The following is a 56233-nucleotide window of genomic DNA, read 5'->3' as shown; positions in this document are numbered from 1 at the left end:
CTGCCTTCGCCCGCGCGGCCGTCGACTGCGCCGTACCGTCGTTCTGTTCAAGGGTGGTCCGCACGAGCCGGATGATGTCCCGCACCTCGCCCGCCGCCCGGTTCCAGCGAACTTCCTTGCCGTGGTACTCGGCTGACACTCCATCAGCCGTGAAGTCCGCCATCGCCGCCTTGACCGCCTGGTCGCGCTCGGTCAGCACCTGCTCCAGGCGGCTGATGATCCCCTGAAGGCCGCCCTGCACCTCGCTGGACGCGTCCGTGTCGTACGACCTGCGGTCGCTGGAACTTCCCATCGTCGTGTTCCCCCTCCTCGACGTGCCCGCGTTCGCGCGCGGGTCCGGTCAGCGCGCCCCGAAACGGGCGGCGTCGAAGTTCGCGGAGCCCATGTTCTGATGCGCGTTGGACGCCTGCTCCTCGTCGCCGGTTCCGAACGAACGGTCCATGCCGGTCTGTCCGCCGAGAATGGCGCGCAGCGAACCGTTCAGGTCACTGGTGATGCTGTCGGCGCGGGACTTGAACGAGTCGAAGGCCGCCTTGCCCGCGCCGTTGAACTTGCCCTCCAGCGGATCGGCGGCAGCCACCAGCTGCTTGATCAGTACGCCGAGGTCCTCACTGGAACCGGTGGTCTTCTTGGTCAGGTCTGCCAGGGTCGTGGCACCCATGTCGAACTTCATGTGTCCCCCCTCATCACGGTGCACCCGCACGCCACAAGAGCCTTACTCACCGTAAGCCGGGCGGAGTTGAAGCCGCAACGCCGTTCTTGTACCGGTTCTGTGACAGCGGAAGGTCGGTACGCGCGCACGCTCCGCGACGAACTGCCCTCAGGCGAGCGCCGGTTGATTCCGGTTCGCGCGGAACCCACCGCCACCACCTCCGCCACCGCCACGACCGCCACCGCCTCCGCCACGACTGCCGCCGGCCGGCAGCAGCCGACACGACAAGGGCGCCCCCGCCGAAGTCCCGGCGTGGGCGCCCCTGCACCGCAAGTGACGGTCGATCAGGACAGCAGCCCCGGGATCGCCGAGTGGTGAGCCTGCGACAGTTCCGCCAGCGGGATCGTGAACTCGCCCTGGACCTCCAGGGATTCACCGTCGACCACACCGACCCGGGTCGCGGGCAGACCCCGCGCACCGCACATGTCGGTGAAGCGCAGCTCCTCCGAGCGGGGAACGGCGACGAGCGCGCGCCCGGCCGACTCCGAGAGCAGGAAGGTGAACGCTGACAGGCCGTCCGGAACCACCAGCCGGGCACCGTGCCCGCCGCGCAGGCAGGACTCGGTGACCGCGGCGAGCAGCCCGCCGTCGGACAGGTCGTGCGCGGCGTCGACCATGCCGTCGCGCGACGCGGAGATCAGGATCTCGCCGAGCAGCCGCTCCCGCTCCAGGTCCACCGCCGGCGGCAGCCCGCCGAGGTGGTCGTGCACGACCTGCGACCAGACCGACCCGCCGAACTCCTCCCGGGTCTCCCCGAGCAGGTAGAGCAGGTGGCCCTCGTCGGTGAAGGCCATCGGGGTGCGGCGCGCCACGTCGTCGATCACGCCGAGCACGGCGACGACCGGGGTGGGGTGGATGGCCGCCTCACCGGTCTGGTTGTAGAGCGAGACGTTGCCGCCGGTCACCGGCGTGCCGAGCTGGAGGCAGCCGTCGGCCAGCCCGCGGATCGCCTCCACGAACTGCCACATCACGTCCGGGTCCTCGGGCGACCCGAAGTTCAGGCAGTCCGAGATCGCCAGCGGCTTCGCGCCGGTCGCCGCCACGTTCCGGTACGCCTCCGCGAGCGCGAGCTGCGCGCCGGTGTACGGGTCGAGCTTCGTGTAGCGGCCGTTGCCGTCGGTGGCGATGGCGACACCGAGCCCGGTCTCCTCGTTGACCCGGATCATGCCCGCGTCCTCGGGCTGGGCCAGCACGGTGTTGCCCTGCACGAACCGGTCGTACTGGTCGGTGACCCATGCCTTCGACGCCACGTTCGGCGAGGAGAGCACCCGCAGCGCCTGCGCGCGCAGCTCGTCGCCGCCGGCCGGGCGGGCCAGCGCGCCCGCGTCGTCGGCCTGCAGGGCGTCCTGCCAGGCCGGCCGCGCGTAGGGGCGCTCGTACGTCGGGCCCTCGTGCGCGACGGTGCGCGGGTCCACGTCGACGATCTTCTCGCCGTGCCAGAAGATCTCCAGCCGGTCCCCGTCGGTGACCTCGCCGACGACGGTGGCGATGACGTCCCACTTCTCGCAGATGGCCAGGAACCGCTCCACCTTCGCGGGCTCCACCACCGCGCACATCCGCTCCTGCGACTCGCTCATGAGGATCTCCTCGGGCGAGAGCGTGGAGTCGCGCAGCGGTACGTCGTCCAGCTCGACGCGCATGCCGCCGGAGCCGTTGGAGGCCAGCTCGCTGGTGGCGCAGGACAGGCCCGCCGCCCCCAGGTCCTGGATGCCGACCACCAGCTTCTCGGCGAACGCCTCCAGCGTGCACTCGATCAGCAGCTTCTCCTGGAACGGGTCGCCGACCTGCACCGCGGGCCGCTTGCTCGGCTTGGTGGCGTCGAACGTCTCCGAGGCGAGGATCGAGGCGCCGCCGATGCCGTCGCCGCCGGTCCTGGCCCCGTAGAGGATGACCTTGTTGCCGGCGCCGGACGCCTTGGCGAGGTGGATGTCCTCGTGCCGCATCACGCCGATCGCGCCCGCGTTGACCAGCGGGTTGCCCTGGTAGCAGGCGTCGAAGACCAGCTCGCCGCCGATGTTCGGCAGGCCGAGGCAGTTGCCGTAGCCGCCGATGCCGGCGACCACGCCGGGCAGCACCCGCTTGGTGTCGGGGTGGTCGGCCGCGCCCATCCGCAGCGGGTCGACCACGGCGACCGGCCGCGCGCCCATCGCGATGATGTCGCGCACGATGCCGCCGACCCCGGTGGCCGCGCCCTGGTAGGGCTCCACGTACGAGGGGTGGTTGTGCGACTCGACCTTGAAGGTGACCGCGTAGCCCTCGCCGACGTCGACCACGCCGGCGTTCTCCCCGATGCCGACGAGCAGCGCGTCGGTCTTCGGGGCCTTCACACCGAACTGCTTCAGGTGCACCTTGCTCGACTTGTACGAGCAGTGCTCCGACCACATCACCGAGTACATCGCCAGCTCGGCCCCGGTCGGGCGGCGGCCCAGGATCTCCCGGACCCGCTGGTACTCGTCCTCCTTGAGGCCGAGCGCCTTCCACGGCAGCTCCACGTCAGGGGTCTGCTCGGCGTGCTTCACCGTATCGAGGGTCACGCGCTTACCAACTTCTTGAGTACCGACGTGAAGAAGCCGAGCCCGTCGGTACGGCCGGTGCCGATCAGCGACTCGACCGCGTGCTCCGGGTGCGGCATGAGGCCCACCACGTTGCCCGCCGCGTTGGTGATCCCGGCGATGTCGCGCAGCGAGCCGTTCGGATTGCCGTAGCCGTCCGCGGCCGGGCCGTCGGTGGCGTAGCGGAAGACCACCCGGCCCTCCGCCTCCAGCTCGTCCAGCACGCGCGCGTCGGCGGTGTAGCGGCCGTCGATGTTCTTCAGCGGGATGGAGATCTCCTGGCCCGCCGCGTAGTCCGCGGTCCAGGCGGTGCCGCCGGTCTCGACCCGCAGCTTCTGGTCGCGGCAGACGAAGTGCAGCTCGGTGTTGCGCAGCATCGCCCCGGGCAGCAGATGCGCCTCGGTGAGCACCTGGAAACCGTTGCAGATCCCCAGCACCGGCATTCCGGCCCGCGCCTGCTCGATGATCGACTCCATCACCGGCGAGAAACGGGAGATCGCCCCGGCCCGCAGATAGTCGCCGTAACTGAACCCGCCGGGCAGAACCACCGCGTCGACCTGCTTCAGGTCCTTGTCGCGGTGCCACAGCGGGACCGCTTCCCCGCCGGCCACCCGGACGGCACGCTGCGTGTCGCGGTCGTCAAGAGTCCCCGGGAATGTGACGACGCCGATGCGCGCAGTCACGACTCCACCTTTACATTGAAGTCCTCGATCACGGTGTTGGCGAGAAAGGTTTCCGCCAACTCCCGAATACGGGCGAGCGCTGCGTCGTCGACGGGGCCGTCGACCTCCAGCTCAAAGCGCTTTCCCTGGCGGACGTCGGAGATCCCGTCGAAGCCGAGCCGGGGCAGCGCACGCTGTACGGCCTGGCCCTGGGGGTCGAGGATCTCCGGCTTGAGCATGACGTCGACTACGACGCGTGCCACTGGCACTCCCGATGGTGTGGTGCGTGAGGTTCTCTCAGCCTACCGGGTGAGGAAATCTACGCGAGTAGATATACCGCACCACCACATCCGCCGCAGATCGCCGATCACGTTTGGATATCAGCTGGCAGAATATCTGGGTAAAGCCGCGGCGGAAAACATAAGGTCCCCGAAGCGAAGAGGCTTGCGGCGCGGATGCGGCGGGAATTAACAGCAGCAACGGGTATCTCCACCGCCTCATTCACCCTCGGGCGCCCCGGTCGCGGACCCCGCGTGGGCCCGGCCCCGTCGCGACGCAGGCAGCCGGCACAAGAAAGGACCGATCCCTATGGCGCAGCGCGTACTGGTCACCCTCGCCGACGATCTCGACGGCGGCGACGCCGAGGAGACGATCGCATTCGGCGTCGACGGCCAGTGGTACGAGATCGACCTCTCGTCGAGGAACGCGGACAGGCTGCGCAAGGAACTCGCTCCCTACGTGGAGGCCGGCCGCCGCCGCACCCTTTCCGGGCACGCCTACAAGCGGACCCCGATCGCGCCCACCCCGGCGACCGTCCGCGCCTGGGCGCAGTCCAACGGCTTCGAGGTGCCGGCCCGCGGCCGCATCCCGAAGAAGGTCTACGAGGCGTTCAACAAGGCGGACTGAGCAGGGAGTCGGCGGCCGGCCGGCGTTCGCGGCGGCGGTCCGGTGGGCCGCGGTCCGGGCGTGGTGCGTCGGCGGACCGGGGCGGGGTGGCGGCTCCGGCCGCCGCTCTCCCAACACCCGCTCCCCGCCCGGCCGGTGTCGATTGGACAGCCACCCCCGGTCGTCCGCTAGTCTGAGGGCACACCGCAGGACGGGGCCGAAAAGCCCAGGTCAGCGGAGGTCACGCGGGTGTAGCTCAGTAGTAGAGCGCCCCCCTTCCAGGGGGGAGGCGCAGTGTGCGATTCCTGTCACCCGCTCTGATCACCAACTCGTTCGGCCCTTGGCGGCCGATCGGGTACAGTGGTCGCAGCGCATGCGGACGTGGCTCAGTTGGTAGAGCATCACCTTGCCAAGGTGAGGGTCGCGAGTTCGAATCTCGTCGTCCGCTCAGAAGAGAAGCCTCAGACCGACGGTCTGGGGCTTTTCGTTGCCCTCCGGCCGCCGGCCCACCCCGTTTTCCTCGGCACCGCCGGGTATCGGGTACAGTATCGGCACGCCCTGCGGACGTGGCTCAGTTGGTAGAGCATCACCTTGCCAAGGTGAGGGTCGCGAGTTCGAATCTCGTCGTCCGCTCCAGCAGGAGGAAGGCCCCGGTCACTTCGACCGGGGCCTTCGCCGTGTCCGCGGTGCGCGTCGGGTCCGCAGCGCGCGCCGGGTCCCTCAGCGCCGGGGCAGCCGTGCGGTCAGCGCGTAGAACCGGGTGGTCTGCGTGGCGCCCTGGTTGTCGTCGCTGACGAGCAGCAGGCGCAGCGCGCCGCCGGGCGCGTGCCCGGTGACGGCCATGCCCTCGATGTTGTCCAGCAGCGGGTTCGGCTGGGGCTGCTTGGCGGTGGCGCCGAGGGAGGGGCAGTCGCCGATGTCGGCGAGCAGGGTCTTCGGCATGACCTTGACGTTCCGCTGCCCGGTCAGGTCGGTGACGCGGCTGACATCGCCGGCGCGGCCCGGGTCGGCCAGGTAGAGCCGTATGGTGTTGCCGACTCCCGCGGTGAACCCGCGCTCCAGCACCAGCAGCCGGCCGTCACCGGTGGCCGCGATGTCGGACACCCCCAGGAGCGTGCCGTTGGCGTCGGTGTCCACGTGGTAGGCGTACTGCCGCCCGAGCGTGAAGTCCCGGCCGTTTCCGCCGCGCTGCCAGGTCTGGAACCGTACGAGATCGTGGTTGTCGCCGGACAGCGCGCCCTCCATGGACGCGACCAGCGTGCGGCCGCCGGGCTGGAACGCCAGCCCCTCGAAGGTGAGGTTGGAGGTGGCCCGCCCGGCGGGGGCGACCTTCAGCGCGTCGGGCACCGGCAGGCTGCCGAGGATCTGCGATCCGTCCCGGCTGTAGCGCCGGATCGTCGGCTCGACCTCGGAGGTGATCAGCCGGGTGCCGTCCCGGTCGACGGCCAGGGCCTCGGAGTCGAGCGGCTGGCCCTTCTCGTCGGCGAGCGGGACGACCTTCTCCGGGGCGAGGTCGCCCAACGTGCGGCCGCTCAGCGTGAACAGCGACGACCGGTCGGAGAGCGCGTCCAGGGTGCCGTGCGCGTCCGGAGCGAGCGCGGAGAGGTTGCCGACGAAGGTGCCGTCGAAGGTCGTCTTGTCCAGGGCGTCGGAGAAGCCGCTGATCCGGACGTCCGGGGAGCAGTTGCCCGCCGCCGGCTTTCCGGGCCGGTCCGCCGGTCCGCCATGGGCCTGGGCGGTGCCCCCGCCGGCGAGGCAGGCCATGGCGGTCAGCAGGACGGTCGGGCCGGCGAGAAGAACCTTTGCGCGCACAGTGACACTCCACGTTGGGTGGCAGGAGTCCTTACGCCGCCTGATTCTCCACGGCTTTGCCCGCCGCGGGGTGAAACAGGGACCCACGAGAAGCCGAACGACAGGGGGGGCCGCCGCGCCGCCGGTGCAGGTGCCGGTGCCGGCAACTGGTGCCGGCGGCGCGGTCGGAGGCGAAGCGGAACCCTGGCCGCGCGGGCGCCGCAGGTCGCCGCGGCTACGCCCAGGGCAGTCCGGTCAGCCGTTCGTACACCTCGATGTAGCGGGCGCGGGAGTGGTCGACGACGGCCGCAGGCAACTCGGGCGGGGGCTGCTCGCTGTGCCGGTCCCAGCCGGAGGCGGACGAGGTGAGCCAGTCGCGGATGAACTGCTTGTCGTACGAGGGCTGTGCGTGCCCGGGCTCCCACCCGTCGGCGGGCCAGAAGCGGGAGGAGTCCGGGGTGAGCACCTCGTCGGCGAGCACCAGGGGCGCGCCGCCCTCCCGGTCCGCGGCCGCGTCGTCGTAGCCGAACTCGAACTTCGTGTCGGCCAGGATCAGCCCGCGCTCGGCGGCGACGTCACGGGCCCGGGTGTAGACCGCGAGCGTGTTCTGCCGCAGCAGCGCGGCGGTCTCCGCGCCGACCTGGCGGGCCACCTCCTCGTACGACACGTTCTCGTCGTGCTCGCCGACCGCGGCCTTGGTCGCCGGGGTGAAGATCGGCGCGGGCAGCTCCGAGCCGTCGACCAGGCCCTCGGGCAGCGCGACGCCGCACACGGTACGGCTGCGGTCGTACTCGACCAGGCCGGAGCCGGCCAGGTAGCCGCGGGCCACCGCCTCGACCGGGACCATCCGCAGCGCACGGCAGACCATGGTGCGCCCCTCCCAGTCGGCGGGCGCGCCGGCCGGCACCTCGGTGGAGACCACATGGTTCGGCACCAGGTCCGCGAGCTGGTCGAACCACCACAGCGACAGCCGGGTCAGCACCCTGCCCTTGTCCGGGATGAGGGTGGGCAGCACCCAGTCGTACGCGGAGATGCGGTCACTGGCCACCATCACCAGCTCGCCGGCGTCGTTCCGGTACAGGTCCCGCACCTTCCCGGTGTGCAGGTGAGTCAGGCCGGGCACCTGGACGGGCTCGGGCTTGTCGACGAATCCGGGCATGGGTGGGTCCTCCCCAGTCGGTGGCTCGACTCCGATTCTCGCCTACCCGGGAGGTGGCGGCGTGCAAGGGCCCGCCCCCGGCCCCGCGCGCTCCGGTTCGCTCGGTCCCGCTTGCTCGGTTCCGCTTGCTCAGTCCCGCTTGCAGATCCGGTCCAGCAGGTTCGCCGTCGCCCGCTGCACGCGCGGGTCCACGTGGCCGGGCCGGTCGAGCGCCGGCGACCAGGCGAAGGTGCCGGAGGCGAAGACGTACGCCCCGCTGGGCGCGCGGTACAGCGACGTCTCCTGGTGGCACATCCGGCCGTCGGTCGCCTCGTACGGGGAGTGGGCGAGCAGGATGCGCTCGGTGGAGTCCGGCAGCGGGGTGCGCGGGAAGTAGCGGTCGGCCTCGCCCGCGACCAGTCCGGGGATCTCGGTGCCCTCGGTCGCGCCGGTGGCCTCCCACAGCCAGTGGTCGGCGTTGCGCACCACCAGCGGCGCGGGCTGTGGCACCCGCCCGGCGTACTGCACGCCGATCAACTGCTGCTCCGGCTCGCCCTGGTCGCGCCACAGCGCGGTGCGGCCCTTCGCCGCCTCGCCCTGGCCGCTCTCGGCCCGGCGCTTGCGGCAGGTCAGCAGCCGGTCGGGGCCGCCGTCGGCGGCCGGCGCCAGGTCCACCTGCCAGTACATGGTGTTCGCGGAGAGGAAGACCAGCGAAGTGCCGGCCGCGCGGGCCTCCTCGGCGGCCCGGCGCATCGGGCGGGACCAGTACTCGTCGTGGCCGGGGAAGATCAGCGCCCGGTAGCGGGTCGGGTCGATCCGGCCCGCGTGCAGGTCGCGGGCGTCGGCGTACGCGAGGTCGTAGCCGTACCGCTCGGCGTACCGGACGAAGTCGTAGGCGTGCCCGATGTGCAGGGGCAGGCCGGCGCCCGCGTAGGGGCGGTCGAAGGAGACGGTGGTGGCCGCCTCCTCCTCGCCGAGCAGCCGGCCCTCGGGGTCCCAGGCGTGGTAGAGGCTGGCGCCGGTCCTGCCGTCCTCCGGGTACAGGTTGTACGCCTGCCAGGTGATGTCCGGCAGCAGGAGCAGCAGGTCGGCCGGGGCCTCCAGATCCCGCACGGTGAACGGCACATGGCTGCGGTAGCCGTCCGCGGTGGTCAGCACCGCGACGTACGCGCCGGTCTTCCAGTACGGCGGGATGTGCAGCCGCCAGGACTGCCACCAGTGGTGGCACGAGACGGTACGGCCCGCCGCGAGCGGGGCGGGCTGCGCGATGCCGGACAGCCGGGGGCTCGCGGTGACCTGGGCGGCGCCGTCGCCGCCGTAGTGGCCGATCCGGTAGACGTCGACGGTGAACTCCTGGGGCGGGTCCACGGTGATCCTGAAGTCGATCGCCTGCCCGGGTGCCGCGGCGGCCTCCGCGGCGAAGCCCTTGATCTGGCGGCGCACGTCGTCCGCGGTGCGCGGGCCCGGCAGGTGCGGCTTGCGCGGTGCCTTGCCGTTGCTCGCGGCGAGGTCCACGTACCACGGCACCACCTGGCCGTCGTCGCCCGGATACTGCGGCTCGCCCCTCAGCCAGGGCAGCGGGCCCTGTCCGAACGGGTCCGAGACCCCATGCGCCAGCGCCCCCGACTCCCATCGCCGTACTTCCCCCACGCCGATCGCCTCCCCGCGCCAACCACTTCCCGCGCCAACCACTTCCCGCGCCGCCGGGTGCAACGGTGCGGTCTGCTCACGCCCAGCACATCACACAATGCACCCTGACAGTCACGTTTCGTACAGTTTCCCTCTTCTCAAGTTGTTCCGTACGGCGGGGTGGGGGTTTGCGGTACTCCCCCGGCGCGCCACCGAGGGCCGGTCCGGGAGCCGACCGGACCAGGCAACCCCGGGCGGTCCCGCTACGGCAGCCGCAGCGGCTTGTCCGGGCGGATGGGGGTGCCGCCGACCCAGGCGCGCAGCGGGGCCGGGTCACCGCTCTCCACCAGGTGCAGCACGGCCGCGGTCAGCTCGCTGCGGCGGACCCCGGGCATGCGCAGCGCGGGACCGTCGAGCCAGTCGAGCCCGGCGCCGGCGCCCGCGGTGTCGACGGCGGCGCAGCAGACCAGCGCCACCACGTGGTCGACCAGCAGCTCGCGCCCGGTCCGCTGGGGCACGAGCGGATACGCGGCGGCCGCATCCGCGTACGGCCCGAGCGGCGGCGCCGCCTCCAGCCGGGCGGCGACCTCCTCGCCCTGCTGCCCGCCGGCGACGGCGAGCCGGTCGATGACCCGCTCCAGCGTCACCGCGCCGAAGGGCGCCTCGCCCTCCCCGCCGACCAGCAGCGCGCGACCGGCGGCGGCCGGGGAGGAGACCGCGGCCGCGGGTTCGACGGCGGACGGCCGCATCTCCTCGATCACCCGTATCAGGCGGCCGGCCTCCTCGCGCCAGAGCCGGTCCACGACCTCGGCGGGGTAGCGGGCCCAGCCCACCGGTTCCCAGCCGGGCCTGGCCCGGTCCGGGCCGCCGTGGAAGATCCGCGCGGCCAGCAGGGAGACCGCCTCGTCGACGGTGCCGGGCTCCTCCAGCAGGTCGCAGGCCGGGCGCTCGCCCAGCCGGGTCTCGAAGCCGTCGGCGAGCCGGTCGCGCCGGGACAGCTCGGTGAGCGCGGCGACCACGCCCGCGTGCAGCCGGGACGGCCAGCGGCCGATCCGCCAGGCGGGCAGCGCGACCCGGGTGAGCAGCCGGTCCCAGCCCGCGTAGGCGAGCCCGACCTGCTCCTGGGCGACGATCCGCAGTCCGTAGTCGACCGCCTGGGCACGCTCGGAGGCCGAGGCGGCGACCCCGCGCTCCATCTCCGCCGCGTGGACCCGGCAGGCGCGCAGCAGCAGCCGAGCGACCCAGCCGAGGAAGGCGTACACCGGGCGGCCCAGCACCCCCCGCCCGCCGGGGCGGGCGCTGCCCTGGGCGGCGACGGCGGCCGCCGCGTCCAGGCCGCGGACGAAGCGGCGGGCCGCGGATATCTCCGGGTCGGCCGAGGGGGCGGTGCCGGCGACGACGGGCGCGAGCAGGGCGCGCAGCTCCGCGATCCGCATCCACCACATGAAGGGCGAGCCGACCACGAGGACCGGTCCCGGGCGCCGCTCGGCGTCGGTCCCGCCGGCCTTGTGCCTGCGGTCCTCCAACCAGCTGTCGCAGTCGGGAGTCAGCTCTATCGACGAGGGCGGCGGCACCTGGAGCCGGTCGGCGAGGTCCCGGACCATCAGGTACAGGTCGGGCGCGGCGGACTCGGCGACCGGGACGGTGGGGCTGACCGCGGGCTCGGCGCGGACGATCACGGCGGCGACGGCCGCGGCCACCGCGAGCACGAGCAGGGCGACACCGGTCAGCCCCCAGCGCACGCCGTCCCACGCCGGGCCGTCGATCCGGCCGGTGGCCCGGCCCGCGTGCAGCACCACCGCGGCCGCCGCGGGCAGCAGGGCGACGGCGAGCGCCGATCCGCGCAGCCTCAGCACCGCGCCCGCACGTGCCCGCGCAGCGGCCTCACCTGCTTCTCCGGCCATCGGCTGGCACCCCCTGCGCTGGCGGTGGCCGCCTCGGTGACGGCCTCTCCCCACTGTCGCACCGCCCACCGACATCGCAATGCCGTACGGCTGTTTGCCGCAATGCCCCCGGGGTGCGCCTTTCGGGCACCATAGTTGGGTGCCGGGGAGGAGTCAGCCGTATGGCCCAGGCATCACTCCTTGGAGTGGCTTTCGGGCAGACGTCGCACTCTCGCGCAGATGTGCCGCAGGGGTGCCGCACGGGTACCGCCGGGGTGACCGCGCGGTGCTGCCGCCCGGCGCGGTCGGCAGCTCGGTCCTGGGCGGGCGGCGGCTCAGTCCTGGGCGGCCTCGGCCGCCTTCGCGGCGATGTCACCGCGGTGGTGGCCGCCGTCGAGGCCGATCCGCCCGACCGCGCGGTAGGCACGGTCGCGGGCCTTGGCCAGGCTCGCTCCGGTGGCCGTGACCGACAGCACCCGGCCGCCCGCCGAAACGACCCGTCCGTCGTCCGCCGTACGGGTACCGGCGTGCAGGACGTAGGCGTGCTCGTCCTGCTCGGCGACATCGGCGAGCCCGGTGATCGGGTCGCCGGTGCGCGGGGTGTCCGGGTAGTTGTACGACGCGATGACCACGGTGACCGCCGCGCCGTCGCTCCAGCGCAGCTCCGGCCAGGCGGCGAGCTGGCCGGTGGCGGCCGCCCGCAGCAGCCCCGCCAGCGGGGTGCGCAGCCGGGCCAGCACCACCTGGGTCTCGGGGTCGCCGAAGCGCGCGTTGAACTCGATCACCCGCACGCCGCGCGAGGTGATCGCCAGTCCCGCGTAGAGCAGCCCGGCGAAGGGGGTGCCGCGCCGCCGCAGCTCGTCGACGGTCGGCTGGAGCACGGTCCGCTCCACCTCCTCGACCAGCTTCGGGTCGGCCCACGGCAGCGGTGAGTACGCGCCCATGCCACCGGTGTTGGGGCCCTCGTCGGCGTCCAGGGCGCGCTTGAAGTCCTGCGCGGGCTGGAGCGGCAGCACCGTCTCGCCGTCGGTCACCGCGAACAGCGACACCTCGGGCCCGTCGAGGAACTCCTCGATCACCACCCGGTCGCAGGCCAGCGCGTGCGCCCGGGCGGTGGCCAGGTCCTCGGTGACCACGACGCCCTTGCCCGCCGCGAGCCCGTCGTCCTTGACGACGTAGGGCGCGCCGAAGGCGTCCAGCGCCGCGTCGATCTCCTCGGGCGTGGTGCAGACGTAGGACCGGGCGGTCGGCACCCCGGCCGCGGCCATCACGTCCTTGGCGAACGCCTTCGAGCCCTCCAGCGCGGCGGCCTCCCGGGACGGGCCGAAGCAGTCGATGCCCCGCTCCCGTACGGCGTCGGCGACCCCGGCGACCAGCGGCGCCTCGGGGCCGACGATCACGAAGTCGGCGCCGAGTTCCCCCGCGAGGCCGGCGACGGCGGCACCGTCCATGATGTCGACCGGGTGCAGCTCGGCGACCTCCGCGATGCCGGCGTTGCCGGGGGCGCAGTGCAGCGAGGTGACCTCGGGGTCGAGGGACAGGGAACGGCACAGGGCGTGTTCGCGGGCACCGCCGCCGATGACAAGGACCTTCACGCGCACCAGGGTAGTGGGCCCGGCCGGGCCCGGCCGCCCTCACTCTTTCGAGCGACGGCGACAAGCGGCCTATACCTGATCACACGGGCCTTACGGGGCGAATTCCGGATATCGGTGCATCTGGCTCAGCCGTTCGGCGGTAAGAAGGGAACTTCAACCGGCGGGTGCCGGGTACTTCGGGTACGCCCGGTGCGCAGCAGTCGAGGGAGCCTTCGCAGTGAGCCAGCCTGACATGTTTCCCGAGGGGGCTTCTCGGGACGAGCCCTCGCGGCGGGCGCTGCACCGTCACCCCGACGACCTTCGGGCGCTGCCCCTCCCGCTCGGCGACTGGGCCGAGCCCGCCGAGCGCCTCCAGGAGCTGTACCGCTGGGCCGAGGACGGCGCCCTGCGCACCGCGGACTGGTACCTGCGCGGCCGCCTGCCGAAGCGGCGGGCCGCCCGCGTGCTCCGGCTATGCGCCACCGTCTGCGGCGCGGCCGCCGCCGCGCTCCCGCTGATCGAACTCGCCGACGGCGGCAGGTCGCCGGCCCGCTGGGGCTACCTCGCGCTGCTGCTCGCCGGTGCGTGCGTCGCCGCCGACCGCCTGCTCGGGCTCACCACCGGCTGGATGCGGGACGTCGCGACCGCGCAGGCCGTGCAGCGCCGCATCGAGGCGCTCCGCTTCGACTGGGCCGCCGAGAGCGTCCGCGAAGTGCTCGGGCCCACCGAGGGGACCGCCGCCGAGGCCGCCGAGCGCTGCCTCACGGTCCTGCGCGGCTTCTGCGAGGACATCGCCGACCTCGTCCGCGTGGAGACCTCCGGCTGGATGGTGGACTTCGGCGCCCACTCCGCCGCGGCCGCCCTCCGCAGCCAGTCCCCCGCCCCACCCCCCGCTCCCCGTCCCACCCCGCCCTCGGGCCTGCGCCTCCCCCACCCCAGCACCCGCCCCACCATGCCCCGCCAACGCCCCCCGGAAGCGCCGAGGTGAGCTGTGCGGGCTGTCTGGGCACCGAACGGCTGTCCGTGGGGGGGCCGTTCAGCTGAAGACGATCATCGAGCCCTGGCCGAGGGAGCGGGTGGCGGCGGCGTGGAGGCCGAGCCAGACGTGGTGTTCGCGGGCGAAGGGACCCGTGGCGGTGGGGGTGAGCGCGGGCTCTTCGAGGGTGGTGTGGCGGGCCGGGGGCTCGGGGGCGGCCGGGGGCCTCGCCGGGTCGATCCCGATGGCGGGCGCGACGAAGTCGAGCTCGCGCAGCAGGCCGTGGCTGGAGCCGAGCGGACCGCCGCCTTCGAGGAGCTCGTCGTTGACGACGGGTTGGGGGAAGTCGAGGGGGACGTAGGCGCCCGCGTGGTCGTAGTGCCAGACCAGGTGCGAGGTCTGCGCGGTGGTCTCGAACATCTCCAGCAGTTCCTCGTAGTCGCCGCCGAGCGCGTCGACCGGGGTGACTTCGAGGCCCTGGAGGGCCAGCAGGTAGGCGCGGCGCAGGAAGTGCAGCGCGTCGTAGTCGAAGCAGGCCACCGGCGCCACGTCGCCGGAAAGCCCCGGCATGTAGTTGTAGACGGGCACGGGCGGCTGGCCCGCCTCGGCCAACGCCTTGTCGTAGCGGGCGAGTTCCTCGGAGAACGGGTTTTCCGGGCTGTGGCACAGCACATCCACGAGAGGCACGAGCCACAGGTCGCAGGCCACGAAGCAACTCCATCCGGTCGGGGGCGTACAGCCTAAGGCGACGGGACAGGTCGCGTCAGGAGCGTGCCAGGGCGAGCCTCTCGACCAGCGCGAGAGTGTGCTCGCCGTACTCGTGGGTGAGTTGGAGCGCGGTGGCGGTGTCGCGCTCGGCGACCGCGTCGACCAGGGCGACGTGGCCGGACCAGCACACGCCCGCGAGGTCGGTCAGCGAGCGGAGGTGCGGCACCGCGTAGATCCACGCCTGGGCGCGCACCCGGTCCAGGAACTCGCTCAGGTGCGGGTTGCCGCCCATGGCCGCGAGCTCGCGCCAGAACCGCAGGTCGCAGCCGATCAGTACGTCCAGGACGCCGGCCTGCGCGGCGCGTACGGCGGCCTCGGCGCGGCGCCGTACGGACGCGATGGCGTCGGGCGACGGGTCGGCGGCACCGTACTCGGTCATCCAGCGGAAGGCCGCGTCCACGACGAGGGTGCGGGCCTCGGTGAGCGAGCGGAAGTCGGCGGCGGTGAACTGCCGGACCTGGAAGCCGCGGTGCTGCTCGACCTCCAGCAGGCCCTGCGCGGCGAGGTCGACGAGGGCTTCGCGCACCGGGGTGGCGGAGACCCCGTAGGTCTCGGCGATCTCCTTGACGGTGAAGTGCCGCCCGGCCTGGAGCCGGCCGGTGAGGATCTCGTCCCGCAGGGCGTCGGCGATCTGCTGGCGCAGGCTGCTGCGCCGCACCTGCGGCCCGCCGTCCCGCATACCGCCTCCTCGCCGTAACCAGCCGTCACTGCGGTGCCCGCCGCACCCTCGCACACCATAGGCGACTGGCGTTCGTATGCTTATTCTTCGCCGTGAAGGCTGGGCCGTTGCGACCGGCGGCGATCTGCGGCCGGGGTGGCGGAGAGCGGGGGCAGGACGGGCGATGGACGAGCTGAGGACCGACGATCCGCGCTGGATCGGTGCGTACCGACTGCTGGGGAGGCTCGGCTCCGGCGGGATGGGGCAGGTCTTCCTGGCCAGGTCGCAGCGCGGCCGTACGGTCGCGGTGAAGGTGGTGCGGGCGCATCTGGCGGAGCAGGAGGAGTTCCGCACCAGATTCCGGCGCGAGGTGCGTGCGGCACGGAAGGTCGGCGGGCGCTGGACGGCGCCGGTGCTCGACGCCGAGACCGAGGCGGACGTCCCGTGGGTGGCCACCGGTTACGTGCCCGGGCCGTCGCTCCAGCAGGTCGTCGCCAAGGAGTACGGGCCGCTGCCGGAGCACTCGGTCCGCGTCCTGGCGGCGGGGCTGACCCACGCCCTGGCCGACATCCATGGCGCCGGGCTGGTGCACCGCGACCTCAAACCGTCCAACGTGATGATCACGATCGACGGCCCCCGGGTGATCGACTTCGGTATCGCCCGCGCCCTGGAGACGGTCGCCGACTCGTCGCTGACCAGTACCGGGGCGATGATCGGGTCGCCCGGGTTCATGTCACCCGAACAGGTGAGGGGCGACCGCGTCACCCCCGCCTGCGACATCTTCTGCCTCGGCTCGGTGCTGGCCTACGCCGCCACCGGACTCCAGCCGTTCGGCGCGGCCTCCAGCGGGGTGCACGCGCAGATGTTCCGCATCGTGCAGGAACCGCCGGACCTGGACGCCGTACCGGAGGGACTGCGCGCCCTGGTGGCCGCCTGCCTGGCCAAGGAACCGGACGCACGGCCGTCCCTCGCGGACGTACGGCGGCTGCTCGGCGAGGACGGTGCGCAGGACGCCGACGCGGACGGGGAGCCCTGGCTGCCCGGGGCGATCGTCGCTCGGCTGGGGCGGCACGCGGTGCGGCTGCTGGAGTTGGAGGCCGAGGTGGAGGCGCCGCTGGAGGCTCCCGCGGAGTCGGCCGAGACCATGGTGCTGACCCGTGCCAAGGTGCGGCCCGGCGCGAGGGCGGCGGAGCCGCCGGCCGGGTTCACGGCAGGTGCCGCGGGGGAACCGGCGGTCGCGCAGCCGGTGCCCGCGCAGGAACCGGCGGTCGCGCAGCCGGCAGTCGCACAGGAACCCGCGGTCGCGCAGCCGGCAGTCGCACAGCCGGCGGTCGCGCAGGAACCGGTGGTCGCGCAGCCCGCAGTCGCGCAAGAACCCGCGGTCGCGCAGCCGGCGGTCGCGCAGGCAGCGGTGCCGCCTACCGCGCCGCTGCCGCAGATGACCGGCGCGCCCGGGCCGGTGCCGGGTCCCGTAGCGGCGCCGGGGGCCCCGAAGGCGCCGGGCGGGATGCCCGCGCCGCCTGGACCGGCGGAACCCGAGCCGCCGGCGCCTCGCCGCAAGCGCTGGCCGCTCGTGGCGGCGGGGGTGGCCCTCGTGCTCGTGGCGGGCGGGGCGACCGCGTACGTCGCGACGCGTGACGGCACCGACGACAAGGCCGGTCCGGGGCCGACCCCTTCGACGAAGGCGCCCTCGACGGCCCCCTCCGGCGCGGCGCCTACGGGCCCGTCGACACGGGAGCCGATACCGATGGGCGCCGGCGGGCTGCGCGAGATGGTGGGCACCTGGCGGACCTCGTTCACCAGCGCCGACAACGGCGACAACACGCGGACGCTGACGGTGCACGAGAACGGCGACGTGGAGCTGTCGGGTGACAGCGCGTCGTACTCCTGCTTCTGGGACATGAAGGTGACCGCGCCGGGGCCGCCGGTGGAGCTGAGCGCGTCGAAGGTGGTCAGCGGCACGCCCGCGTCCTCCTGTGCCCCGGGCGACGCCAGCGAGCTGAGCCTGGTCGACTCGACCCACCTTCAGCGCAGCGACCTGGACGACGGCAAGGCGCCGCTGACGTACACCAAGGTCGACGGCTGACACGTCGGGTCCACAGGCGCGTCGGGACCTACGGGTAAGCCCCGCTCACCAGGGTGGGCGGGGCTTACCTGTGCGTGGCACGCGGGGGGCGCGCGGCGGCTCGGCCTCAGGGTTCGCGAACCCGGAGGACCTCAGAGGAAGGAGTTGATCTCGATCGTCTCGTCCCGGCCGGGGCCGACCCCGATCGCCGAGATCGGCGCGCCCGACATCTCCTCCAGCGCCTTCACGTAGTCCCGCGCGTTCTTCGGCAGATCGGCGAGGGACTTGGCGCCGGTGATGTCCTCCGACCAGCCGGGCAGGTACTCGTAGATCGGCTTCGCGTGGTGGAAGTCGCTCTGGCTGTAGGGGAGTTCGTCCACCCGGCGGCCGTCGACCTCGTAGGCCACGCAGACCGGGATGCGCTCCCAGCCGGTGAGGATGTCCAGCTTGGTGAGGAAGAAGTCGGTGAGGCCGTTGACTCGGGTCGCGTAACGGGCGATCACCGCGTCGAACCAGCCGCAGCGACGGTCGCGTCCGGTGGTGACGCCGAACTCGCGTCCGATGGTGCGGAGCTTGTCGCCGTCCTCGTCCAGCAGCTCGGTGGGGAACGGTCCGGAGCCCACACGCGTTGTGTACGCCTTGAGGATACCGATCACCCGGGTGATCTTGGTGGGGCCGACACCGCTGCCGGTGCAGGCACCGCCGGACGTCGGGTTCGACGAGGTGACGAAGGGGTAGGTGCCGTGATCGACGTCCAGGAGCGTGCCCTGCCCGCCTTCCATGAGCACGACCTTGCCGGCGTCCAGCGCGTTGTTCAGCACCAGCGTGGTGTCGGCGACGAAGTCCTTGATCTGCGCCGCGTAGCCGAGGTACTCCTCGACGACCTGTTCGGTGGTGATGGCCCGCCGGTTGAAGATCTTGACCAGGATCTGGTTCTTGTCCTGGAGCGCGGCCTCGACCTTCTGCTGAAGGATCGATTCGTCGAAGAGGTCCTGCACCCGGATGCCGACCCGGTTGATCTTGTCCGCGTAGGCCGGCCCGATGCCGCGGCCCGTGGTGCCGATCTTCCGGTTGCCCAGGAAGCGCTCGGTCACCTTGTCGATGGTCTGGTGGTACGGCGTGATCAGATGGGCGTTGCCGCTGATCAGCAGTTTGGACGTGTCGACGCCGCGCTCGTTGAGTCCGCTCAGCTCGGAGAGCAGGACCTTCGGGTCGACGACGACACCGTTGCCGATCACCGGGACACAGCCCGGTGACAGGATTCCGGAGGGGAGCAGATGCAGTGCGTACTTCTGGTCGCCGACGACGACCGTGTGACCGGCGTTGTTACCGCCCTGGTAACGCACCACGTAGTCCACTGAGCCGCCGAGCAGGTCGGTGGCCTTCCCCTTGCCCTCGTCACCCCACTGAGCACCGAGCAGCACAAGTGCGGGCACAGGCGTACACCCCTTCCGGGCGGGGCATGTCCAACGTGCAGAGAGCCGTCGAACCTGCCCCGGAATAGACGAAGCCCCTGACGCAAAGGCGCAAGGGGCTCTTGCACCAAGACTTTACCTGAGGAAGGACCAAGGTGTCGGCTCACGTCCCGGCCGGGCATCCCCTGCTCGTGGTCATCGACCCCGCCGCACGCGCCACCGACGGCGAATCCGTCCGGATCGCCAAGGATGTGCTGTGTGCGGGCGCGGCCTCCGTGAAGATGGCGTTCCCCGAGTCCGCCGAGGAGGCCGAGCGGGCGCTCGCCCATCGCGGCCGGCGCCATCTGGTGGTGCTGGGCGACGACGCGGCCCTGCTGCGCACGGTCAACGCGCTGCGGCGCGAGCGCACCCTGCACGACTCCCCGCTGTCGGTGGTGCCGATCGGGCCGCGCTCCACGCTGGTGCGCGCGCTGGGGGTGCCGGTGCAGGTGCCCGCGGCGGCCCGCGCGGTGCTCGACGGCGTGGAGCGCGAGCTGGACCTGCTGGTCGACGAGAGCGGCGGCATCGTGCTCGGCACGCTCAGCCTGCCGTGCGGCTCACCGGTCGCGCACACCGCCGCGCACTGGTGGACGCCGGTGGAGAAGACCGCCCGCTCCCTGGTGCGCACGCTGACCTCACCGATCCCGGTCAACGGCAATCCGCCGCCGCGCCGCCAGCGGCTGCGGGTCGAGGCCGACGGAGTGCTGCTCGCCGACCTGGACGAGCCGGTGCACGAGGTGTCGGTGCGGCCCGCGCCCACCGGGCTCGCCGAGATCTTCGTCCGCCGCACCCCGGGCTCCGCGCAGGTGCGCGCCCGGGCGCGCACCATCACCGTCTCCGGCCGCGACTTCCGCTACCGGGCCGACTCGGCGATCACCGGTCCGGTGCGGTCGCGTACGTGGACGGTGGAGCCGTCGGCATGGCGGCTGACGGTGCCGCGGTAAGGCCGGGCCCGGGGGCGGGCATGAGGTGGGTCGCCAGGGCCGGCCGGGTGTTCGGTCCGCGGCCCTGCCCGGTACCGCTCGCGGCGTGAGCCGGGCTCCCGCTCGCGGACGAGCATGCCCACCTGCGCGAGGTACCGCACCGCACCGGACACGGCGGCGGGGCTGACCTGGAGCCGCTCGCCCGGTTCCGCGGAGCTGAGGGCGCCGTCCTCGGAGGCCGGCAAGGCGGCGAAGACCCGGGCGGGCATGCGCTGCGTCCCGGCCTCGACCATCTCGGCGGCGAACCGCTCGACGAAGGTCATCACCTCGGGCTCGGTACCGTTCGGCCGCGCGGGCACCAGCGTGGCGGCGTCGCCGTACGCCTGGCTGATATGCGCCGCCGCCGTGGCGCTCACGGCGGGCCTGGCCGGGCTGCGGCGCCGGGACCTGGGCGGGGGCTGAAGGCCGGCCCCCGCCCGGGTGGGAGACCGCCGTCACCAGGTGACGAGCAGCTGTTCCGGGCCGCGGATCACGTAGCCGGGGCGCCAGGCGGGCTCCTCGACCAGCCGCATGCCGGGGGCTTCGCGCAGGAAGGTGCCGAAGGACGCGGTGAGTTCGAGCCGGGCCAGCGGCGCGCCCAGGCAGAAGTGGATGCCGGCGCCGAAGGTGACGTGCTTGTTGCCGGCCGCGGGCCGGGTGATGTCGAAGCGGTCGGGGTCGGGGAAGCGGGCCGGGTCGCGGTTGGCGGAGCCGAACAGCAGGGCCACCTCGGAGCCGCGCGGGATGGTGGTGCCGCCGATCTCGATGTCGTCCAGCACCCAGCGCTCGAAGAGCTGGAGCGGGGTGTCGTAGCGCAGCATCTCCTCGACGGCGCCGCGCAGCAGTTCGTCGCCGGCCGAGGCGCCGGCGGAAGTGCCGGCGGCGGCCGTGGTGACGGCTCCGGCGGTGGCGTCGCTCAGCAGGCGCAGCTGGTCGGGGTGCCGGAAGAGCTGGAGCCAGCCGAGCGTGGTGGTGTTGACGGTGGCCTCGTGGCCTGCGTTGAGGAGCAGCACGCAGGTGGAGATCATCTCCTGCTCGCTGAGCACGTCTCCGTCGTCGTGTGCGGCGATCAGGGCGCTGATCAGGTCCTCGCCGGGGGCGCGGCGGCGGGTGGCGATCAGGCCGCGCAGGTAGTCGGAGAACTCCTCGCTGGCCCGCACCGCGAGCCGGGCGGTCTCCTCGGACGGGTTCAGCTCGAACATGCCGGTGATGGCCGCCGACCACGGGCGCAGCAGGGCGCGGTCGGCGGGCGGCACCCCCAGCATCTCGGCGATGACCGCGACCGGCAGCGGCTCGGCGACGCGGGCCAGCAGGTCGCCGCCGCCGTCCGCGCGCAGGGCGGCGATCAGCTCGGCGGCGAGCCGGTGCACGGTCGGCGCGAGGTCGTCCACCATCCGCGGGGTGAACGCCTTGGCGACGAGGCGGCGGATACGGGTGTGCACGGGCGCTTCGAGGTCCAGCATCCCGTTGCCGTTGAGGGTGGTGAACGGTTCGTGCGCGGGCGGCGGCGCCTGGCGGCCGAACTCCTCGTGGCTGAAGCGGTGCAGGTAGGTGCGGCCGAGCCGGCGGTCCCGCAGCAGGGCGCTGACGTCGTCGTAGTGCGGGACGAGCCACTGGTCGGTGGGGTCGAAGCGGTGCGCGCGGCCGGCCGCCCGCAGGGCCGCGTAGGCGGGGTAGGGGTCCTGGACGAAGGAGGGTGACCAGGGCGCGAACAGGGCGGTGGCGGGGGCGGTGGCCTCGTCGGCCGGGGACCCGGCCGGGGACGCGGGAGAGGACGGCGAGGGCGAGGGCGAGGGCTGAAGTGTCATGGCAGTTCGATGAGTCCGTGTTCGCGCAGGTAGTCGAGTTGGGCACGGACCGACAGCTCGGCGGCGGGCCAGAGCGCGCGGTCGACGTCGGCGTAGACGTGGGCGACCACGTCGGCAGGGGTGCGCAGGCCGGACTCGACGGCGGTCTCGACCTGGGCCAGGCGGTGCGCGCGGTGGGCGAGGTAGAACTCGACGGCGCCGCGCGCGTCGTCGAGCACCGGGCCGTGGCCGGGCAGCACCGTGGACACCTCGGCGTCCACGGTGAGGGACTGGAGCCGGCGCAGGGAGTCCAGGTAGTCGCCGAGGCGGCCGTCGGGGTGGGCGACCACGGTGGTGCCGCGCCCCAGCACGGTGTCGCCGGTGAGCACCGCCCGGTCGGCCGGCAGGTGGAAGGAGAGCGAGTCGGCGGTGTGGCCGGGGGTGGCGATCACCCGCAGTTCCAGGCCGCCGGTGGTCACGGTGTCGCCCGCGGCCAGTCCCTCGTCGCCCAGCCGCAGCGCCGGGTCGAGGGCGCGGACCGGGGTGCGGGTCAGCTCCGCGAAGCGGGCGGCGCCTTCCGCGTGGTCCGGGTGGCCGTGGGTGAGCAGGGTCAGCGCGATCCGCCGGCCGTGCTGCTCGGCGGTGGCGATCACCCGGGCCAGGTGCTCCTCGTCCAGCGGACCGGGGTCGATGACGACCGCCAGCGGGGAGTCGGGCTCGGCGACGATCCAGGTGTTGGTGCCGTCGAGCGTCATCGGCGACGGGTTGGGCGCCAGGACGCACAGCGCGCGGGCGGTGGCGGAGCCGCCGACGGTGGGCTGCGGGCGGCCCGGCGGCTGGGTGGCGGTCACGGCTGCTCCCGGCTGAACTCGTCGTGGCCGGGCCAGGTCAGCACGACCCGGCCGTCGTCGTCCAGGGACGCCCGCGCGATCACCGGGGTCAGGTCCCGGTCGGCCGCCGCGGCCAGCGCGTCGGCCGCGCGTCCGTACGGCAGCAGCGAGCGGAGGGTGGCGAGGGTGGGCGGGAGCATCGCCATCTCGCCGCGGGCGTGGCCCTCGACCGCCTCGGCCGGGCGCAGCCAGACGGTGTGGTCGGCCTCGCCGGAGACGTCGCGGGTGCGCTGGCCTGATGGCAGGAGGGCCAGGAAGAACCAGGTGTCGTAGCGCCGCCGCTCGAACTCCGGGGTGATCCAGCGCGCCCACGGGGCGAGCAGGTCCGAGCGCAGCACCAGGTCCCGGGCGGCCAGGAAGTCGGCGAAGGCGAGGTCGTGGGCGACCAGGGCGGCGCGGTCGGCCTCCCACCGCGGCCCGGTGGTGTCGGCGACCACGCTCTCGCCGTCGGGCCCGGCCAGCAGCACCCCGGCTTCCTCGAAGGTCTCGCGGACCGCCGCGCAGACCACCGCCTGCGCCTGGCCCGCGGGCACGCCGAGCGTGCGCGCCCACCACTCCAGCGGCGGTCCGGCCCACCGCACCGGCCGCTCGTCCCGCGGGTCGACCCCGCCGCCGGGGTACGCGTACGCACCCGCGGCGAAGGCCATGGACGCGCGGCGGCGCAGCATGTGGACGGCGGGGCCGCCGCTCTCCCCCGCGGACGCGCCGCCCGCCTCGCCGGCACGGGTGCCGCCCGCCTCGGGGTCGCGCAGCAGCAGCACGGTCGCGGCGGGTCGCGCGTCGACCGGGACCAGTTCGCCGCGGGCCAGGGCGCGGACGCGCTCGGCCCAGTCGGCGGTGGAGGAGGCACCGTTCATGCTGCTCATGGCCGGAGCCTACGTGCCCGCGGCGATTTGTTCGAGGGTCACCCGAACGGCTGTGGACAACCCCGCGCCACGGCCTCGGTTACGGCCCCGGCGACAGCCCCGGTTACGGCCCTGGCCACGGCTCCACCGCGACCACCGCGGTGACCGGCAGCGGGCCGTAGATGTGCGGGAACTCCTCGCCGCCCGGGACCGGTGGTTCGTAGCGGACCGGCACGTCGAGCCGGTCCACCGCGATCACCAGGACGACCAGGTCGGTACGGGCCGGCTCGGCGCCGTAGAGCAGCGCGGCGACCGCCGGGAGCTGGTGGCGCAGCGAGCAGTGGATGAAGCCGACGTCGCCGAGGGTGCGGTCGCGGGTGGACAGTTCGTAGCTGCCCATCGCGCGAGCCTCGTCCCACAGCGCGCGCTCGGTGAGGTGCAGGATCAGGTCCGACCGCGCCGGTGCGGCGCCGTCACCCCTGCCCGTGCCCGAGTCCGCGCTGTCCTCCGCAGCGCCGGCACCTTCGTGCGTGCCCTCGCCCACCGCGCCGCCCTCCCGTCGCGTCCTCAACCGTCGCCGTACCAGCATCGCCGTACCGGCGCCGCCCGGCCACCCGTCCGGCCACCGCACACCGCGGCGGCCGGTCCGGGCTCAGTCGGCCAGTTCGACCTGGATCTCGATCTCGACCGGCGCGTCCAGCGGCAGCACCGCGACGCCGACCGCGCTGCGCGCGTGCACGCCCTTGTCGCCCAGCACCGCGCCGAGCAGTTCGCTGGCGCCGTTGACCACCGCGGGCTGGCCGGTGAAGTCCGGCGCGGAGGCGACGAAGCCGACCACCTTGACCACGCGGGCGATCCGGTCCAGGTCGCCCGCGACCGAGCGGACCGCCGCGAGGGCGTTCAGCGCGCAGGTCGCGGCGAGTTCCTTGGCGCGCTCCGGGGACACCTCGGCGCCGACCTTGCCGGTCGCCGGCAGCTTCCCCTCGATCATCGGCAGCTGCCCCGAGGTGAACACGTACGCGCCCGAGCGGACCGCGGGCTGGTACGCGGCCAGCGGCGGCACCACGTCCGGCAGGGTCAGCCCCAGTTCGGCGAGCCGCGACGCGACGGCCCCGCTCACTCCTTCTCCCGCTTCATGTAAGCGACCAGCTGCTCGGTGTTCGGGCCCGGGACGACCTGGACCAGCTCCCAGCCGTCCTCGCCCCAGTTGTCCAGGATCTGCTTCGTCGCGTGCACCAGCAGCGGTACGGTCGCGTACTCCCACTTCTTCGCCATACCGCGACTTTAGTGCCTGGGGCGGCCCGCTACGTGCGGCGGCTCCGGAGGGCGAACCGGCGGCCGGAGGGGTGACAGGGCCGCCGAATGGTTAGGCTCGCAAGGGTGAGCCCTCAACAGTCATCAGCCGTCAGGCTCCACGTCGTGACGGGCAAGGGCGGCACGGGCAAGACCACGGTCGCCGCCGCACTGGCGCTCGCCCTCGCGGCCGAGGGCCGCCGGGTGCTGCTGTGCGAGGTCGAGGAGCGGCAGGGCGTCGCCCAGCTCTTCGAGACCGAGGCACTGCCGTACGAGGAGCGCAGGATCGCTTCCGCGTCGGGCGGCGGCGAGGTGCACGCCCTGGCCATCGACGCCGAGCTGGCGATGCTCGACTACCTCGACATGTTCTACAAGCTCGGCCGGGCCGGCCGGGCGCTGAGGAAGCTCGGCGCGATCGACTTCGCCACCACCGTCGCCCCCGGCCTGCGCGACGTCCTGCTCACCGGGAAGGTGTGCGAGGCGGTACGCCGCAAGGACAAGGCGGGCTGGCCGGTGTACGACTCGGTGGTGCTCGACGCCCCGCCGACCGGCCGCATCACCCGCTTCCTCAACGTCAACGACGAGGTCGCGGGCCTGGCCAGGGTCGGCCCGATACACAACCAGGCGCAGGCCGTGATGAGGGTGCTGAAGTCCCCGCAGACCGCGATCCACCTGGTGACGCTCCTGGAGGAGATGCCGGTCCAGGAGACGATGGACGGCGTGGCGGAACTGCGCTCGGCCGGGCTGCCGGTGGGCGCGGTGATCGTCAACATGGTGCGGCCGGTGATGCTGGCGGACGCCGAACTGGCCGAGGTGTCCGGCACCGAGAGCGGCGCGAACGGCACGGGCGGGGCGAGCGGCAACGGCGGCGGTGCGGCCGGCAACGGCAAGCGCAGGACCGCCGTCGCCAAGGCGCTGTCCCAGGCCGGGCTCGGCGGCGCGCGCCGCGGCGGCGTCGCGGAACGCCTCGTCGAGCCGCTCCTGGCCCAGGCCCACGAGCACGCCCAGCGCGTGGTGCTGGAGCGGGAGCAGCGCGCGGAGATCGCCGGACTCGGCCTGCCGGTAAGGGAGTTGGAGCTGCTCGGCGACGGAGTGGACCTCGGCGGGCTCTACCGGCTCGCCGAGAGCCTGCGCCACCAGGCGGTGGCGCCCGCCCGCGAGGACGCCCACGCACCCGTCGCGCCGGACGACGACGAAGCCCCGGACGACGCCGACGACTCCGAGGATGCCGAAGACGCCCGCGCCGCGAACGTGGATGTGGACGTGGACGATGACTGACGACGCCCGCCTGAACAGCCGACGCCGGCCCCGCGTACAACGAGCCCGAGTTCTGAGGTCGCACGGATGAGCCTGGAAAGCCCCCCGCTGGAGATCGATCCGCTGCTCGACGACCCCAAGGCCCGCATCATCGTCTGCTGCGGCTCCGGCGGTGTCGGCAAGACCACCACCGCCGCCGCACTGGGCGTGCGCGCCGCCGAGCGCGGGCGCACTGCGGTGGTGCTCACCATCGACCCCGCGCGCCGTCTGGCGCAGTCGATGGGCCTGACCGAACTCGACAACACCCCGCGCGAGGTGGCTGGAATCGATCGGTCGGCCGGCGGCTCGCTGCACGCGATGATGCTGGACATGAAACGGACGTTCGACGAGGTCGTGGTGCAGCACTCCGACCCCGAGCGGGCCCGGGCGATCCTGGAGAACCCCTTCTACCAGTCGCTGTCGGCCGGATTCGCCGGCACCCAGGAGTACATGGCGATGGAGAAGCTGGGCCAGCTACGGGCCCAGGACGCCTGGGACCTGATCATCGTCGACACCCCGCCGAGCCGCAGCGCGCTGGACTTCCTCGACGCCCCCAAGCGGCTCGGCTCGTTCCTCGACGGCCGCTTCATCAAGCTGCTGATGGCGCCGGCGAAGGTCGGCGGCCGGGCCGGGGTGAAGTTCCTCAACATGGGCATGTCGATGATGACCGGCACCCTGAGCAAGGTGATGGGCGCCGGGCTGCTGCGCGACGTGCAGACGTTCGTCGCCGCCATGGACACCATGTTCGGCGGGTTCCGCACCCGCGCCGACGCCACCTACCGGCTGCTCCAGGCGCCCGGCACCGCGTTCCTGGTGGTCGCCGCCCCCGAGCGGGACGCGCTGCGCGAGGCGGCCTACTTCGTGGAGCGGCTGGCCGCCGAGGACATGCCGCTGGCCGGGCTGGTGCTCAACCGCGTGCACGGCAGCGGCGCCGATCAGCTCACCGCGGAACGGGCGTTGGCCGCCGCCGAGGCGCTGGAGGACGCGGTCGCGGAAAATCTTGCCGACGGCGGCATTGTCGATCTCCCCGCCGGGAAAGCTGACTACGAAGGTTCCGGCAGCGCCGCGGAAGGCGCCGGGAAGGGCGCCGCGGACAGCGCCCGGGACCGCGTCGAGGCAGACCCCCAGGACCGTACGGAACTCCTCGCCGCGGGGCTGCTGCGCCTGCACGCCGAGCGGATGCAGGTGGTCGCCCGCGAGCGGCGCACGCGTGACCGCTTCGTGTCGGTGCACCCCGAAGTCCCTGTGGTCGAAGTCACGGCGCTGCCCGGCGACGTGCACGACCTGGAAGGGCTGCGGGCGATCGGCCTGCGTCTCGGCGGCGACGAGCCGGCCGCGGCGTAGTCCGTCCTCGTCCGTCCTCGCCCGCCGTCTCAGGGACGGTCGGCGTCGCAAGGACGATCAGCGGCTCAGGGACGGTCGGTGTCGCAGGGACCGTTGGCCGTCGCAAGGACCGTCGGCACCTCAGGGGCGATCAGCCCGCCGCGGCGTAGTCCTCGTCCGCCTCGTCGCCGATCGGCAGCAGTCCGGTGCTGCGCTCGTACTCGGTACGGGCGGTCTCCAGCAGCCGGCGCCAGGACGTCACGGTCGGACGGCGGCGCAGCAGAGCGCGGCGTTCACGCTCGGTCATCCCCCCCCACACACCGAACTCGACCCGGTTGTCGAGGGCGTCCGCCAGGCACTCGGTGCGCACCGGGCATCCCGTGCACACCGCCTTCGCCCGGTTCTGGGCCGCACCCTGGACGAACAGCTCGTCCGGATCAGTCGTCTTGCACGCGGCCTGCGTGCTCCAGTCGGTTACCCAGCTGCTCATGCTGGCGCCGTCCTCTCCCGAATCGAGGCTCCCCCACGGCGGCAAACGGCATATTCACCGTTGCCAGTTGAGGACGTTACGGAAGGTAGGCGCGGCGCAACAGCCCTTTCAGGCCCAATCTTGCATGGCCCGAATGGACTATGCGTGCGCGGCAGATCACCCAACGGAGTGAGCCGCGACGAAATCGGATATATCCGGAGAAACTGCGCTCTCCGCCCACCTGGAGGCGCCAAGACCCCAGGCATATACCGAAATTCGGGCAGTTCTCATCACTCACAAGAGTGACAAAGGAAGGCAAGAGGTCGCGATCCCTTCGCGCCCCGCCTGCTCCAGGGTAGGCGACCACCCCACCGCGCGTCCGGGAAATCGCAACGCCCGTACCCCGTAGGCCGCGTGAGAGGTCCCGCGTCGCGTCCGTGTCGCCTCGCGCCGGCGTACGCCCCTGCATCCGGGTCCGCCGCCGGCGGTCGCGCCCCTCACCACCCGTCCACCCCGCGACCCGTTTCCGTCACGAACGTCACGGCCTCGTATTGTCACGGTCTCGTACGCGTCCGCCCAGAAAAGCCACCAAGCCTCGGGAACTCCCAGGATGACGGTTTAGGCTGCTCTGCATGGCTCACAAGCGTTCCGGTGGGGGATTGTCGACGACCCAGCAGGTCGCCAAGTTCCTCGGTGTCAGCGTGCTGGCCGGCGTGGTGCTCGCGGGAATCGCGCTGCCCGCCGCCGGCGCTCTCGGGCTGTCCGCGAAGGGCACCGTCAAGGGCTTCGACGACCTGCCAGGAGAGCTGAAGCAGCCGCCCCTGAGTCAGGCGTCCAAGATCCTCGACGCCAACGGCGGCCTCATCGCCACCGTCTACTCGCGTGACCGCACCGTCGTGCCGATCACCCAGATGAGCCCCAACATCCTCAACGCGCTGGTCGACATCGAGGACTCGCGGTTCTACGAGCACGGCGCGATCGACCTCAAGGGCATCCTGCGCGCCCTGAGCCACAACGCCTCGGACAGCGGCACCCAGGGCGCCTCCACGCTCACCCAGCAGTACGTGAAGAACGTCTTCGTGGAGGAGGCCGGCGACGACCCGAGCAAGGTCGCCGAGGCCACCCAGCAGACCGTGGGCCGCAAGATCAAGGAAATGAAGTACGCGATCCAGGTCGAGAAGGAACTCGGCAAGAAGAAGATCCTGGAGAACTACCTCAACATCACCTTCTTCGGCGAGCAGGCGTACGGCATCGAGGCCGCCTCCGAGCGGTACTTCAGCACCCACGCCAAGGACCTCACCCTCCCGCAGGCCGCGATGCTGGCCGGGCTGGTCCAGTCCCCGACCGGGTACGACCCGATCAGCGCGCCGAACGCCGCGACCCAGCGGCGCAACACCGTGCTGGCGCGGATGGCCCAGCTCAAGGACATCACCCCGGCCCAGGCCGCCGCCGCGCAGAAGGCCCCGCTCGGCCTCAAGGTCAGCACCCCGAAGAACGGCTGTATCACCGCCGTCAACGGCGCCGGCTTCTTCTGCGACTACGTCCGCGAGACCTTCCTGCAGAACGCCGCCTTCGGCAAGACGAAGGAGGACCGCGCCAAGGTCTGGAACACCGGCGGCCTGACCATCCACACCACACTCGACCCGAAGGCGCAGAAGTCGCTGCTCGACGGGATCAGCAACCACGTCTACAAGAGCGACACGATCGCCGCGGCGATGACCATGGTGCAGCCCGGCACCGGCAAGGTCGTCGCGATGGGCCAGAGCAAGCCGTACGGCCTCGGCAAGAACGAGACGCAGATCAACTACTCGGTGAACCAGGACATGGACGGCGGGCTGGGCTTCCAGAACGGTTCGACGTTCAAGCCGATCACCGCCGCGGCCGCCCTGGAGGCCGGCTACAAGCCCTCGCAGACCTATCCGGCGCCGAACAAGATGCAGTACCCGGACGTGACCAACTGCAGCGGCGCGGTCCTGCACAGCGACAAGACCACGCAGAACGAGATGCCGTCGGAACGCGGCCCGTACGCGATGCCGGACGCGCTGAAGCAGTCCATCAACACCTACTTCGTGGCGCTCGAAGCCGATGTCGGCCTCTGCCCGATCGTGAAGATGGCCGACAAGCTCGGCGTGGGCCGGGCCGACGGCAAGCCGCTGGTGCAGGGCGCCTCGCTCACCCTGGGCACCAACGAGGTGTCGCCGCTGACCGTGGCCGCCGCGTACGCCGCGTTCGCCAACCGAGGCGTCTACTGCACGCCGATCGTGATCAACTCGGTGACCAACGCGCAGGGCAAGCACCTGACGGTGCCCAAGTCGCTCTGCTCGCAGGCGATGTCGCAGCAGACCGCGGACACCCTGAACACCATGCTCAAGGGCGTCGTCGACGACGGTACGGGTACCGCGGCCAACCTCCCCGGCCGGGAGACGGCCGGTAAGACCGGTACCACCGACAACCGCTACGCCGCCTGGTTCGCCGGTTACACGCCGAACCTCGCGTCCGCCGTGTGGATGGGCGACCCGGCGCACAAGCGGCAGATGATCGACATCACCATCGGCCCGCGCAGCTACGACAAGGTGCAGGGCGCCGACGGACCCGCGCCGATCTGGAAGGACGCGATGAACGGCGCCCTGGAGGGCTCCCCCGCGGAGAACTTCACCACGGTCCCGCTCAACGTGCCGAGCCCGGGCGACTCCCAGCAGCCGCCCAACGGCGACAACACCGGGGACAACGGCGGCGACAACGGCAAGAGCCACGGCGGGCACGGCGGCCATGGCGGCTTCACGGTGATGGGCGCGACCACCGGCGCGATCACCAGCGGCGGCACCGGTACGAGCACGGTCGGCGGGACGACGGGCGGGGTCGACGGGGCCACCACCGGCGGGGTGACGACCGGAGGCACGACCACCGGGGGAGCGGATCAGGGCACCACGGACGGGACGACCGGCGGCGGGGCAGGGGGGCTGTTCCCCTCGGGAGGGCAGACCGGCGGGCAACTGGGCGGGACACCATAGCGGCGGTCGAGCGCCGCACCCGGTGAACGGGCAGGACGTAAGAGGCATGACGTAAGGGGCACCCACTCTGGTGGGTGCCCCTTACGTCATGCCTCCTACGTCATCCGCTCCGCGGTTCCGCGGTGCCACTGCTTTACGGTGGCGCGGGCGGCGGGTGCGAGCGGCGGGTGCGGGTGCGGTGCCGGCGGTGGGTGCGGCCGCGGTAGTGCGGGTGCCGGCGGTGAGGTGCCGGCCGTGGGCTCAGCCCGCCGCGAGCTGCCGCTTGACCTCGGCGGCGACCCGGCCGCCCTCCGCGAGCCCGGCCACCTTGGGGCTCACGACCTTCATCACGGCGCCCATCGCCTTGGGCCCGGACGCGCCGGACTCCTCGATCGCCGACCGTACGATCCCCGCCAGCTCCTCGTCGCCCAGCTGCTTGGGCAGGTACTCGGCCAGCACCTCGCCCTCCTCCCGCTCCCGCTGCGCGGACTGCTCCCGGCCGCCCTGAGCGAACGCCTCCGCGGCCTCCCGGCGCTTCTTCGCCTCCCGGGCGATCACCTTCAGCACCTCGTCGTCGGAGAGCTGCCGGGCCGTGTCGCCCGCCACCTCCTCCTTGGTGATGGCGCTGAGGGTCAGCCGGATCGTGGCAGAGCGCAGTTCGTCGCGGCTCTTCATCGCGGCGGTCAGGTCGTCGTGCAGTCGCTGCTTGAGGGTCGTGGTCATAGGGCGATTTTCGCATCACGGCGCGGCGGGTGCGCCGTATTAACCGCGCGGTGGCCGCTCCCGGGGAAGTTCCCGTAGGCGGGGTAAGGCTCGCCGCGGTCGGCGCGCGGCCGTACCGCGATCGGCGTAAGGCCATCCCTTAGTCGTCGTACCGTCGTACCGCAGCCGTACCAGCGCACACCTGAGGTGCCGACTCTGACACGATGGACGCATGCGCGCGCGATACGGAATCCCCCTCGGTGTGACGGCGGCAGGCGCGGCCTGCGTGGCCTACGCGGCAGGTTTCGAGGCGCGGTCCTTCCGCCTGCGCCGGGTGGAGGTGCCGGTGCTGCCCGAGGGCATGCGGCCGATCCGCATCCTCCAGCTGTCCGACATCCACATGGTCTCCGGCCAGACCAAGAAGCGCCGCTGGCTGCAGTCCCTGGCCGGGCTGCGCCCCGACCTCGTGGTGAACACCGGCGACAACCTCTCCGACCCCACCGCCGTCCCCGAAGTGCTCGACGCCCTCGGCCCGCTGCTCCGGTTCCCCGGCGCGTACGTCTTCGGCTCGAACGACTACTACGGCCCCAAGTTCCGCAACCCCGGCCGCTATCTGGTCGAGAAGGCCCGCGGCCAGCACGGGCTGAACGGCAAGAGCGGCAGCGCCCACGGCGCGATCCGCAACCCGTGGGGCGACCTGCGCGACGCCTTCGACGAGGCCGGCTGGGTCGGTCTGAGCAACACCCGCGGCCGGCTCAAGCTCGACCACGGCCCCGTGCTCGGCCTCACCGGCCTGGACGACCCGCACATCAAGCGGGACCGCTACGCGGCCGTGGCCGGCGGCCCCGACCCCGACGTCGACTTCAACCTCGCGCTCGTCCACGCCCCCTACCTCCGGGTCCTGGACGCCTTCACGGCCGACCGCTACCCCCTGATCCTGGCCGGCCACACCCACGGCGGCCAGATCTGCATCCCCTTCTACGGCGCCCTGGTCACCAACTGCGACCTCGACACCGACCGCGTGAAGGGCCTCTCCACCCACACCGCCACCGGTTCCACCTCCTACCTCCACGTCTCCGCGGGCTGCGGCGCCAACCGCTTCACCCCGGTCCGCTTCGCCTGCCCCCCCGAGGCCACCCTCCTCACCCTCACCTGACCTTCCCCCGGGCCCCCTCCCTGGCCCCTCCCCCGGCTCCCCCCGAAACCGGATTTCGCCTCCGGCTCCGGGTCCGCTAAAGTAATCCTCGTTGCACCGGGGTGTGGCGCAGCTTGGTAGCGCGCTTCGTTCGGGACGAAGAGGCCGTGGGTTCAAATCCCGCCACCCCGACTCCAAAGCAGCAGGTCAGGGGCTTGTGCCTAATTAGGCACAAGCCCCTGATTCGTTCTGCGTGACTAACTGAGTGACTACGGCTTCGGATCTTGCTTGAAGATGCCGTCCATCACGACGGCCCCAGTCTGGACGACGGGCCGGATCTGCTTCCGGTAGACGTCTTCCGTCACGGCCGTGCTGGAGTGCCCGACCAACCGGGAGATCTCTTCCAGTGGCACGCCCCTGTCTGACAGCAGCGAGACGAAGCTGTGCCGGAGCTCCTGAGGCGTCCACTCGTCAGCGTTCACGCCGTCTGCTCCCTTGACCCGCCCAGCCGGCCCGGCGAGGGCATCGGCACCTTCGCCCTTCTGCCGGACGGCTTCTGCGTCCTGTGGACCCCGGCACGCGGACCCCTGCGCGGGCGCGGGGCGAGGTGTGAACGGCGGGTCTCCCGCCACCGCAGCGACGGCACCCGCGTATGGTCCACATCGATCCACCTCGGTGGCCTCTCCTATCCAGGGATAGTCGAGATCAGCGAGGGCTCCGGCCGACAGATACGGCAGAAGGCGGCGTGGGCGCCGCGCGAGGTCGCGGTCGCCCACCACGAACCGCTGATAATCAGCGGTGACTGTGTAGCCGCCTCATTCGAGGACCGCAGCAGTGGGCTCGCCCGCACGTTCCTTCTCGATCTACGTACGGGAAAGATGTCGGCCTCGACCGCAGCGGCACCCGGCGGACACAAGGCGATCCACGGCGACAGGGGGTTTCTCATCGGCGCCCAGGGCTACGGAGTTTTAGAGACGGCCCGGATAACCCCCGAAGGTAGCCGCGTCACGGCCTGGCCGAGCCACGGAACACTGACTGTGGGCGCCGACGGCGTGACATCCGTCGTCGAGATGGAGAACCGGCTGCCCTCCCGCTCGAAATTCCAGCGCCTGTAGCCAGAGGGCGCGTTGACCAGCGGCCCGGACCTTCCCAGCTACTACACGGCGCCCGCCGCGGTGGATCAGACAGGCACCACCGTCTACTGGCGCAACGGCGAGCTGACCGCCGTCGATGCCGGACTGAACGCCCACCGGCTTGCCGAACTCCCCGGCACCGGCATCACCAGCCGCGTCCTCATCCTCGACAACGGCATGGTCGCCCTCACCCTCGACAAAGACCTGCACCTCATACGGACGCCACTCGCCCCGCTCGCCGCGGGCCCGTGGCCCTGCGCCGATCACAACCTGCAGGGCAATCCCGTCACCAAGGCGGTCTGACCGAGGGAGCGCCGGCCCGGTCCAGCACCCAACCCTCCGGCGGAAGTGGCTACGCGTTGCCTGGTACGGCGGGCTGATCCTCACGTCGCCGCGTTGGCGGCGGTAGTGGCTGACCGGGCGGGGCATCGATCACCCCCTCAGCGTCGGACTCCCACCCCGTCACCGGGGCCACCGATGAGTTCGGAATGCTCCTCACGTCTACACCGGCATGGACACCAAGAACCTCGCGAACCTCTACAAACTGGCGGCCCTCGACTGGTCATCGGTCACCGACCGGCTCGACGCCGGCTTCGACCAGGCGCCCGGCTCGGGCAGCGGGCCGAACAGGCACACGACGTGGCTCACGACCATCGATCCCGACGGCAGCCCGCACGTCACCGCGGTCGGGTCGCTCTGGATCGACGACTGCTTCTGGTTCGAGACCGGCCCGGCTACCCGCAAGGGCCGCAACCTGGCCCGCGACCCGCGCTGCACCATCGCGATCGCCACCCTAGAGTTCGACCTCGTGGTCGAGGGCATCGCCGAGATCGTCACCGACCGCGCGACCGTCGCCCGGCTCGCCACGACTTGGGCCGAGGGCGGCTGGCCCTGCGAGGTCGACGACAGCGGCACAGCCCTCACAGCAGCGTTCAGTGCGCCGTCGGCCGGGAGACCGCCGTGGTCCGTCTACCGCATTACCGCCCGGTCGGCGTACGCCACCGCCACAGTCGAGCCGGGCGGCGCCACGCGCTGGACCTTCTGAGCCCAGCCCTGTCGATCAGCCGCCGGACACGATCCTGCCAGCCGTCGGGCAGTTCACGAACGGCGCCAAGGTTGTTGGCGTGGAAGGTGGTCGCGATTGCCCTTCGTGCTAGGGCCGCGAAGGGCCGAAAACCGGTGTCAGTGGGCCGTGAAAGGGTGCTGGCCATGACCGCTTTGGGCGACGACGACATCGTCGAGCAGGTCCGCCACTACGCCGCGGAAAGCGGACTGCCACCACCCGCCCCTGTCAAGGCCGCAGCCGAACTGGAGGCCGCCGTCGCGTATCCCATGCCGCCCCTGCTGCGCCGCAGTCCTGCGGTGCGACGAACGTCGTGGCCAACTCACGATGGGGGCCACACGCAACAGGATGCGGGCTCACACCAACATCAGCGTCGATCAAGGGAGTTCAGTGACCCTCTTCTACGAGGACCTGGCATACGGGGATCTGTGCGGCTGGGCGGGGGCGGAGCACGTGGAACGCGCCGACCCAGACGTCATCCGTGACTGGGATCTCCCGGACGCGGACAAGGCATCCTGACGACGGTCGGCGTGCCGCACCTCCCCTATCTCGTCTCACGTACGTGTCTGCGAGACACCAACCATCCCATGATCCAGACGGACAGAGGCGACCTGCTTTATCCCCTGAGCGAGTTCTGGGACCCCCACTTCCCCGGCAAAGTCTGGGGGTTGTTCGGAGCGGAGCCTGGGACAGGGTTCGTCCACTATGTCGGAGCGGACGGGGTGTCCCGTCACGCGAACTCCTCCGTCGTCCTGTGGGTGCAGTGCCTGCACCACTACGGACTTCGAACGGACACCAGCGACCTCCTGCTCAACCCTGACTCGCACGAGGAGGACGACGTACTGGCCGAACTGGATCGCCTCAAGGGTGAACTGGGCGAATTCGACCCGGCCGCGGTCGGTGACTCGAACGACCAACTCTGGGCCGTTCACCTCGATCGTTGGCTCTGGTAGAAGGCAATTGCCGGCCGCCTGAACCACTAGGACCAGCCCAACCACCGCCGGAACTCTGGACGAAACGGCCCAGGGCCTGTGGCCTTACTACCGTCGCATCCGGCGCCGGCGACAAGGTGCCGGACCAGACCCGAAGCCGGCTGCGGGCCCACTACCAGCGCAGCGGCACACCGTAAGCCGGAGCGCCTGTGCCCCACGACGGAACACCCGACCCCCTCACCTGGCAGCCGTACTCACTGCGAGACGGCTCCGGGGGAGAGTTCCCCTCTTGGCGAAGGGCCCGTACAGGGCGGCCCATTGCAGGAGCAGGACGGTCTTGCCGTCGCAGATGCGCCCGTCGCGGGTCATGGCGAGGGCCTCGGCGAAGGGGAGTTCGAGGACCTCGATGTCCTCGCCCTCTTCCTCGATCCCTCCGCCGGTGCCGACCCGGTCGGCCGGGGTGTAGGTGGCGGCGAAGAAGTGGAGCCGTTCGGTGACGGAGCCCGGGCTCATGTAGGCGTCGGTCACGTGGGTGAGCGGGCCGAGCCGGACGCCGAGTTCCTCGGCGCTCTCACGGCGGATCGCGGTCTCCGGGTCCTCCGCGTCGAGCAGCCCGGCCGCGGCCTCGACGATCATGCCGTCGGGGTGGCCGTTCACATAGGCCGGGTAGCGGAACTGACGGGTGAGCAGGACGCAGCCGCGTTCGGTGTCGTACGGCAGGACGACGGCGCCATTGCCCCGGTCGTAGGTCTCACGCTGCTGGGTCTCCCACCGTCCGTCGCGGCGCCGGTAGTCGAAGGTGGTGCGGCGCAGGACGTGCCAGCCCTGGGAGGTGAGTTCCACGTCGCGGATCCGGACGTCGGGGTTGCGGTCGAGGTCGCGTCCGGCGAGGTGGAGGCCGGTGCGCCCGCGGTGGTCGGGAGCGTCGACACCGGCCACAGGCTGGGGGTCGTCCACGGTGCCGGAACGGCACGGGCCGGTTACCGGGCTGAGCGGGGGTTCGTCGTTCATGGCGGCTAAGATACATGCAGAATCATGCAAGAACAGGAAGGAACGTGAACGCCATGCTGGCTGCTGAACGGCGCGAGCACCTGCTCGATCTGCTCGCCCGCACCGGAAAGATCGTGGCCAAGGATGTCGCCGCCGACCTGGGCATCTCCGAGGACAGCGTGCGCCGCGACCTGCGGGACCTGGCCGGAGAGGGGCTGTGCCAGCGGGTGTACGGCGGCGCGCTGCCCGCGTCCCCCGCAGTGGTGGACTACGACGCCCGCCAGGCGGTGGCCCCGGACGGTAAGCGGAAGGTCGCCTCGGTGGCCGCCGCACTGGTGCGGCCGGGCAGCTCGGTGATCCTCGACGGCGGCACCACCGCCCTCGCTGTGGCGCGCGCCCTCCCGAAGGCGCTCACCTGCACGGTGATCACCCACAGCCCGACGATCGCCACGGCTCTGATCGAGCACCCGCGGGTGGAGATCTTCCTGCTCGGAGGGCGCGTCTTCAAGCACTCGGCGGTCACCTGCGGCGCCGCCGCGGTCGAGGCCGCGCAGAACGTCTCCGCCGAACTCTGCCTGCTCGGCGTCACCGGCGCCCACCCCGAGGCCGGACTGACCACCGCGGACGCCGATGAGGCGGCCATGAAACGCGCCCTGTCGGCGCGGGCCGCGGACACTTACATCCTCGCCTCCTCCGAGAAGATCGGCACGGCCTCGCCGTACCGCGTCCTGCCGTGGGAGAAGATCACCGGGCTCATCACCGACGCCGGCCCCCACGACACCGCCATCGAGCAAATCAGGGCCCTCGGCGTGGAGGTTCTCGTGGCCGGATGAAGGCCTCAGCCGGGATCTCGGACGGCTGGAGCACTCCACCGACGTGCAAGAGAGGCGAAATTTCGGCGGTCCGATCCGGTGAACGCAGCCATTTCGCGGGACGTTCGGCGCGCATCGTCCAGACGTGGACAGCACTGATGCAGCCCGCGTCCTCGTGATCGGGCTTGATCCGTACCGGGTGCCCGGGCCGTGGGATCCCGAGCCGGCGGCCAGGGCGATCAACGCGGGGCTGGCCAAGTTCGCCGACCACGGCATGAGCGTGGAGAGCTGCCTCATCGGCCCCGACGGAAGTGACGACGTCGAGGCGGTTGTCGGGAATGCGTTGCGGGCCCATCCGTGGGAGTGCGTCACCGTCGGCGGCGGCCTGCGGCACTCGGACGACCAAGTCGAACTCCTCGAGCGAATCGTCAACCTGATCCGGCGGCACGCACCCGACGCGGCCATCGCGTTCAACAGCACCCCGGACACGACCCACGAGGCCGCGGCCCGCTGGATCGGATGACGGCAGCAGACTGCGCGATGTGACCGGCACCTCCTGACCGGTCGCCGGGGCATTCGACCAACTCGTCCGTGCGAAACGAGTTCCGCACGGACGAGGACGACAAGGCGGGGTGCGTTCGGCGCCCGCCACCGCACCGCCGCGCTCAGACGAACGGTTCCCGGTCCGAGGACGGCCAGACGTACGGCAGCCCGACGGGAACGTCGGGGAAGAAGCGCCGGTAGTGCTCCGGGGCCCGGGTGACGAGGGCCGAACGGTGGCTAAGGTGGAAGGCCGAATCACCGAGCCAGGGCGGCAGATCACCGTCCCGCGCGAGTTCGACCGACGAGCGCACGTACCGGTCCCGCGCCGCACGCGCCCGGGCGGGCAGATCGTGCAGCAACGTCTCCGCGCACGTGTCGGCACGGCCGGCCGCGGACCACACCCGGCAGATCTCCAGGCCGTAGCGCACCAGCGCCTCCTCGTACCCGGCCCACATGCGCACCGCCGGGTGATGGCGCCAGCCGTACCCGGCCACGGTCAGCCCCCGCAGCACCTGGATGGCCTCGACCCGCTGCTTGCCGAGGCGGCGCTGGTCGAGCACGCGCGCCACGGCCTCGAAGTCCTCGTAGGGAAGGAAAGTCTGCACGCTGTACGAATAGCCGCGAGCCCCCGACCGACCACCCGCGACACGCCCACCGGCCCTGTCCCAGGGTGCCCACTGCCTGCTCGCCGGTCCTCACGGCCACCGGGCACCCAACCCTGCCACACACCCTGACCAGCTGCTATTTACGCGTCAGGGGTCCGTCTCGAAAGGGGTCGTACGCGGCCTCGGCCGAGGGCCGGCCGTATTGTCGCTGCCACCCGCATCTCCCGGGTCGACCACTTCCCGAAAGCCGCTCACCGACCCACCCATACCTTCGCCAAATAACCTCTGACCTGGTCATTTTCTGGATTTCACCTACGCTGGCCAGGTCTGGTGGGCACCGTCGGAGGGGGCTTCATGAGCGAGAGCGCCAACAGCTACAACGCCAGTGACATCACAGTGCTGTACGGGCATGAGGCCATTCGGAAGCGGCCCGGGATGTACGTCGGCTCCACCACAGAACGCGGCCTGCACCAGGCAGTGTTCGAGGTCGTGGGCCGAGCGGTGAACGAGGTCCAGGCCGACCGTGCCACCTCCGTCGACGTCACGCTCACGCCCGGCGGCGTCAGCGTGGTCGACGACGGCCCGGATGTTCCCGTCAAGGCGGCAGGGGACACCGACGCTTCCAGCCTCGAACTGCTGCTGACCCGCCTGCCCGCCGGGTGGGAACCTCTCGGCCGCAACACCGCCGTCATGGGCTTGGCAGTCCTCGGCCTCTGCGTCACCAACGCCCTGTCCAGCCGCCTAACGGCCGAAGTGCGACGCGAGGGGACCCGCTGGGTCCAGCAGTACGCACACGGCGTTCCCGTTGCCCCACCCACTGCCGCGGGGCCCGCGGCGGACCGCGGGACCACCATCGCCTTCTGGCCCGATCCCGACATCTTCGAAACTGTCGAGTGCTCGTTCTCGGTGCTGGCGGACCGCTTCAGGGACTTGGCCTTCCTGAACCGGTGCCTGACCATCTCACTGACGGACGCACGCCACCCGGGCGAGCCCCGATCAGTACGGTTCCGGTCCCCGGCCGGGGCACAGGACTTCGTCGCCTTCCTCGACACGCCGACGGGATCACCGGTCCACCCGGACATCATCGGCTTCGAGTGGGAGGACCCGCGGATGGAAGGGACGGCGGAGGTGGCCCTACGGTGGTGCACCTCCTGCGAAGAGCGGGTCCACGGCTTCGCCAACAGCCGGCCCACCCGCGAGGGCGGCACCCACGTCCTGGGCTTCCGAGACGGGGCGACGAACGCGGTCAACGCCTATGTGCGCAAGCGGCGACTGCGACCGACGGCACACCCCGACCTCAGCCCCGAGCAGATCTGCGAGGGCCTGACGGCGATCGTGTCGCTGAAGCTGGACCACCCCTGGTTCGAAGGCGCCACCGGGAGCATGCTGGGCAATCCCACGGTTCGCCCCTGCGTCGCGGAAGCCGTCCAGAAGCATCTCGGCAACTGGCTGGACAGTCACCCGGAGCAGGCCGCCGCCGTCATCGACCGCATCGTCCAGGGCACCCCCGGGAGCTGAGCCGCACCCGACCCACCTCACTGGACCCAGCGAACGGAGATGGGCCTGCATTCGATGCACCTTGGTAGCCGACGGCTCGAAGACCAGGTCAACCGAATCGTCACGTTCACGACGGTGGGGTCCACCGCGCGCCCCGGCCGCACGTTGATCAGTCGTCGGCCGCGACGAGGAGCGTCAAAGACTGCCGCTCCTCGTCGATGCAAAGAATTCGTGGAAGTCGGTGTGCACTCCGCCCCAGTCATGGAAGACCGTGCTGCCGAGATCGCAGAGGCGGTAGAGCCGACTGGCCGAGTTCACCACGGTGAACAGCGCCGCATCGAGTACGTCCCCCGGAGAATCCGAAAGCTCGCCGTGCTGACCCGCCCAGCACCGCAGCGTCTGCGTGGCCACGTCGCGACTGACTGATTGGTCCCCTCCGAGCTGACCGAGCGAATCCAGTAGGGGCCGTGGCGGGTACCATCCCGGTCGACACCGCCGCCCGCCTAGCCTCGCGCTTTCATGAAGCGGGCTGTCCGATGGGCGGTCAGGTAAGCGAAAAGTGCCTCTGACCAGCAAGAATGAGGATTGTCGAGGTCCTTGTTCCTGCTCCAGCCGGAGGCACTTCTCAGGTGAAGAAGCGTATCGGTTCCTACCCGCGTGTCCGCATCGAGGGCGGGGGCCGGGCGGTGGTCTCGCAGGCGGGGGGCGTGCTGCTGGTCGAGACGGTCCGCAAGGCCGGCCTGGACACCGCGATATCGGCGGTGCTGGCGCCGTGGCGGAAGGCCCGGACGGTGCACGATCCCGGCAAGATCCTGCTGGACGTGGTCCTGGCGGTCGCGCTGGGCGGGGACTGCCTGGCGGATGTCGCCATGCTGCGGGCCGAGCCGGCCGTGTTCGGGCCGGTGGCCTCCGACCCGACGGTCTCCCGCCTCATCGACACCCTCGCCGCCTCCGGGGAGAAGCCCCTGACCGCGATCCGTGGCGCGCGGGCTGAAGTCCGCCGGCACGTCTGGCGGTTGGCCGACCGGGAAGCGCCCGATGCGGACGGGACGGTGACCGTGGACCTCGACGGGGTGCTGGTGACCGCGCACTCGGACAAGGAGGACGCCGCACCCACGTGGAAGCGCACCTACGGCCACCACCCGCTGATGGGGTTCGTCGACCACGGCCCGGGCGGGACCGGTGCACCCGTCGCGGCCCTCCTCCGGCCCGGCAACGCGGGATCGAACACGGCGGCCGACCACATCACCCCCGCCCAACTGGCCCTGGCCCAGCTACCGAAGAAGTACCAGCGCGGGCGCCGGACCCTGCTCCGCACCGACTCCGCGGGCGGCACCCACGACTTCATCGCCTGGCTCGCCCAGCGGGGACGGTGGCTGTCCTACTCGGTCGGCATGGTGATCACCGAGCAGGTCCACAGCCGCGTGCTGAAGGTTCCGGCATCGGCCTGGACCCCAGCCCTCGAGACGGACGGCGAGATCCGCGACGGCGCCTGGATCGCCGAACTCACCGGCGACGTTCTGAACGGCTGGCCGGAGGGCATGCGGCTGATCGTCAGGAAGGAACGACCGCACCCCGGGGCCCAGTTGCGCCTCACAGATGCGGACGGCATGCGGCTGCCCTGTTTCGCCACCAACACCTCGGGCCGACCGATCGCCGAACTCGAGCTCCGTCACCGGCTGCGGGCCCGGGCCGAGGACCGCATCCGCGCCGCACGGGCCACCGGCCTGCGCAATCTGCCCCTGCACCGCACGGACCAGAACCGGATCTGGCTGGAAATCGTGCAGATCGCTCTCGACCTGCTGGCCTGAATGCCGTGCTCGCCCTGACCGGCCAGGCCGCCTCTGGGAGCCCCGCCGCCTGCGGCTCCGCCTGTTCACCGCGGCCGGACAGCTCGTGACCACCGGCCGCCGGCGGATCCTCCGCCTGGCCCGGCACTGGCCCTGGACCAGCCACATCACCACAGCCCGTCCCTGGGGGTCCCTTGGGGAGCCGTTCGGGGAGCCGAGTACGGAGTCCCGGCTCCCGGGGCGGGGCCCGGGCTGCGGTAGCACCAATTCGTTGCCGGCCCACGGGAAGCACGGGCCGAGCCCGGTCAGCGGGAACAGCGGCTCGCGGCACCGGGGAGCGCAAGGCGTTCCGAGCCGCTATCGGATTGGCCGGCGAAGCGTCGGCCGCTCCGCTCGGGTCAACCGTCCATCGTCACCAGGATCTTCCCCGTCGTGTGCTCACGCGCGAACGCCACGCACGCGTGCGCCGCGTCCGTCAGCCGGAAGCGGCGGCCGATCGTGGCCTTGAGGGTGCCGGCGACCGCGTCGGCCGCCACCTCCGGCATGCCGCCGTAGTGGCCGTCCATGTCCAGCACCATGCTGCCCGTCACGTCCGAGCGGCCCAGCGCGTCGGCGTCCGGCGGCGGGGGCGTGATCGTCAGCAACCTGCCGCCGGGCCGCAACGTGGAGGCGAGGCCGCGGAGTTCGGTGCCGGGCAGGTACAAGTTCAGGATGGCGTCGACTCCTCCGGGGTGCCGCCGCAACGTCTCCGCGGTGACGTCGTCGGTGCGGTAGTCGACCACTTCGGCCGCGCCCAACTGCCGTACGAGGGTGGCGTCGGCCGCCGTCGCCGTGGCGGTCACCCGCGTTCCCGAGGCGGCCAGCAGCGGCAGCACGGTGGTTCCCACCCCACCCGTGGCCCCGACCACCAGAACCGTCTCGTCCGCGCCGAACGCCCCGGCCGCGACCAGCGCGCGGGCCGTCGTCCCGACGATGGGCAGCGCCGCCGCCTGGTCGACCGGCAGCGCGGCCGGGCGGTGGGCGACGAACGGCGTGTCGGCCTCGACGACCACGTACTCCGCGAGCGATCCCGTCCCCAGCGACGGTCGCGCCGCACCCGCCATGGGGCGCAGCACCCGGGGCAGCGCGAAACCGAAGACCGCGTCCCCGGCGGTGTAGCCGGACACGTCCGGGCCGACGTCGGTCACCGTGCCGGCGAAGTCGTTGCCGGGCACGTGCGGGAAGTCCACCTCGACCATCGCACGGTAGTCGCCGCCGGGAAGCACCAGGTCGGCGGCGTTCAGCGCGGCCGCCGCCACCTTGATCCGCAACTGTCCGGGACCGGGCCGCGGGACCGGCACCTCGGTCACCACGTAGGTCTCGGGCGGTCCGTAACCCGGGGCCACCAGGGCCCGCATCGTTCGCGTCATGCCGCATCCTCCCGAAGCACCCACGGGAACCCGACCGCGCGGTCAGGTTATTCTGGGAGTGGACGGTACGATAACGCGACCGCGCGGTCAACTTACGGCGGCGGGACGCCGAGCGGTGAGGCCCGCGCGCCGCGAGGAGTCGTCGGGTACCGGTCCGAGGAACGTGCCGAGCCGATGCCGACGCCGAGGAGCGAGCGAACCGCATGACCCCGCCTGAAAGCCCACGCCCGCGGCGCTCCCTGCGGGCCGACGCGGCACGCAACCGCGACCTGCTGCTCGCCGCCGCCACCGCGGAGTTCACCGAACGCGGCGTCGACGCCTCCATCGCGGACATCGCCCGCCGCGCGGGGATGGGAAAGGGCACGGTCTTCAACCACTTCCCGAGCAAGGACCATCTGCTCACCGCGATCGTGGTGGCCCGCCTCGACCAGCTCACCGGGTCCGCCGAAGCCCTCCTCACCGGGTCCGATCCCGGCGCGGCGCTGCTGGACTTCCTGACCCTGGGTGCGGAGCAACAGCAACAGCTCGACCTCTCCGCCATGTTCGCCGGCGGCACGGCGGACATCCAGGACCCGGCGGGGGTCGATCAGGCACGCGAGCGGATGGTCCGCGCCGTCGACGCCCTGGTCGCCCGAGCGCGCGCGCAGGGCGCCGTACGGCCTGACATCACCGGAGCCGACGTCGTCCTGCTGATGTGCGCACCCGCGTACGCGGCCGGCCCCCTCGGCCAGGCGTACCCGGACCTCTGGCGCCGCTACCTGATGGTGGTCTTCGACGGCCTGCGCCCCGAGGGCGCCCACCCCCTGCCGCACCCACCGCCCCCGTTGCAGCCTTAGGCCGAGGCCGAGGCCGAGGCCGCACCGAGCCCGGCACCCCCGCCGCCGGCCGGCCCCCGCGGATCGCGACGGCTACCCGGACGGCCACCCGTTCGTGTTGGCGACGACGGCTTCGCACCTGTCCCGCTTGAGGTGATGGTCCCAGCGGGTGTCCGCGAGTTCGGCCGGGGCGAAGGGCTCCGGCAGAGTGCTCGGGTCCCAGCGCTCGGCGACGTACCTGACCGGGAGTCCAGCGGGAGTCCAGCGGGAGCCGCCGGGAGCTCAGCGGCGGTGCGGCCGGTACCGGCGGAAAATTCTCGGCGCGCGGAACCGCAGGTCCGGATACTTGCCGTATGGAAGCGATCGAAGCAGCACGAGCCGTAGTCGAAGAACTCCATGCCGACGCAAGAGCCGCGTTCTTGGGCGGCAGCGTCGTGACGGAGCGCCGGACCGAGAAGTCCGACCTCGACCTCGTGGTGTTCCTGCACGGCGCCCCCGCCCCGTACCGGTCGAGCTTCCGGCGCCACGGCTGGCCGGTGGAGATGTTCGTGCACACCGAGGAGACCTGGCACGCCTTCGTCGACCGGGAAGTACCGCAGCGCCGGTCACCGCTGCTCTTCATGTGCGCCGACGGGCTGCTGCTCTTCGACGGGGACGGAATCGGCGAGCGCATCGCCACCGCGTCCCGGAAACTGGCCGCGGCCGGACCTCCGCCCGTGACCACCCAGGAGATCGAGGACCGCCGCTACGCGATCACCGACCTCCTCGACGACCTCGACGGGTCCACCGACCCCGGCGAACGGCTCTTCATCTGCTCCGAGTTGGCGGTCCGCACCGCTGAACTCGCCCTGGCGGTCAACGGTTCCTGGGACGCAGGCGGCAAGTGGCTCGCGCGCCTGCTCGACACCGCGGCGCCAGGGCTCAACACGCAGCTCCACAACGGAGTCCGGCTGGCACTCGAAGGGCAGGCAGACAACCTCGTCGGCGTGGTGGACCAGGTGCTGGAGCAGGCCGGCGGACGGCTGTGGGCCGGCTACCGGCGCAGCGGCACGCCGTAGGCCGGCACAGCGCGCCACACACGAGGAGCTTCCTTCGAACCGTGGCAACCGGGCTGCCGAACATGGACGCAGCCGAAACCCCTGCCGATGAGGATCGGTGATGACGGCTCTCCCCGCCGTTCCGTGACACCGGAGCCGTTGAGTCATCACCTCCTGATGCGCGGGGCGTTCGCCGCGTATCGTCCAGACGTGGTCACCGCCGGCACACCCCGCGTCCTCGTCATCGGGCTTGATCCGTATCGGGTGCCCGGGCCGTGGAATCCCGAGCCGGCCGCCAAGGCGATCGAGGCGGGGCTGGCCAAGTTCGCCGAACACGGCGTGGGCGTGGCGAGCTGCCTGTTCGGCCTTGACGGAAGTGACGACATCGGCGTGGTCGTCGCGAATGCGCTGCGAGCCCATCCGTGGGAGTGCGTCACCGTCGGCGGTGGCCTGCGGCACTCGGACGACCAGGTTGAACTCCTGGAGCAGATCGTCAACCTGATTCGGCGGCACGCACCTGATGCGGCCATCGCGTTCAACAGCAGCCCGGACACGACCTACGAGGCCGCGGCCCGCTGGATCGGTTGACGGCGGCGGGCTGGGCGGCTTGAGCGTCACCCCCCTGATCCGCCATCGCCCCTGGGGAACGGGGAGTTGAGGTCCTCGGCCTGTCCGCCTAACCCCCCTTGCCCCGGTGTCGGGGCTCGGTGGAGGGGAGAGCGATCCGCGGGTTCTTCCCGCGGCCCTGGACCCGGGTTCCGGTGCGCCACCCGTCAGGAGCGCGCCTGCGCGAAGGCGGTCGGCGCGAAAGTGAAGGCCGCGTACGTGCGTCCGCCGACCTCGAAGTGGGCGGCCTCCGTCATCCCGTAGTGCCGGTGCACCGCCAGGGAGCGCTCGTTGGCCAACTCGACGAACGCGACGGCGACGTCGAAGTCGTCCTTCAGGGCGCGGCTGAGCGCCGTGAGCAGTTGCGTCAGCAGCCCCCGCCCTTGGAAGCGTGCGTCGACCGCGACGGGGCCGTAAAGGAAGAGCCTGCCCAGGTCACGCCCGTCCGCCGCCTTCGTGACTGCCGCGACGGCTGCCGCGGCCGGGTGCTGCGGGGGCAGCCCGCCCGGCTCGCTCGTGATCGCGAACCCGGCCAGCTCCCCGCCCGCGTCGGCGACGAAAATGCCCGGGCCGTCCTGGAAACGGGCGAGGAGGTCCTCCGTCAACTGGCCCTGCACGAAGCCCCGACGCGCCCGTTCCTCGTCACTGAGCCCTACTCCCCGGGCCTCGTCCATCAGGGCCAGGATCGAAGCGTGATCTTCGGGGCGGGACCTGCGCACGTTGATCGCCATACCGGAGACCCTACGCAGAAGGTGGAGTGCCGAAGGGCCCGCCGCCTTTCCTCAACCCCCTTCGGCTGCTGCCACGTCGAGCGGGTGCGCCGCCCGGACGGCACCTTCGTCAGCGAGACCCACGTGTACGACGCCCCGCAGGTGGCACCCCGCAGGTGGCCCCGGGCTCTGCTCGACGGCTCGCCCGAACGCGTCCACAGCGCCTCGCACGACGGTAGGAACTGCCGAGCAGCAGACCACCTCGCCGAGCCCGGCGAACGGGAAGCCGCCCCGCAGTCGACGAATCCCGGCAGCCGGCGGCTCGAAGGGAGCGTCAACCGAGTCATGACGTTGACGAGGGTGGGCCCACGTCGATCAGTCGTCGGCCGCGACGAGGAGAGTCAGCAACTGCCGCTCGTCGTCGATGGCGATGAACTCGTGGAAGTCGATGTGCACTCCACCCCAGTCATGGAAGCACGTGCTGCCGAGATCGCGGAGGCGGTAGAGTCGGCCGGCCGAGTCCACCACGGTAAACAGCGCCGTATCGAGTGCGTCGCTCAGCGAGTCCGGGAGCTCGCCGTGCTGACGCGCCCAGTCCCGCAGCGTCTGCGTGGCGACGGTGCAACTGACGGGCTGGTAACCGTCAGGGCTGACCGAGCGAAGCCAGTAGGGGCCGTGACGGGTGCCGTCCGGGTCGACGCCGCCGCCCGCGTAGTCGTCGCGGAACTGCTCGTGGGCGATGACGGCTGCCAGCAGTTCCGCGTCCTGGCTGCCGCGCCGAAAACGGAAGGACTTCAGGTCGACCCACCGAAAGCCGTGGGTGCTGCCCTCCGGGAAAACGTGGTCCCGGAAGTTCACGAACGTCGGGCCCACGAGATCCAGCTCGGTCACGGAAGCACGCTATCCCGACGACGTTGACGAACACCTGGGGATCACTCGCTCAGCCCGGGATACTGGCGCGATGACCATCGACGCGCCCTCCGAGATGACCGCGGGCTGGTGGGACGAGCCTTGGTATCGGGTCCGTACGGACGGGTTCGTGGCGTCTTTCCTGCCCGACGCCGGCGAGGACTTGGACGCCGTCTGCAACGTCGACGTCGAAGTTCGGCTGATGGACGGGTCGCGGTGGAGCGCGACCGTGTTCACCCTCGCCGAGGTGCAGCGCCTGATGGAGAGGTGGGCCGAGACGGGCGAGACAGCGGGTGGCCGCTACTTCTGGTGCTCGGACGGGCTCATCGTCCGCGAGCCGGGCATCGACAACATGACGCAGGCGATCAGCGGCGTGCTCGACGAAGGAGACTTCGAGCAGATCCTCCAGCGGCTCGAAGACGATGAGTAGTTGTCCCGGGGCTGCCCGTTGAAGCCGCCTGGCTCGCCGGCAGCTTCACAGCCCAAGGGCCCTACGGACTTCGGTAAGCCGCTCGTCTCTGATGCCGGCGGACGCCTCGCCCAAGGCGAGCGCGCGGCGCGACTGGTTTGACCTTCCTCGACGGGCACCGGCACGCGTGGGACCTGGAGCAGCGTCGCCCACGCGTGCCGATTGATGCAGGGGTCAGAGGGAGTCCGCGCCCTCCGCGGTCACGTGTCGGCGGTTGGCCTGCGCGACCGTGTGCGAGAACCACTCCAGCACCGCGCAGAGTTCATCGCTGTGCTCGGCGAAGACCTCCAGAGGGAAGGACGGGCGCAGGTCCAGCTTGGCTTCGGCCAGGCCGATGCCGTCGATGGAGTTGAGGCGGTCGAGCAGCTCGCGCCGGAGGGGTTCGTCGTCGAAGGGCGGGCGGCGCTTCAGGTACTGGAAGACGACCTCGACCGTGCCGGACACCGGGTAGATCCCCAGCGGCCACGTCGTACGGATAGTGGGTGTGCCGGCGAGCCGGGCCGTGGGGAAGCAACTCGTCTCGTTCGCACGGCCGTAGGCGAGGTGACCGCCCTGCCGCTCCCAGAAGCGCAGCGCGTGCAGGACTCCGTCGGCGGTCTGCGCGGTCTGGTTGTCGCGGAGTTGGGTTTCGAACCGGGCCGCCTCCGACTGACGCCCGGCGTCGTCCTCGGGACTGGAGAGCTCTGCCTCCTCGTCGTGCTCCCTGCCCGTCAGGGCTGCGAGATCGGCCGTGGTCAACCGATGGGAGCGTCGGGCCCGGCCGGCTTCGTCGAAGGGAACGCCTTCTGCTTCCAGGCGGGTCCGCGCGTCTCCGGATTCCTCGCCGTCCGGCCATCGGAAGCCCGCCGAGACGCGGCCGTCCGCCGTCAGCACCCGGTAGGCACCGTGCAGCCCGGCCTTGGTGGCCAAGTGCTGGCCGACCGGGACCGCGTGGGTACCGATGAGCGCCGCGACATCGCCGTACGTGGTCCAGGTGCCGGCGGGCATGGCGAGGAGCGTGGCGCGCAACTCCTTCCAGCCGGACCACTCGTCGTCGGCCGGGATCGTCCCGGAGATCGGGCCCGGCCACAACCGCACCGCCCGCTCGGCGAGTTCGTCGGCGCGGGCCAGCACCTCGGCTCGGCCCCACCGTTCCTGGCCGGCAATGGCCTGGTTCATGCGCAGGGCGCTGGAGTCCAGGATCTCCTGCTTACGGCGGAAGGGGTGGTTGGACAGCTTCGCGTTGTCGGCCGACAGCGTCAGGTTGCCCAGCGTGTGGACGAGCGAGGCGTGCAGCTCCTCCGGGGTCTGACCGTCCTCGGTCTCCTCCGCGAGCAGGTCCAGCCACTGATGAGCGGGGGTCTGCGGGAGGACGTGCTCCACGGTGAGGTGGGCCTTGGCGTAGTCGACCGGTTCGCTGCTCCCGTAGCTGTCCTCCAGCCTGCGCAGCACCTGGAAGCGCTGGTTGCCGCGGCCGGCCTTGTAGAAGGGCCGGGTGCGGATGGCCTCGCGGACGGCGTCGTCGTCGGGCCAGACGCGGGCGCCCACCTGGTTCTTGGACAGGAAGCGGCGCACCGCCTCCGCGGGGTCGTCGTCCTTCTCCAACTCCTTGGGGATCTCCATGAACACGCGGTTGCTGCCCATGGTCGAGTAGCCGGCCAGCAGCCGCCGCACCATGTAGCTCTCGGCATAGGCGAGCGCCCGAGCGGCCTGGTGTCCGGTGGTCTGGCCGGCGTCCACCCGGTCGAGGAGCATGAGCGCCAAGGGGTAGTGCGTCTGGCCGCCCCAGCGGGACATCCGCTCCAGGACCTCCCGGAGATCAGGGTCCGGTTCCAACTCCGGCCGCAGAATGCGCACGAGGCGTTCGGCACGCGCTGCGAGAGCCGTGATCTCGTTCTCCAGCGCGGCCTCGTCGGTGCTGATGGGTTCCAGGCGCCGCTTCTGGTCGCGGTAGATGTCGCTCTGCTTGGCCCGGCTGTTGCCGGCCACGACCAGGTCGAGCCACACCAGGAGTTCGAGGTTGTCCGGGCCGAGAAGCTCCTGCATCGGCAGCCAGCGGTTGCGGTAGACCCGCTCCCCGCGGGTCGGAAGGCACATGAAGAGGTAGTTGCGCAGCAGGTCGCTCTGGCTCAACCCGACACCGGTGTTGTTGATCGACTCGAAGATCCGGTAGACGTTGTCGCCCTCAGCCGCGGTGATCTCGACGATCGACAGCAGACCGCTGAGGACGAACTCCACCGTGTCCGTCCACGCCTCACCCCCGCTCTCCTCCCCCTCGGTCAACGCCGACAGGAAGAAGCGGTAGGCGGCACCCACGTTTCCGGGGCCACCCGCCTTGGGCGACGTCTCGATGCAGGCGATGAACGCGTCGCGGTCCGCCTGGGTCGGCAGCAACCGGTAATGGTCGTCACCGCTGCGGTACTTGTTGACGAGGACGAGGTCGTGGATGCGGTCGGCCTTCTGCTCCGCTCCCCGTGCGCGGTGCCGGTCGCGCAACGCGGTGAAGGCGAGCATGAGGGTGGTCAGGCGCTGCTGCCCGTCGACGACGAGCCAGCGCTGCATCCCACCCGCGGTGATCCGGCCGGGCGCCAACACGACGGAGCCGAGGAAGTGCGCCGCGGGAGCGCGGTTCCCCAACTGGTCCTCGACCAATTCCTGTACGTCGTCCCAAAGCTGTTGCAGCTGCTCACGCTCCCAGCTGTACGTCCGCTGGTACAGGGGCACTTGGTACTGCTTCTCGCCCTGGACGAGGTCGTTGAACGTGGTCTCCTGAGCGTGCACGCGCGCCTCTCCCCAAGGTGTGTCGATCGGCTCCCATGCTGCCATTGCCTCTGCGCCGATGGGCCGATATCCGGTCATTCGGACACGGGACGACGCCGCGGTGTGCACAGCGCACCGACGGTGCGAGCTTCTGGTGGAGGAGGTCCGCTCCGCGTCCGGACCGCCGGCTGACCGATGTCGTGGCCGGCGATGGACGGGCCCGACAAACTCGCTGGTCGCTCCGGTTGCACGGCTTGCTCCTGGTGCTCCAGGGACGTCAAGCGGCGGACTTGCGCGCATAGGGCGTCGGTTGGGCAGCATGCGCACCGGTGAAGGTCGAACTGCTCCCGGCCGTACTGAAACCCTGCTCGGGGCAGCACCGCGCAACCGGCGCAAGCCGGGTGGCTCGCAAAGACGCAGGTCAGCAGCCCCGAACCGGCGGGGCGCAGCAGACATCCTCACGGAGTCACACAGCGACTCCCCGGCCTCGGGAGAACGCGCAGCGACGCCCTTCCCTCCTTGCGGCTTCCCTCGACGCCTGGGTGGGCGTCACCCGCCCCGCCAGGGGACTTGCGCCGCTAACCCCCGACTCCTCCAGAGTCCGCTCACCCGAATCCACCGCATGCCGTCCCCCGGCATGCACGACACCAAGGACTAGCCATGAGCACCACTGACGCCCATGACACCCACGACACCCATGCGAATGACCCGCAGTCCCGCGAAGCCGCTCCGAGCGAGCCGCACGCGCCGGACGCGCCGGACGCGCCGGAACAGGGCTCCCCGGACCGCACACGTGCACAGAGCACCCTGGCCTGGACCACGGTCGGGTGGTCCGCGGCCCTCTGCACCACCGGTGCGGTCCTCTCCCTGACCGGCCACCAGGAAACGGGCATTGCCCTGATCCGTGCCGGTTCCTTGGCAGGAGCCATCCGCATCCGGAAGTAAGGCACGACCCTCTGGCCCCGCTGCCGGACGCGCCCCCTCCGGCAGCGGGCCACTGCCTCTGTGCGCCTCTCCACGTCGTTCGCGAAGCCTCTCCACAGACCCTCGTCGAGGACATTCGCCGCCGGACGGAGCTCGATCCTGCTCAGGCCCTGCCGGGGGCGGTCCCGTTGGGGTCCGTGACCCGGTAGCGCCAGTGGATGCTCCGGTTGGTCGTCGCCCCGACCTGTGTGTTCCGGTCGTCGTCAGTGCCCGCCGCTAGGTTCGGCAGTGCGGCAAACGGACTCCTACCGCTTCTCCGGACCAACTTCCGATGCAGTGAGCTCAATTGCGGCACTCCCCCGTGCGGGAGTTCCACCGCTCCGCCCTCGACTCCGCAGAGATCCTCGCCATACGACTCACCTCGAAAGGGGCAGCGTGACCGAGTACCTGTCGCTCCTCGCGCGTGTACGCAGCAGAGCCGAGCAGCAATCCGCGGACCTTCCACCGTGCGTCAGTGAACAGGACATTGCGCAGGCCGAGTCCGCTCTCGGTTTCTCCCTGCCACCGGTCTTGAGCGGGTTGTACCGCCATGTCGCCAATGGCGGCTTCGGGCCCGAGTACCTCCTGTTTCCGCTGACGGGCCAGGGGCGGACCGCAGTCGCCGAGTACGGGCCTCTCCGCACGACCACTTCTGAGTACTGGCCTCGCGGCGTCCTGCCGATCCTGGACTGGGGCTGCGGCATGTCCGCCGCAGTTGACTGCACACGACCCGAGGCCCCCGTCCTGCTCTTCGAGCCGAATGCCGTGACCGACAACTGGGCCGACGCCTGGTTTCAGGACTCGCCCTCCCTCACTCGGTGGCTGACTTCTTGGCTGGACGGAACCGGCTGGTGGGAGGAGGAGGTCATGATGGCTGAGGACGCTCAGGAACCGCTCCCGTGGCCCGATGCGGCTCAACGTCTCACCGGAAGCGGACGAAGCGGCCAGCGGTGAGCGGTGGACGGCCCCGGTCGCGGGGGCGGGCGGATGGAGCGGGGGCGAGCGGCGGTCGGCGGTCCGGCCGATCGTGGCGGCCGATCGTGGGCGCGGATCGTGGCGGCCGATCGTGGGCGCGGATCGTGGCGGCCGATCGTGGGCGCGGATCGTGGCGGCCGATCGTGGGCGTGGAAAACGCCGAAGCCTTGGGACGGCTCGTCCGGCACGATGGCTCCATGTCCAGGACTCCCGAGCCTCAGCAGGCGGCGCACCCCATATCCGCGGCCTTTGCGGCGTTCGAGGCCGCGCTGGCGCCTGCGGCCGTGAACGGTCCGGAGTCCGACGACAAGCTCGTCGCCGCGCTGCGCGGCATGGACACCGCCGGCGAGGGGGCCACGGCGCTGCTCCTGCTCACCGATCAGCCGCGTGTGGTGCTGCGTCTTGACGAGGCCGTCCGCCGGACATCCGAGTACAGCTTCCGGCGCGGGCCCCGGGGCGGCCGCACAGAGGTGGACCCGTCCGCCCTCGCTGCGGACACGACCCCGCTGGGCATCGCCCTGGCTTCCTGCCATCCGGACGGGCGGATACGCGAACGCGCGGTGCGCAGAACGCACTTGCTGTTGAGGAAGCCCCAACCCCCCGTGGGTCTGGCACCGTTCCTCGTCCTGCGGACCGCCGACTGGGCGGGGCCGGTACGGGATCGCGCCCGCGCCGCGCTGGCGGTGCTCCTGCACGAACATCCCAAGTCGCTGGTGCCCGCCGCCGCACCGCTCACCCTCCTGATCGTCCGGCGCGAGCGGGGAGGCTTCGCGCGGCGGCAGCTGGTGAGCGCGTTATTGTCCTCGCCCGGGACCGCTCTCTTCGAGCCGCTCCTCGCCTCGCCGGACAGGCGGCTGCGCCGGTTCGCCCTGCAAACGGCACTCGCGAGCCGTCGGCTCCCGCTCAGAACGCTGGTCGCGATCACCAAGCAGGACAGTGACCGCCAGTGCCGGGGGCAGGCGGCGGAAGCAGCCGTACGCGAAGCCGTATGGACCGAACAGACCAACCTGCTGCGGCAACTGGCGGCGAGCGTGCATCAGGACGTCCGTGTCCTGGCGCTCACCGGGCTTCTCAGAAAGGGGCTCGCGACAGAGGTCACCCCGTACCTCGGCGACACGTCGGTGCTCGTCCGCGCCGTCGCACGTGACGCCGCCCGCCGTACGGGCACGGACGCGGTCGGCTGGTACCGAACCGCGGTTCGCACACCCACGCCGGGGGCGATCGCCGGCCTCGCCGAGACCGGCCGCAAAGAGGACGCCGACCTGCTGGCTCCCTTGCTCGGCCACCACCACGCGCCCGTACGCGCCGCAGCCGTTCGTGGTCTTCGCGCGCTCGACGCGGTCCCCGTCGAGCGCACCGTCCCGCTGCTGCGCGACCCGTCCGCGAAAGTGATCCGCGAGGCCACCACAGCCCTCCGTACCCGCCTCGACCAACTCCCTTCCGGCCTGACGGAGTTGCTTCTGTCCGACCGTGATCGCGCGGCCGTCCGACGCGCCGGATACCGCCTCCTCGACGAGCCCGACGCACTTCAGCGGCTCCGCACGAACCTCCGCATCGCCACCGACCCGGACCCCCGGCTCGCCCGGTGGGCCGCCGATACGGCCGCCGCGCTGATCCGCCACCTCCACTCGTCTCCCTGGCACGCCAGGACCGACGTCGTCCCCGCCTTCGACCCGACGGCCGACGAGCGGCGCGAACTGCTCGCGCTGACCGAGACCGCCGCCCCGGTCCTCCCCCACCGGACCCGTCAACTCCTCCACGAACAGCTCGAACCCGGTTCCCCCGCAACGGAACTGCTCAGAGTCCGGTACGGCCCGCACCCCGACACCAGGAACCCACTCCTGGCCGCGGAAGCCACCTTCGCCGCGGAAGACCCCCACGCAACCGTCGCCCTGATCCGCGAGGTCCTGCTCGCCGTCCTCCCGTACGCGGCCGGTTCGGCCGACGCATGGCCCACCGAGGAGCAGTGGTCGGAGATCCTGCCGACCTGGTTCCTACGGCGCTGCGCGCCCGAGGCCCCCGCCCGCCGGGGCTCCACGCCCGCTCGGCTCGCCCGGTCGCGCGGCCTGAGCAGGCAGCAGCGCGCGACCGCACCACAGACGGACGCGGTCGCCGACTGGCGGCTCCTGGACTGGATCAACCTCTTCGACCCCGACGGCATGGCCGGCAGCCGCACCTGGCGCTGGTGGGACGGCGGAGCCAGGGGGCACACCACCGGGTGGGTCCGCTTCGGCACCGACGGCCAGCCCTACGGTGGGCGCCAGGCCCTGCTCTGGCTGATCGAAGCCGCGGGCGGCCACGACGTCGAACTGCCATAACCCCAGGCTCGGGGGCCAGTTGGGAACCGATCCCCGAATCCCGCGAGGGCGCCCCATGCCCGCTCGGGCCAACCCCCAGACCTGCCACAGCGCCGAACGCCCCACTACCCGATCTTGGCCCGTATGCCGGTCCCGCACCCAGGTCAGGAAGCCGCCCTCGCCGGGCGGCACGGGTGATCGCGTCCGGGCTCGCCTCGTCCACGGCGCAGGGGTAGCGCCTTCCACGGGCAGGCGGTCAGGGGCGGCGTGGTGCCCAGTCGAAGACCAGGCAGCTCCGCGGCTTGCGCAGCACGTGTCCGGTGGGCAGTTCGGCGTCGGGGGTGTCGGCGGGGTGGACGGTCAGACGGGGGCCGGCGCCGTACCGTACGTCGCGGTCCCACGCACGCACCCGGTCCGCCAGCAGGTCGGACAGGGCGCGGGCGCGGGGGCCGAAGGCGTGGACGACGAACTCCCATACAGGCTGCGCCTCCTGAGGAGGCTCATGGGTCGGCTCCTGGGTCGGTTCCTGGTCCGCCTCGCGGATCTTGACGTGGGTCAGATACGCGAGGGAGTGGCCTTGCGTGACCGCGGCGGCGTCGGCGCCGCTCGGCAGTTCGAGGTGCGCGGTGTCGGGATCGTCGGGGCCTCGGGTGAGGGACAGCCGGCAGAACCCCCGCACGGTGGTGGCGAGGAAGAGCTGAAGCGTGGCGAAGGGGACGCCGGACTCGATGGTGACCCCGGTCGGCGTGTCCAGGCGCGGCATCGTCAAGGCCGCGTCCAGCCGGGCGGTGTCGGCGGGTTCGCCGTCCTCGAACCGCAACTGTGCCTTTCCGCCGACCAGTTGTACGACGGGTGTCCGCCGGCCGCCGATGCCCTGGTCGCGTACGAAGCCGCAGACCGTGAAGCCCTGGGCGACCAGCGTGTCGCCTTGCCGTTGGAAGGCGATCGCCCGGGTGTAGCCGCCGACTTCGAGCGGGACGACCAGGTGTCCGCCCTGGGCGAGTTGAGCGGTCCACGCGGGCGCTAGGTCCCAGCAGTTGTGGGTGAGGAAGATCGCGTCGAAGCCGGTTCGCGGCACGTGGTGCTCCGGTGCGCCGAGCGCGCCGTCGCCGAGGACGAGTCGCACCCGGCCGTAGCCCGCCTCGTCGGTGAACCGGCGCGCGCGGCGGATGACGTACGGGTCGATGTCGAGGCTGACGACCGTCCCCGTGGGGCCGACGATCTCCGCGAGCAGGGACGCCTTGTAGCCGCCGGAGCCGATCTCGAGGACCCGCATGCCGGGTGCGAGCCGGGCGTTCTCGATCATGTCGGCGTGCAGCCAGGCCGCGCTGACGGAACTGATCGCCCGCCCGTCGCCGTCCCGGCGGGTCACCACGGCCAGGTTGGCGTCGTACGCGGTCTCCAGGGGGACTTCGGGCGCGTAGCGGTGGCGGGGGACCGTACGGAACGCGGCCTCCACCAGCGGCGTACGCACGCACCCGTCGGCGACGATCGAGTCGA

At 71.7% G+C, this 56233-nt stretch carries 52 protein-coding genes, 4 tRNA genes and 2 pseudogenes (1 of these 58 cut by a window edge); 27 read left to right on the top strand and 31 right to left on the bottom strand.

Annotated features, from left to right (window positions below; translation table 11 throughout):
• The 5 genes from AB0399_RS14700 to purS all read right to left on the bottom strand — a co-directional run.
• Positions 1–292: the 5' portion of a pore-forming ESAT-6 family protein gene (locus AB0399_RS14700; RefSeq protein WP_328465760.1), read on the bottom strand. 20 nt of this gene lie to the left of the window's left edge; only the first 292 of its 312 coding nucleotides appear in the window; it begins with the start codon at positions 290–292; its stop codon lies off the left edge, out of view.
• Positions 293–340: 48 nt separating this feature from the next.
• Positions 341–673 (bottom strand): hypothetical protein, encoded by a 333-nt coding sequence (locus AB0399_RS14695; protein WP_328465762.1) that lies wholly within the window; start codon positions 671–673, stop codon positions 341–343.
• Between the two features lie 323 nt (positions 674–996).
• Entirely contained in the window at positions 997–3246 is a 2250-nt protein-coding gene (gene purL, locus AB0399_RS14690) for a phosphoribosylformylglycinamidine synthase subunit PurL (protein ID WP_329367689.1), read from the bottom strand.
• Positions 3243–3947, bottom strand: a complete 705-nt coding sequence (gene purQ / locus AB0399_RS14685) for a phosphoribosylformylglycinamidine synthase subunit PurQ (protein WP_328465766.1) — start codon at positions 3945–3947, stop codon at positions 3243–3245. The genes purL and purQ overlap by 4 nt, the downstream gene beginning before the upstream one ends.
• Positions 3944–4195 (bottom strand): phosphoribosylformylglycinamidine synthase subunit PurS, encoded by a 252-nt coding sequence (gene purS / locus AB0399_RS14680; protein WP_328465768.1) that lies wholly within the window; start codon positions 4193–4195, stop codon positions 3944–3946. Before purS ends, purQ begins: the two co-directional genes overlap by 4 nt.
• 319 nt (positions 4196–4514) lie before the next feature.
• On the opposite strand from purS, the gene AB0399_RS14675 reads away from it, so the two are divergent.
• From AB0399_RS14675 to AB0399_RS14660, 4 genes are all read left to right on the top strand, one after another.
• Positions 4515–4832 carry an Lsr2 family protein gene (locus AB0399_RS14675; RefSeq protein WP_328465770.1) on the top strand — a complete coding sequence of 106 codons (318 nt, stop codon included), beginning with the start codon at positions 4515–4517 and terminating at the stop codon, positions 4830–4832.
• A gap of 224 nt (positions 4833–5056) precedes the next feature.
• Positions 5057–5128: transfer RNA gene (locus tag AB0399_RS14670), tRNA-Gly, on the top strand.
• Between the two features lie 58 nt (positions 5129–5186).
• Positions 5187–5259 (top strand) — tRNA-Gly (locus AB0399_RS14665).
• Between the two features lie 112 nt (positions 5260–5371).
• A tRNA-Gly gene (locus tag AB0399_RS14660) sits at positions 5372–5447 on the top strand.
• Between the two features lie 84 nt (positions 5448–5531).
• Here AB0399_RS14660 and AB0399_RS14655 read toward each other — a convergent pair.
• From AB0399_RS14655 to purD, 5 genes are all read right to left on the bottom strand, one after another.
• Positions 5532–6623 carry an esterase-like activity of phytase family protein gene (locus tag AB0399_RS14655; protein WP_366411501.1) on the bottom strand — a complete coding sequence of 364 codons (1092 nt, stop codon included), beginning with the start codon at positions 6621–6623 and terminating at the stop codon, positions 5532–5534.
• Between the two features lie 214 nt (positions 6624–6837).
• Positions 6838–7761 carry a phosphoribosylaminoimidazolesuccinocarboxamide synthase gene (locus AB0399_RS14650; protein ID WP_366411500.1) on the bottom strand — a complete coding sequence of 308 codons (924 nt, stop codon included), beginning with the start codon at positions 7759–7761 and terminating at the stop codon, positions 6838–6840.
• Between the two features lie 129 nt (positions 7762–7890).
• A complete protein-coding gene (locus AB0399_RS14645; protein ID WP_366411537.1) occupies positions 7891–9396 on the bottom strand; it encodes a N,N-dimethylformamidase beta subunit family domain-containing protein in 1506 nt (501 codons plus the stop codon).
• A 236-nt stretch (positions 9397–9632) separates the two neighbouring features.
• On the bottom strand, positions 9633–11273 hold the full coding sequence (locus tag AB0399_RS14640; protein WP_366411499.1) for a hypothetical protein: 1641 nt from the start codon (positions 11271–11273) through the stop codon (positions 9633–9635).
• A gap of 314 nt (positions 11274–11587) precedes the next feature.
• On the bottom strand, positions 11588–12847 hold the full coding sequence (gene purD, locus AB0399_RS14635) for a phosphoribosylamine--glycine ligase (RefSeq protein ID WP_329367681.1): 1260 nt from the start codon (positions 12845–12847) through the stop codon (positions 11588–11590).
• Positions 12848–13064: 217 nt separating this feature from the next.
• On the opposite strand from purD, the gene AB0399_RS14630 reads away from it, so the two are divergent.
• Entirely contained in the window at positions 13065–13814 is a 750-nt protein-coding gene (locus AB0399_RS14630) for an SLATT domain-containing protein (RefSeq protein WP_366411498.1), read from the top strand.
• A gap of 48 nt (positions 13815–13862) precedes the next feature.
• On the opposite strand, the gene AB0399_RS14625 is transcribed toward AB0399_RS14630, so the two are convergent.
• Complete coding sequence (locus tag AB0399_RS14625; protein WP_329367677.1) at positions 13863–14510, bottom strand: hypothetical protein; 648 nt, start codon at positions 14508–14510, stop codon at positions 13863–13865.
• Positions 14511–14565: 55 nt separating this feature from the next.
• The gene (locus AB0399_RS14620) at positions 14566–15249 is read right to left on the bottom strand and encodes a GntR family transcriptional regulator (RefSeq protein WP_329367675.1); all 684 of its coding nucleotides are present in this window, start codon (positions 15247–15249) and stop codon (positions 14566–14568) included.
• Between the two features lie 163 nt (positions 15250–15412).
• Between AB0399_RS14620 and AB0399_RS14615 the strand changes: the two genes are divergently transcribed.
• A complete protein-coding gene (locus AB0399_RS14615; protein ID WP_366411497.1) occupies positions 15413–17314 on the top strand; it encodes a protein kinase in 1902 nt (633 codons plus the stop codon).
• 131 nt (positions 17315–17445) lie between these two features.
• Here AB0399_RS14615 and AB0399_RS14610 read toward each other — a convergent pair whose 3' ends face one another.
• Positions 17446–18729, bottom strand: a complete 1284-nt coding sequence (locus tag AB0399_RS14610) for an adenylosuccinate synthase (RefSeq protein ID WP_328465788.1) — start codon at positions 18727–18729, stop codon at positions 17446–17448.
• 134 nt (positions 18730–18863) lie between these two features.
• Between AB0399_RS14610 and AB0399_RS14605 the strand changes: the two genes are divergently transcribed.
• Positions 18864–19691 carry a diacylglycerol kinase family protein gene (locus AB0399_RS14605; RefSeq protein ID WP_329367670.1) on the top strand — a complete coding sequence of 276 codons (828 nt, stop codon included), beginning with the start codon at positions 18864–18866 and terminating at the stop codon, positions 19689–19691.
• On the opposite strand, the gene AB0399_RS14600 is transcribed toward AB0399_RS14605, so the two are convergent.
• From AB0399_RS14600 to AB0399_RS14570, 7 genes are all read right to left on the bottom strand, one after another.
• Positions 19601–19993: a MarR family transcriptional regulator gene (locus AB0399_RS14600; protein WP_366411536.1), complete on the bottom strand. Its 393-nt coding sequence runs from the start codon at positions 19991–19993 to the stop codon at positions 19601–19603. The two genes, AB0399_RS14605 and AB0399_RS14600, sit on opposite strands and share 91 nt — an antisense overlap.
• A 171-nt stretch (positions 19994–20164) precedes the next feature.
• Positions 20165–21517 carry a cytochrome P450 gene (locus AB0399_RS14595; protein ID WP_366411496.1) on the bottom strand — a complete coding sequence of 451 codons (1353 nt, stop codon included), beginning with the start codon at positions 21515–21517 and terminating at the stop codon, positions 20165–20167.
• A complete protein-coding gene (locus tag AB0399_RS14590; protein WP_329367666.1) occupies positions 21514–22347 on the bottom strand; it encodes an MBL fold metallo-hydrolase in 834 nt (277 codons plus the stop codon). The genes AB0399_RS14595 and AB0399_RS14590 overlap by 4 nt, the downstream gene beginning before the upstream one ends.
• Entirely contained in the window at positions 22344–23252 is a 909-nt protein-coding gene (locus AB0399_RS14585; protein ID WP_366411495.1) for an NUDIX hydrolase, read from the bottom strand. Before AB0399_RS14585 ends, AB0399_RS14590 begins: the two co-directional genes overlap by 4 nt.
• Positions 23253–23355: 103 nt before the next feature.
• Positions 23356–23775 (bottom strand): DUF952 domain-containing protein, encoded by a 420-nt coding sequence (locus tag AB0399_RS14580; RefSeq protein ID WP_329367662.1) that lies wholly within the window; start codon positions 23773–23775, stop codon positions 23356–23358.
• A gap of 108 nt (positions 23776–23883) precedes the next feature.
• Positions 23884–24351, bottom strand: coding sequence for a RidA family protein (locus AB0399_RS14575; RefSeq protein ID WP_328465800.1), 468 nt, complete (start codon positions 24349–24351; stop codon positions 23884–23886).
• On the bottom strand, positions 24348–24506 hold the full coding sequence (locus AB0399_RS14570; protein ID WP_107503983.1) for a DUF4177 domain-containing protein: 159 nt from the start codon (positions 24504–24506) through the stop codon (positions 24348–24350). The genes AB0399_RS14575 and AB0399_RS14570 overlap by 4 nt, the downstream gene beginning before the upstream one ends.
• A gap of 87 nt (positions 24507–24593) precedes the next feature.
• Here AB0399_RS14570 and AB0399_RS14565 point away from each other — a divergent pair, with 87 nt between their 5' ends.
• Together AB0399_RS14565 and AB0399_RS14560 are read left to right on the top strand one after the other, a co-directional pair.
• The gene (locus AB0399_RS14565) at positions 24594–25802 is read left to right on the top strand and encodes an ArsA-related P-loop ATPase (RefSeq protein ID WP_366411494.1); all 1209 of its coding nucleotides are present in this window, start codon (positions 24594–24596) and stop codon (positions 25800–25802) included.
• A 66-nt stretch (positions 25803–25868) separates the two neighbouring features.
• The gene (locus AB0399_RS14560; protein WP_329367656.1) at positions 25869–27164 is read left to right on the top strand and encodes an ArsA family ATPase; all 1296 of its coding nucleotides are present in this window, start codon (positions 25869–25871) and stop codon (positions 27162–27164) included.
• A gap of 130 nt (positions 27165–27294) precedes the next feature.
• Here the strand turns inward: AB0399_RS14560 and AB0399_RS14555 are convergent, their stop codons facing one another.
• Positions 27295–27633: a WhiB family transcriptional regulator gene (locus tag AB0399_RS14555; RefSeq protein ID WP_329367654.1), complete on the bottom strand. Its 339-nt coding sequence runs from the start codon at positions 27631–27633 to the stop codon at positions 27295–27297.
• A 611-nt stretch (positions 27634–28244) separates the two neighbouring features.
• Here AB0399_RS14555 and AB0399_RS14550 point away from each other — a divergent pair.
• A complete protein-coding gene (locus AB0399_RS14550; protein ID WP_366411493.1) occupies positions 28245–30623 on the top strand; it encodes a transglycosylase domain-containing protein in 2379 nt (792 codons plus the stop codon).
• Between the two features lie 240 nt (positions 30624–30863).
• On the opposite strand, the gene AB0399_RS14545 is transcribed toward AB0399_RS14550, so the two are convergent.
• A complete protein-coding gene (locus AB0399_RS14545; RefSeq protein ID WP_328465811.1) occupies positions 30864–31325 on the bottom strand; it encodes a GatB/YqeY domain-containing protein in 462 nt (153 codons plus the stop codon).
• Between the two features lie 211 nt (positions 31326–31536).
• On the opposite strand from AB0399_RS14545, the gene AB0399_RS14540 reads away from it, so the two are divergent.
• Both AB0399_RS14540 and AB0399_RS14535 read left to right on the top strand, forming a co-directional pair.
• Complete coding sequence (locus tag AB0399_RS14540) at positions 31537–32460, top strand: metallophosphoesterase (protein ID WP_329367651.1); 924 nt, start codon at positions 31537–31539, stop codon at positions 32458–32460.
• 97 nt (positions 32461–32557) lie between these two features.
• Positions 32558–32631: transfer RNA gene (locus AB0399_RS14535), tRNA-Pro, on the top strand.
• 77 nt (positions 32632–32708) lie between these two features.
• Here the strand turns inward: AB0399_RS14535 and AB0399_RS14530 are convergent.
• A pseudogene (locus AB0399_RS14530) lies at positions 32709–32939 on the bottom strand (tyrosine-type recombinase/integrase); the annotation flags it as partial.
• Positions 32940–33566: 627 nt separating this feature from the next.
• Here AB0399_RS14530 and AB0399_RS14525 point away from each other — a divergent pair.
• From AB0399_RS14525 to AB0399_RS14510, 4 genes are all read left to right on the top strand, one after another.
• Positions 33567–33875, top strand: coding sequence for a hypothetical protein (locus AB0399_RS14525; protein WP_366411492.1), 309 nt, complete (start codon positions 33567–33569; stop codon positions 33873–33875).
• A gap of 208 nt (positions 33876–34083) precedes the next feature.
• Complete coding sequence (locus AB0399_RS14520) at positions 34084–34617, top strand: pyridoxamine 5'-phosphate oxidase family protein (protein WP_366411491.1); 534 nt, start codon at positions 34084–34086, stop codon at positions 34615–34617.
• Between the two features lie 366 nt (positions 34618–34983).
• Positions 34984–35154: a hypothetical protein gene (locus tag AB0399_RS14515; RefSeq protein WP_366411490.1), complete on the top strand. Its 171-nt coding sequence runs from the start codon at positions 34984–34986 to the stop codon at positions 35152–35154.
• 68 nt (positions 35155–35222) lie between these two features.
• Complete coding sequence (locus AB0399_RS14510) at positions 35223–35588, top strand: SUKH-4 family immunity protein (RefSeq protein ID WP_366411489.1); 366 nt, start codon at positions 35223–35225, stop codon at positions 35586–35588.
• A 216-nt stretch (positions 35589–35804) separates the two neighbouring features.
• On the opposite strand, the gene AB0399_RS14505 is transcribed toward AB0399_RS14510, so the two are convergent.
• The gene (locus AB0399_RS14505; protein ID WP_366411488.1) at positions 35805–36578 is read right to left on the bottom strand and encodes an NUDIX domain-containing protein; all 774 of its coding nucleotides are present in this window, start codon (positions 36576–36578) and stop codon (positions 35805–35807) included.
• A gap of 53 nt (positions 36579–36631) precedes the next feature.
• Between AB0399_RS14505 and AB0399_RS14500 the strand changes: the two genes are divergently transcribed.
• Positions 36632–37390, top strand: coding sequence for a DeoR/GlpR family DNA-binding transcription regulator (locus AB0399_RS14500; protein WP_366411487.1), 759 nt, complete (start codon positions 36632–36634; stop codon positions 37388–37390).
• Between the two features lie 124 nt (positions 37391–37514).
• Positions 37515–37892: a hypothetical protein gene (locus AB0399_RS14495; RefSeq protein WP_366411486.1), complete on the top strand. Its 378-nt coding sequence runs from the start codon at positions 37515–37517 to the stop codon at positions 37890–37892.
• Between the two features lie 142 nt (positions 37893–38034).
• Here the strand turns inward: AB0399_RS14495 and AB0399_RS14490 are convergent, their stop codons facing one another.
• Positions 38035–38517 (bottom strand): MSMEG_6728 family protein, encoded by a 483-nt coding sequence (locus tag AB0399_RS14490; RefSeq protein WP_366411485.1) that lies wholly within the window; start codon positions 38515–38517, stop codon positions 38035–38037.
• 354 nt (positions 38518–38871) lie between these two features.
• Between AB0399_RS14490 and AB0399_RS14485 the strand changes: the two genes are divergently transcribed.
• Positions 38872–40035 (top strand): DNA gyrase subunit B, encoded by a 1164-nt coding sequence (locus tag AB0399_RS14485; RefSeq protein WP_366411484.1) that lies wholly within the window; start codon positions 38872–38874, stop codon positions 40033–40035.
• A 174-nt stretch (positions 40036–40209) separates the two neighbouring features.
• Here the strand turns inward: AB0399_RS14485 and AB0399_RS14480 are convergent, their stop codons facing one another.
• A complete protein-coding gene (locus AB0399_RS14480; protein WP_366411483.1) occupies positions 40210–40425 on the bottom strand; it encodes a hypothetical protein in 216 nt (71 codons plus the stop codon).
• A 218-nt stretch (positions 40426–40643) separates the two neighbouring features.
• On the opposite strand from AB0399_RS14480, the pseudogene AB0399_RS14475 reads away from it, so the two are divergent.
• Positions 40644–41976: pseudogene (locus tag AB0399_RS14475) on the top strand (IS1380 family transposase); the annotation flags it as partial.
• Positions 41977–42202: 226 nt separating this feature from the next.
• On the opposite strand, the gene AB0399_RS14470 reads toward AB0399_RS14475, so the two are convergent.
• A complete protein-coding gene (locus AB0399_RS14470) occupies positions 42203–43213 on the bottom strand; it encodes an NADP-dependent oxidoreductase (protein ID WP_366411482.1) in 1011 nt (336 codons plus the stop codon).
• Between the two features lie 203 nt (positions 43214–43416).
• Here AB0399_RS14470 and AB0399_RS14465 point away from each other — a divergent pair, with 203 nt between their 5' ends.
• From AB0399_RS14465 to AB0399_RS14455, 3 genes are all read left to right on the top strand, one after another.
• Positions 43417–44049 carry a helix-turn-helix domain-containing protein gene (locus AB0399_RS14465; protein WP_366411481.1) on the top strand — a complete coding sequence of 211 codons (633 nt, stop codon included), beginning with the start codon at positions 43417–43419 and terminating at the stop codon, positions 44047–44049.
• A 332-nt stretch (positions 44050–44381) separates the two neighbouring features.
• Complete coding sequence (locus AB0399_RS14460; protein ID WP_366411480.1) at positions 44382–45086, top strand: nucleotidyltransferase domain-containing protein; 705 nt, start codon at positions 44382–44384, stop codon at positions 45084–45086.
• A gap of 189 nt (positions 45087–45275) precedes the next feature.
• On the top strand, positions 45276–45653 hold the full coding sequence (locus AB0399_RS14455; protein ID WP_366411479.1) for a hypothetical protein: 378 nt from the start codon (positions 45276–45278) through the stop codon (positions 45651–45653).
• A gap of 185 nt (positions 45654–45838) precedes the next feature.
• Here AB0399_RS14455 and AB0399_RS14450 read toward each other — a convergent pair whose 3' ends face one another.
• On the bottom strand, positions 45839–46402 hold the full coding sequence (locus AB0399_RS14450; protein ID WP_366411478.1) for a GNAT family N-acetyltransferase: 564 nt from the start codon (positions 46400–46402) through the stop codon (positions 45839–45841).
• Positions 46403–46756: 354 nt separating this feature from the next.
• Positions 46757–47272 carry a hypothetical protein gene (locus AB0399_RS14445; protein ID WP_366411477.1) on the bottom strand — a complete coding sequence of 172 codons (516 nt, stop codon included), beginning with the start codon at positions 47270–47272 and terminating at the stop codon, positions 46757–46759.
• 70 nt (positions 47273–47342) lie between these two features.
• On the opposite strand from AB0399_RS14445, the gene AB0399_RS14440 reads away from it, so the two are divergent.
• A complete protein-coding gene (locus AB0399_RS14440; protein WP_366411476.1) occupies positions 47343–47720 on the top strand; it encodes a hypothetical protein in 378 nt (125 codons plus the stop codon).
• A gap of 213 nt (positions 47721–47933) precedes the next feature.
• Here AB0399_RS14440 and AB0399_RS14435 read toward each other — a convergent pair whose 3' ends face one another.
• Positions 47934–50519, bottom strand: coding sequence for a DUF262 domain-containing protein (locus tag AB0399_RS14435; RefSeq protein WP_366411475.1), 2586 nt, complete (start codon positions 50517–50519; stop codon positions 47934–47936).
• A 639-nt stretch (positions 50520–51158) separates the two neighbouring features.
• On the opposite strand from AB0399_RS14435, the gene AB0399_RS14430 reads away from it, so the two are divergent.
• The 3 genes from AB0399_RS14430 (at position 51159) to AB0399_RS14420 (ending at position 54754) form a co-directional block, all read left to right on the top strand.
• On the top strand, positions 51159–51443 hold the full coding sequence (locus AB0399_RS14430) for a hypothetical protein (protein WP_366411474.1): 285 nt from the start codon (positions 51159–51161) through the stop codon (positions 51441–51443).
• A gap of 414 nt (positions 51444–51857) precedes the next feature.
• The gene (locus tag AB0399_RS14425) at positions 51858–52415 is read left to right on the top strand and encodes an SMI1/KNR4 family protein (RefSeq protein WP_366411473.1); all 558 of its coding nucleotides are present in this window, start codon (positions 51858–51860) and stop codon (positions 52413–52415) included.
• A gap of 218 nt (positions 52416–52633) precedes the next feature.
• Complete coding sequence (locus tag AB0399_RS14420; protein ID WP_366411472.1) at positions 52634–54754, top strand: hypothetical protein; 2121 nt, start codon at positions 52634–52636, stop codon at positions 54752–54754.
• A 235-nt stretch (positions 54755–54989) separates the two neighbouring features.
• Here AB0399_RS14420 and fxlM read toward each other — a convergent pair.
• On the bottom strand, positions 54990–56233 hold a 1244-nt coding region (gene fxlM / locus AB0399_RS14415; RefSeq protein WP_366411471.1), incomplete at its 5' end, for a methyltransferase, FxLD system.

This window comes from Streptomyces sp. NPDC088194 (assembly GCF_040702025.1).
Taxonomy (GTDB): Bacteria; Actinomycetota; Actinomycetes; order Streptomycetales; family Streptomycetaceae; genus Actinacidiphila.
Note: the sequence above shows the minus strand (reverse complement) of the source record. Positions and strands in the feature narration are given on the sequence as shown.

Excerpts from the sequence above, each read along its gene's own strand:
- AB0399_RS14650 (WP_366411500.1), bottom strand. The coding sequence starts at position 7,761 with ATGCCCGGATTCGTCGACAAGCCCGAGCCCGTCCAGGTGCCCGGCCTG.
- AB0399_RS14440 (WP_366411476.1), top strand. The coding sequence starts at position 47,343 with ATGACCATCGACGCGCCCTCCGAGATGACCGCGGGCTGGTGGGACGAG.
- AB0399_RS14470 (WP_366411482.1), bottom strand. The coding sequence starts at position 43,213 with ATGACGCGAACGATGCGGGCCCTGGTGGCCCCGGGTTACGGACCGCCC.
- AB0399_RS14465 (WP_366411481.1), top strand. The coding sequence starts at position 43,417 with ATGACCCCGCCTGAAAGCCCACGCCCGCGGCGCTCCCTGCGGGCCGAC.
- AB0399_RS14540 (WP_329367651.1), top strand. The coding sequence starts at position 31,537 with ATGCGCGCGCGATACGGAATCCCCCTCGGTGTGACGGCGGCAGGCGCG.
- AB0399_RS14510 (WP_366411489.1), top strand. The coding sequence starts at position 35,223 with ATGATCCAGACGGACAGAGGCGACCTGCTTTATCCCCTGAGCGAGTTC.
- AB0399_RS14500 (WP_366411487.1), top strand. The coding sequence starts at position 36,632 with ATGCTGGCTGCTGAACGGCGCGAGCACCTGCTCGATCTGCTCGCCCGC.
- AB0399_RS14550 (WP_366411493.1), top strand. The coding sequence starts at position 28,245 with ATGGCTCACAAGCGTTCCGGTGGGGGATTGTCGACGACCCAGCAGGTC.
- AB0399_RS14450 (WP_366411478.1), bottom strand. The coding sequence starts at position 46,402 with ATGGCGATCAACGTGCGCAGGTCCCGCCCCGAAGATCACGCTTCGATC.
- AB0399_RS14615 (WP_366411497.1), top strand. The coding sequence starts at position 15,413 with ATGGACGAGCTGAGGACCGACGATCCGCGCTGGATCGGTGCGTACCGA.
- AB0399_RS14505 (WP_366411488.1), bottom strand. The coding sequence starts at position 36,578 with ATGAACGACGAACCCCCGCTCAGCCCGGTAACCGGCCCGTGCCGTTCC.
- AB0399_RS14600 (WP_366411536.1), bottom strand. The coding sequence starts at position 19,993 with ATGACCTTCGTCGAGCGGTTCGCCGCCGAGATGGTCGAGGCCGGGACG.
- AB0399_RS14555 (WP_329367654.1), bottom strand. The coding sequence starts at position 27,633 with ATGAGCAGCTGGGTAACCGACTGGAGCACGCAGGCCGCGTGCAAGACG.
- AB0399_RS14420 (WP_366411472.1), top strand. The coding sequence starts at position 52,634 with ATGTCCAGGACTCCCGAGCCTCAGCAGGCGGCGCACCCCATATCCGCG.
- AB0399_RS14460 (WP_366411480.1), top strand. The coding sequence starts at position 44,382 with ATGGAAGCGATCGAAGCAGCACGAGCCGTAGTCGAAGAACTCCATGCC.
- AB0399_RS14560 (WP_329367656.1), top strand. The coding sequence starts at position 25,869 with ATGAGCCTGGAAAGCCCCCCGCTGGAGATCGATCCGCTGCTCGACGAC.
- AB0399_RS14675 (WP_328465770.1), top strand. The coding sequence starts at position 4,515 with ATGGCGCAGCGCGTACTGGTCACCCTCGCCGACGATCTCGACGGCGGC.
- AB0399_RS14595 (WP_366411496.1), bottom strand. The coding sequence starts at position 21,517 with ATGACACTTCAGCCCTCGCCCTCGCCCTCGCCGTCCTCTCCCGCGTCC.
- AB0399_RS14640 (WP_366411499.1), bottom strand. The coding sequence starts at position 11,273 with ATGGCCGGAGAAGCAGGTGAGGCCGCTGCGCGGGCACGTGCGGGCGCG.
- AB0399_RS14430 (WP_366411474.1), top strand. The coding sequence starts at position 51,159 with ATGAGCACCACTGACGCCCATGACACCCACGACACCCATGCGAATGAC.
- AB0399_RS14520 (WP_366411491.1), top strand. The coding sequence starts at position 34,084 with ATGGACACCAAGAACCTCGCGAACCTCTACAAACTGGCGGCCCTCGAC.
- AB0399_RS14515 (WP_366411490.1), top strand. The coding sequence starts at position 34,984 with ATGCGGGCTCACACCAACATCAGCGTCGATCAAGGGAGTTCAGTGACC.
- AB0399_RS14485 (WP_366411484.1), top strand. The coding sequence starts at position 38,872 with ATGAGCGAGAGCGCCAACAGCTACAACGCCAGTGACATCACAGTGCTG.
- AB0399_RS14570 (WP_107503983.1), bottom strand. The coding sequence starts at position 24,506 with ATGGCGAAGAAGTGGGAGTACGCGACCGTACCGCTGCTGGTGCACGCG.
- AB0399_RS14620 (WP_329367675.1), bottom strand. The coding sequence starts at position 15,249 with ATGCGGGACGGCGGGCCGCAGGTGCGGCGCAGCAGCCTGCGCCAGCAG.
- AB0399_RS14695 (WP_328465762.1), bottom strand. The coding sequence starts at position 673 with ATGAAGTTCGACATGGGTGCCACGACCCTGGCAGACCTGACCAAGAAG.
- AB0399_RS14565 (WP_366411494.1), top strand. The coding sequence starts at position 24,594 with ATGGTTAGGCTCGCAAGGGTGAGCCCTCAACAGTCATCAGCCGTCAGG.
- AB0399_RS14545 (WP_328465811.1), bottom strand. The coding sequence starts at position 31,325 with ATGACCACGACCCTCAAGCAGCGACTGCACGACGACCTGACCGCCGCG.
- AB0399_RS14585 (WP_366411495.1), bottom strand. The coding sequence starts at position 23,252 with ATGAGCAGCATGAACGGTGCCTCCTCCACCGCCGACTGGGCCGAGCGC.